55 protein-coding genes and 1 tRNA gene (2 of these 56 cut by a window edge) are annotated in these 54,787 nt (G+C 68.6%); 23 read left to right on the top strand and 33 right to left on the bottom strand.

The window, feature by feature from the left end; genetic code table 11:
* On the bottom strand, window positions 1-2,057 hold the 5' portion of the coding sequence (locus tag ACWDLG_RS01435; RefSeq protein ID WP_449914727.1) for an ATP-binding protein. 31 nt of this gene lie to the left of the window's left edge; only the first 2,057 of its 2,088 coding nucleotides appear in the window; the start codon lies at window positions 2,055-2,057; its stop codon lies beyond the left edge, outside the window.
* A 63-nt stretch (window positions 2,058-2,120) separates the two neighbouring features.
* On the opposite strand from ACWDLG_RS01435, the gene ACWDLG_RS01440 reads away from it, so the two are divergent.
* A complete protein-coding gene (locus ACWDLG_RS01440) occupies window positions 2,121-2,387 on the top strand; it encodes a hypothetical protein (RefSeq protein WP_449914728.1) in 267 nt (88 codons plus the stop codon).
* Between the two features lie 806 nt (window positions 2,388-3,193).
* Window positions 3,194-3,394, top strand: a complete 201-nt coding sequence (locus ACWDLG_RS01445; RefSeq protein WP_449914730.1) for a hypothetical protein — start codon at window positions 3,194-3,196, stop codon at window positions 3,392-3,394.
* Here the strand turns inward: ACWDLG_RS01445 and ACWDLG_RS01450 are convergent.
* Entirely contained in the window at window positions 3,378-3,869 is a 492-nt protein-coding gene (locus ACWDLG_RS01450; protein WP_449914733.1) for a YajQ family cyclic di-GMP-binding protein, read from the bottom strand. The two genes, ACWDLG_RS01445 and ACWDLG_RS01450, sit on opposite strands and share 17 nt — an antisense overlap.
* A 142-nt stretch (window positions 3,870-4,011) precedes the next feature.
* Here ACWDLG_RS01450 and ACWDLG_RS01455 point away from each other — a divergent pair.
* Both ACWDLG_RS01455 and ACWDLG_RS01460 read left to right on the top strand, forming a co-directional pair.
* Window positions 4,012-4,093, top strand: a tRNA-Tyr gene (locus ACWDLG_RS01455).
* Between the two features lie 610 nt (window positions 4,094-4,703).
* Window positions 4,704-5,231: a DNA cytosine methyltransferase gene (locus tag ACWDLG_RS01460; RefSeq protein WP_449914736.1), complete on the top strand. Its 528-nt coding sequence runs from the start codon at window positions 4,704-4,706 to the stop codon at window positions 5,229-5,231.
* A gap of 186 nt (window positions 5,232-5,417) precedes the next feature.
* Here the strand turns inward: ACWDLG_RS01460 and ACWDLG_RS01465 are convergent, their stop codons facing one another.
* Complete coding sequence (locus ACWDLG_RS01465; protein WP_449914738.1) at window positions 5,418-5,894, bottom strand: hypothetical protein; 477 nt, start codon at window positions 5,892-5,894, stop codon at window positions 5,418-5,420.
* Between the two features lie 62 nt (window positions 5,895-5,956).
* The gene (locus tag ACWDLG_RS01470; protein WP_449914739.1) at window positions 5,957-6,502 is read right to left on the bottom strand and encodes a hypothetical protein; all 546 of its coding nucleotides are present in this window, start codon (window positions 6,500-6,502) and stop codon (window positions 5,957-5,959) included.
* Window positions 6,503-6,809: 307 nt separating this feature from the next.
* Between ACWDLG_RS01470 and ACWDLG_RS01475 the strand changes: the two genes are divergently transcribed.
* Window positions 6,810-6,944 carry a hypothetical protein gene (locus ACWDLG_RS01475; protein ID WP_449914741.1) on the top strand — a complete coding sequence of 45 codons (135 nt, stop codon included), beginning with the start codon at window positions 6,810-6,812 and terminating at the stop codon, window positions 6,942-6,944.
* Window positions 6,945-6,996: 52 nt separating this feature from the next.
* A complete protein-coding gene (locus tag ACWDLG_RS01480; RefSeq protein ID WP_449914743.1) occupies window positions 6,997-7,374 on the top strand; it encodes a hypothetical protein in 378 nt (125 codons plus the stop codon).
* 245 nt (window positions 7,375-7,619) lie between these two features.
* On the opposite strand, the gene ACWDLG_RS01485 is transcribed toward ACWDLG_RS01480, so the two are convergent.
* Window positions 7,620-7,940, bottom strand: coding sequence for a hypothetical protein (locus ACWDLG_RS01485; RefSeq protein WP_449914745.1), 321 nt, complete (start codon window positions 7,938-7,940; stop codon window positions 7,620-7,622).
* 766 nt (window positions 7,941-8,706) lie between these two features.
* Between ACWDLG_RS01485 and ACWDLG_RS01490 the strand changes: the two genes are divergently transcribed.
* Window positions 8,707-9,126 (top strand): hypothetical protein, encoded by a 420-nt coding sequence (locus tag ACWDLG_RS01490; protein ID WP_449914747.1) that lies wholly within the window; start codon window positions 8,707-8,709, stop codon window positions 9,124-9,126.
* Window positions 9,126-9,731, top strand: coding sequence for a TetR family transcriptional regulator (locus tag ACWDLG_RS01495; protein WP_449914750.1), 606 nt, complete (start codon window positions 9,126-9,128; stop codon window positions 9,729-9,731). The genes ACWDLG_RS01490 and ACWDLG_RS01495 overlap by 1 nt, the downstream gene beginning before the upstream one ends.
* 110 nt (window positions 9,732-9,841) lie before the next feature.
* Here the strand turns inward: ACWDLG_RS01495 and ACWDLG_RS01500 are convergent, their stop codons facing one another.
* Genes ACWDLG_RS01500 through ACWDLG_RS01510 form a run of 3 tightly spaced genes read right to left on the bottom strand, consistent with a single transcriptional unit; the run spans window position 9,842 to window position 12,386 of the window.
* Window positions 9,842-10,807, bottom strand: coding sequence for a PucR family transcriptional regulator (locus tag ACWDLG_RS01500; RefSeq protein ID WP_449914751.1), 966 nt, complete (start codon window positions 10,805-10,807; stop codon window positions 9,842-9,844).
* Complete coding sequence (locus ACWDLG_RS01505; RefSeq protein WP_449914754.1) at window positions 10,807-11,598, bottom strand: ABC transporter permease; 792 nt, start codon at window positions 11,596-11,598, stop codon at window positions 10,807-10,809. Before ACWDLG_RS01505 ends, ACWDLG_RS01500 begins: the two co-directional genes overlap by 1 nt.
* Window positions 11,595-12,386 (bottom strand): ABC transporter ATP-binding protein, encoded by a 792-nt coding sequence (locus tag ACWDLG_RS01510; RefSeq protein ID WP_449916164.1) that lies wholly within the window; start codon window positions 12,384-12,386, stop codon window positions 11,595-11,597. Before ACWDLG_RS01510 ends, ACWDLG_RS01505 begins: the two co-directional genes overlap by 4 nt.
* Before the next feature lie 41 nt (window positions 12,387-12,427).
* Between ACWDLG_RS01510 and ACWDLG_RS01515 the strand changes: the two genes are divergently transcribed.
* Window positions 12,428-13,921 carry a recombinase family protein gene (locus ACWDLG_RS01515; RefSeq protein WP_449914756.1) on the top strand — a complete coding sequence of 498 codons (1,494 nt, stop codon included), beginning with the start codon at window positions 12,428-12,430 and terminating at the stop codon, window positions 13,919-13,921.
* Window positions 13,922-14,318: 397 nt separating this feature from the next.
* Here the strand turns inward: ACWDLG_RS01515 and ACWDLG_RS01520 are convergent, their stop codons facing one another.
* The 9 genes from ACWDLG_RS01520 to ACWDLG_RS01560 form a co-directional block, all read right to left on the bottom strand.
* Window positions 14,319-16,175 (bottom strand): replication initiator, encoded by a 1,857-nt coding sequence (locus ACWDLG_RS01520; RefSeq protein ID WP_449914759.1) that lies wholly within the window; start codon window positions 16,173-16,175, stop codon window positions 14,319-14,321.
* The gene (locus ACWDLG_RS01525) at window positions 16,165-16,536 is read right to left on the bottom strand and encodes a hypothetical protein (protein WP_449914762.1); all 372 of its coding nucleotides are present in this window, start codon (window positions 16,534-16,536) and stop codon (window positions 16,165-16,167) included. Before ACWDLG_RS01525 ends, ACWDLG_RS01520 begins: the two co-directional genes overlap by 11 nt.
* Window positions 16,533-18,284, bottom strand: coding sequence for an FtsK/SpoIIIE domain-containing protein (locus ACWDLG_RS01530; RefSeq protein WP_449914765.1), 1,752 nt, complete (start codon window positions 18,282-18,284; stop codon window positions 16,533-16,535). Before ACWDLG_RS01530 ends, ACWDLG_RS01525 begins: the two co-directional genes overlap by 4 nt.
* 261 nt (window positions 18,285-18,545) lie before the next feature.
* Window positions 18,546-18,914: a plasmid replication, integration and excision activator gene (locus tag ACWDLG_RS01535; RefSeq protein WP_449914768.1), complete on the bottom strand. Its 369-nt coding sequence runs from the start codon at window positions 18,912-18,914 to the stop codon at window positions 18,546-18,548.
* A gap of 802 nt (window positions 18,915-19,716) precedes the next feature.
* Window positions 19,717-20,841, bottom strand: a complete 1,125-nt coding sequence (tgmC, locus tag ACWDLG_RS01540) for an ATP-grasp peptide maturase system methyltransferase (RefSeq protein WP_449914771.1) — start codon at window positions 20,839-20,841, stop codon at window positions 19,717-19,719.
* Window positions 20,838-21,821 (bottom strand): ATP-grasp ribosomal peptide maturase, encoded by a 984-nt coding sequence (tgmB, locus tag ACWDLG_RS01545; RefSeq protein WP_449914773.1) that lies wholly within the window; start codon window positions 21,819-21,821, stop codon window positions 20,838-20,840. Before tgmB ends, tgmC begins: the two co-directional genes overlap by 4 nt.
* A gap of 3 nt (window positions 21,822-21,824) precedes the next feature.
* Window positions 21,825-22,097: a putative ATP-grasp-modified RiPP gene (gene tgmA / locus ACWDLG_RS01550; RefSeq protein WP_354923351.1), complete on the bottom strand. Its 273-nt coding sequence runs from the start codon at window positions 22,095-22,097 to the stop codon at window positions 21,825-21,827.
* 541 nt (window positions 22,098-22,638) lie between these two features.
* Window positions 22,639-22,812, bottom strand: a complete 174-nt coding sequence (locus tag ACWDLG_RS01555; protein ID WP_354923354.1) for a hypothetical protein — start codon at window positions 22,810-22,812, stop codon at window positions 22,639-22,641.
* A complete protein-coding gene (locus ACWDLG_RS01560; RefSeq protein ID WP_354923357.1) occupies window positions 22,809-23,204 on the bottom strand; it encodes a hypothetical protein in 396 nt (131 codons plus the stop codon). The genes ACWDLG_RS01555 and ACWDLG_RS01560 overlap by 4 nt, the downstream gene beginning before the upstream one ends.
* Window positions 23,205-23,381: 177 nt before the next feature.
* Here ACWDLG_RS01560 and ACWDLG_RS01565 point away from each other — a divergent pair, with 177 nt between their 5' ends.
* Entirely contained in the window at window positions 23,382-24,620 is a 1,239-nt protein-coding gene (locus tag ACWDLG_RS01565; RefSeq protein ID WP_449914777.1) for a helix-turn-helix transcriptional regulator, read from the top strand.
* Window positions 24,621-24,880: 260 nt separating this feature from the next.
* On the opposite strand, the gene ACWDLG_RS01570 is transcribed toward ACWDLG_RS01565, so the two are convergent.
* On the bottom strand, window positions 24,881-25,180 hold the full coding sequence (locus ACWDLG_RS01570; RefSeq protein ID WP_449914780.1) for a hypothetical protein: 300 nt from the start codon (window positions 25,178-25,180) through the stop codon (window positions 24,881-24,883).
* Window positions 25,181-25,392: 212 nt separating this feature from the next.
* Here ACWDLG_RS01570 and ACWDLG_RS01575 point away from each other — a divergent pair, with 212 nt between their 5' ends.
* On the top strand, window positions 25,393-27,297 hold the full coding sequence (locus ACWDLG_RS01575; RefSeq protein WP_449914781.1) for an amino acid transporter: 1,905 nt from the start codon (window positions 25,393-25,395) through the stop codon (window positions 27,295-27,297).
* Window positions 27,298-27,420: 123 nt separating this feature from the next.
* Here ACWDLG_RS01575 and ACWDLG_RS01580 read toward each other — a convergent pair whose 3' ends face one another.
* Window positions 27,421-28,938, bottom strand: a complete 1,518-nt coding sequence (locus tag ACWDLG_RS01580; RefSeq protein ID WP_449914783.1) for an alpha/beta hydrolase — start codon at window positions 28,936-28,938, stop codon at window positions 27,421-27,423.
* Between the two features lie 135 nt (window positions 28,939-29,073).
* On the opposite strand from ACWDLG_RS01580, the gene ACWDLG_RS01585 reads away from it, so the two are divergent.
* Entirely contained in the window at window positions 29,074-30,204 is a 1,131-nt protein-coding gene (locus ACWDLG_RS01585) for a histidine kinase (protein WP_449914786.1), read from the top strand.
* Window positions 30,205-30,244: 40 nt separating this feature from the next.
* Here the strand turns inward: ACWDLG_RS01585 and ACWDLG_RS01590 are convergent, their stop codons facing one another.
* On the bottom strand, window positions 30,245-31,804 hold the full coding sequence (locus ACWDLG_RS01590) for an MDR family MFS transporter (protein ID WP_449914789.1): 1,560 nt from the start codon (window positions 31,802-31,804) through the stop codon (window positions 30,245-30,247).
* A 34-nt stretch (window positions 31,805-31,838) separates the two neighbouring features.
* Entirely contained in the window at window positions 31,839-32,246 is a 408-nt protein-coding gene (locus ACWDLG_RS01595; protein WP_449914791.1) for a MerR family transcriptional regulator, read from the bottom strand.
* Window positions 32,247-32,292: 46 nt separating this feature from the next.
* Between ACWDLG_RS01595 and ACWDLG_RS01600 the strand changes: the two genes are divergently transcribed.
* Window positions 32,293-32,715 (top strand): VOC family protein, encoded by a 423-nt coding sequence (locus ACWDLG_RS01600; RefSeq protein WP_449914793.1) that lies wholly within the window; start codon window positions 32,293-32,295, stop codon window positions 32,713-32,715.
* A 133-nt stretch (window positions 32,716-32,848) separates the two neighbouring features.
* Here ACWDLG_RS01600 and ACWDLG_RS01605 read toward each other — a convergent pair whose 3' ends face one another.
* From ACWDLG_RS01605 to ACWDLG_RS01615, 3 genes are all read right to left on the bottom strand, one after another.
* On the bottom strand, window positions 32,849-33,178 hold the full coding sequence (locus ACWDLG_RS01605) for an aldo/keto reductase (RefSeq protein WP_449914795.1): 330 nt from the start codon (window positions 33,176-33,178) through the stop codon (window positions 32,849-32,851).
* A gap of 368 nt (window positions 33,179-33,546) precedes the next feature.
* The gene (locus ACWDLG_RS01610) at window positions 33,547-33,948 is read right to left on the bottom strand and encodes a hypothetical protein (RefSeq protein WP_449914798.1); all 402 of its coding nucleotides are present in this window, start codon (window positions 33,946-33,948) and stop codon (window positions 33,547-33,549) included.
* A 65-nt stretch (window positions 33,949-34,013) separates the two neighbouring features.
* Entirely contained in the window at window positions 34,014-34,955 is a 942-nt protein-coding gene (locus ACWDLG_RS01615) for an RNA polymerase sigma-70 factor (RefSeq protein ID WP_449914801.1), read from the bottom strand.
* 256 nt (window positions 34,956-35,211) lie between these two features.
* Here ACWDLG_RS01615 and ACWDLG_RS01620 point away from each other — a divergent pair, with 256 nt between their 5' ends.
* Complete coding sequence (locus ACWDLG_RS01620; RefSeq protein ID WP_449914802.1) at window positions 35,212-36,063, top strand: SDR family NAD(P)-dependent oxidoreductase; 852 nt, start codon at window positions 35,212-35,214, stop codon at window positions 36,061-36,063.
* On the opposite strand, the gene ACWDLG_RS01625 is transcribed toward ACWDLG_RS01620, so the two are convergent.
* Both ACWDLG_RS01625 and ACWDLG_RS01630 read right to left on the bottom strand, forming a co-directional pair.
* Window positions 35,993-36,505 carry a hypothetical protein gene (locus ACWDLG_RS01625; RefSeq protein ID WP_449914804.1) on the bottom strand — a complete coding sequence of 171 codons (513 nt, stop codon included), beginning with the start codon at window positions 36,503-36,505 and terminating at the stop codon, window positions 35,993-35,995. The genes ACWDLG_RS01620 and ACWDLG_RS01625 overlap by 71 nt on opposite strands.
* 32 nt (window positions 36,506-36,537) lie before the next feature.
* On the bottom strand, window positions 36,538-37,254 hold the full coding sequence (locus ACWDLG_RS01630) for a serine hydrolase domain-containing protein (protein ID WP_449914806.1): 717 nt from the start codon (window positions 37,252-37,254) through the stop codon (window positions 36,538-36,540).
* Between the two features lie 461 nt (window positions 37,255-37,715).
* Between ACWDLG_RS01630 and ACWDLG_RS01635 the strand changes: the two genes are divergently transcribed.
* Window positions 37,716-38,105, top strand: coding sequence for a DUF6223 family protein (locus ACWDLG_RS01635; RefSeq protein WP_449914808.1), 390 nt, complete (start codon window positions 37,716-37,718; stop codon window positions 38,103-38,105).
* Between the two features lie 359 nt (window positions 38,106-38,464).
* On the opposite strand, the gene ACWDLG_RS01640 is transcribed toward ACWDLG_RS01635, so the two are convergent.
* From ACWDLG_RS01640 to ACWDLG_RS01655, 4 genes are all read right to left on the bottom strand, one after another.
* Window positions 38,465-38,797 (bottom strand): YnfA family protein, encoded by a 333-nt coding sequence (locus ACWDLG_RS01640; protein ID WP_449914810.1) that lies wholly within the window; start codon window positions 38,795-38,797, stop codon window positions 38,465-38,467.
* A gap of 147 nt (window positions 38,798-38,944) precedes the next feature.
* Window positions 38,945-39,121, bottom strand: coding sequence for a hypothetical protein (locus ACWDLG_RS01645; RefSeq protein WP_449914811.1), 177 nt, complete (start codon window positions 39,119-39,121; stop codon window positions 38,945-38,947).
* A gap of 566 nt (window positions 39,122-39,687) precedes the next feature.
* On the bottom strand, window positions 39,688-42,450 hold the full coding sequence (locus ACWDLG_RS01650) for a DNRLRE domain-containing protein (RefSeq protein WP_449914813.1): 2,763 nt from the start codon (window positions 42,448-42,450) through the stop codon (window positions 39,688-39,690).
* A gap of 596 nt (window positions 42,451-43,046) precedes the next feature.
* Window positions 43,047-44,189: a serine hydrolase domain-containing protein gene (locus ACWDLG_RS01655; protein WP_449914816.1), complete on the bottom strand. Its 1,143-nt coding sequence runs from the start codon at window positions 44,187-44,189 to the stop codon at window positions 43,047-43,049.
* A 261-nt stretch (window positions 44,190-44,450) separates the two neighbouring features.
* Here ACWDLG_RS01655 and ACWDLG_RS01660 point away from each other — a divergent pair, with 261 nt between their 5' ends.
* From ACWDLG_RS01660 to ACWDLG_RS01670, 3 genes are all read left to right on the top strand, one after another.
* Entirely contained in the window at window positions 44,451-44,879 is a 429-nt protein-coding gene (locus ACWDLG_RS01660) for a hypothetical protein (protein ID WP_449914817.1), read from the top strand.
* Window positions 44,880-44,975: 96 nt separating this feature from the next.
* A complete protein-coding gene (locus ACWDLG_RS01665) occupies window positions 44,976-46,400 on the top strand; it encodes a serine hydrolase domain-containing protein (RefSeq protein ID WP_449914820.1) in 1,425 nt (474 codons plus the stop codon).
* A 32-nt stretch (window positions 46,401-46,432) separates the two neighbouring features.
* A complete protein-coding gene (locus tag ACWDLG_RS01670; RefSeq protein ID WP_449914823.1) occupies window positions 46,433-47,263 on the top strand; it encodes a MerR family transcriptional regulator in 831 nt (276 codons plus the stop codon).
* Between the two features lie 11 nt (window positions 47,264-47,274).
* Here the strand turns inward: ACWDLG_RS01670 and ACWDLG_RS01675 are convergent, their stop codons facing one another.
* A complete protein-coding gene (locus ACWDLG_RS01675) occupies window positions 47,275-48,564 on the bottom strand; it encodes an aminotransferase class V-fold PLP-dependent enzyme (protein WP_449914825.1) in 1,290 nt (429 codons plus the stop codon).
* 717 nt (window positions 48,565-49,281) lie between these two features.
* On the opposite strand from ACWDLG_RS01675, the gene ACWDLG_RS01680 reads away from it, so the two are divergent.
* The 4 genes from ACWDLG_RS01680 to ACWDLG_RS01695 all read left to right on the top strand — a co-directional run bounded on the left by ACWDLG_RS01680 (window position 49,282) and on the right by ACWDLG_RS01695 (window position 53,145).
* Window positions 49,282-50,349: a PLP-dependent cysteine synthase family protein gene (locus ACWDLG_RS01680; protein WP_449914827.1), complete on the top strand. Its 1,068-nt coding sequence runs from the start codon at window positions 49,282-49,284 to the stop codon at window positions 50,347-50,349.
* Window positions 50,346-51,593, top strand: a complete 1,248-nt coding sequence (locus tag ACWDLG_RS01685) for an MFS transporter (RefSeq protein WP_449914829.1) — start codon at window positions 50,346-50,348, stop codon at window positions 51,591-51,593. The genes ACWDLG_RS01680 and ACWDLG_RS01685 overlap by 4 nt, the downstream gene beginning before the upstream one ends.
* A 267-nt stretch (window positions 51,594-51,860) precedes the next feature.
* Window positions 51,861-52,541, top strand: coding sequence for a DsbA family protein (locus ACWDLG_RS01690; protein ID WP_449914831.1), 681 nt, complete (start codon window positions 51,861-51,863; stop codon window positions 52,539-52,541).
* Entirely contained in the window at window positions 52,522-53,145 is a 624-nt protein-coding gene (locus ACWDLG_RS01695) for a vitamin K epoxide reductase family protein (protein ID WP_449914834.1), read from the top strand. The genes ACWDLG_RS01690 and ACWDLG_RS01695 overlap by 20 nt, the downstream gene beginning before the upstream one ends.
* Before the next feature lie 48 nt (window positions 53,146-53,193).
* On the opposite strand, the gene ACWDLG_RS01700 is transcribed toward ACWDLG_RS01695, so the two are convergent.
* Together ACWDLG_RS01700 and ACWDLG_RS01705 are read right to left on the bottom strand one after the other, a co-directional pair.
* The gene (locus tag ACWDLG_RS01700) at window positions 53,194-54,135 is read right to left on the bottom strand and encodes a M56 family metallopeptidase (RefSeq protein WP_449914835.1); all 942 of its coding nucleotides are present in this window, start codon (window positions 54,133-54,135) and stop codon (window positions 53,194-53,196) included.
* Window positions 54,132-54,488, bottom strand: coding sequence for a BlaI/MecI/CopY family transcriptional regulator (locus ACWDLG_RS01705; protein WP_449914837.1), 357 nt, complete (start codon window positions 54,486-54,488; stop codon window positions 54,132-54,134). Before ACWDLG_RS01705 ends, ACWDLG_RS01700 begins: the two co-directional genes overlap by 4 nt.
* 193 nt (window positions 54,489-54,681) lie before the next feature.
* Here ACWDLG_RS01705 and ACWDLG_RS01710 point away from each other — a divergent pair, with 193 nt between their 5' ends.
* Window positions 54,682-54,787 carry the 5' end (the start) of an FAD-dependent oxidoreductase gene (locus tag ACWDLG_RS01710; protein WP_449914839.1) on the top strand. The gene runs 1,169 nt beyond the window's last position, so 106 of the gene's 1,275 nt are visible here — the first part of the coding sequence; its start codon is at window positions 54,682-54,684; the stop codon falls past the right edge of the window.

Here is a 54,787-nt window from a genome sequence, read left to right on the forward strand (position 1 = left end):
GCCTGCGTCAGTCCCAGGCGCTCGCCGTCGGCGTACTCGTGCTGGAAGACCTTCTCGCCCAGCATCCGCCGGATCTGGCCGATGCTGCGGTCGCGGCCGTGCACCAGGTGCGAGAAGCCCCACAGCTGAGGGGCTCCGGCCGGCTGCCAGACGCTGTGCGCCGCGCCGAGCAGCAGCGCCGCCAGCCGGGCCTCTCCGCGCTGCGCCAGGACCCGGGCGAGCGTCTCGCTCACCGTGGCCACTCCGAGCCGGTCACCGAGCCGCCGCTTGAGCTCCAGGCTGCGCCACAGCAGGACGACGGCCTCCTCGGTCTGGTCGATCTCGGCGTACTCCATGGCCAGCGTCCAGAACAGATAGGACCGATGCCAGATCTCGCCGCAGGACTCCGACAGCTCCAGCGCCTGCTGGAAGAAGCCGGCGGCCTCCTCGCGGAAACCGCGCATCGACGCGGCCAGCCCGAGCTGCGCCAGCGCCTGCTGGCCCGTGAGCATGCCGGCGCGGTGCCCGTCGATGCGCAGCGCCGCCCACGACTGCTCCACCGCCCTGTCGGTGTCCGCGAGGAACAGGGCGGAGAGCCCGCGTAGCTGGTGCACGGCGGCGCGGATGCCGTGCCAACACTCGCCTTCGCGCCGGATGACCGGCTCAACGCGCTTGAGCATGCCTTCGGCGCCGTCACGGTCACCGTGCAGGAGCAGAACGAACGCGGCGCTCCACAGTGCCCGGCACCAGGCGTGGGCCAGGCCGTCATCGGGTGGCCCGGGGTGCAGGCTGGCTATCCGGCGCATCCAGTGGACACCCTCCCCGACCTTCCCGCGGGCGACCCAGTACAGCCACAGCGCGTACGCGCCGTCGAGGAGGGTGCCGGACGCCTGGTCCTCGGCCAGCGCGTGCGTGAACGCCTGCCGGAGATTGGCGTGCTCCTCCCCGAGCCGCACGAGCCACGCCTGCTGCCGCGGCGTGGCATACGCCTCCTCCGCATGCCGGGCGAGGCCGAGATAGTGGTCGAGATGGCGACGTCGCGCCTCGGGCTCCCGCCCTGAGGAGGCCAGCCGCTCCTGCCCGTACAGCCGGACCGTCTCCAGCATGTGCAGCCGGGTCCGTCCACCGGATTCGGCGCGCCGCAGAAGCGACTTGTCGACGAGCCCCGAGACCGCCTCGAACGCCGCGTGCGGGCCGAGCCGCTCGTCGGCGCACGCCGCCTCCGCGTCGGCAAGGGACACGCTCCCCGCCGACACCGACAGCCGCTCCCACACGAGCTGTTCGTCCGCCGAGCACAACTCGTAACTCCAGTCGAACACCCCGCGCAGCGTCCGGTGCCGCGGATGCGCCGTACGCTCCGCGCCCGCCGGCCCGAGCAGGAGGAAGCGCCGGTCGAGCCGGTCGAGCAGGTCTTCCAGGGAGAGCGTGCGCAGGCGGCGGGCGGCCAGTTCCAGCGCCAACGGCAGCCCGTCCAGCAGGCGGCAGACCCGGACCACCGCGGCCCGGTTCTCGGCCGTCACCCGGAAGCCCGGCAGCACCGCCCGCGCGCGGTCGGCGAAGAGGGCCACGGCCACCGAATCCGTGCCGGTGTCGCCCGGGGCCGGGAACGGGCCGACCTCCAGCACATGCTCACCAGCCACATCCAGCGGCTGCCGGCTCGTCGCCAGGACCCGCAAGCTGGGTACGGCCCGCAACAGCGCCCGGGCCAGGGCGGCGGTCACGTCGAGCAGGTGCTCACAGTTGTCCAGCACCAGCAGCACCCGCTGACCGCCGAGCGCCTTGGCGACGGCCTCCAGGGGTCGCTGATCCGCGTTGAGCTGGACGCCGATGACGGTGGCGACGGCGTGGTCGACCATGTCCCGTTCGGTGAGCCCGGCCAGCTCGACCAGCCACACCCCGCCGGGGAACCGGCCCGCGGTCTCCTCCGCCATCCGGAGCGCCAGACTGGTCTTGCCGACGCCGCCTACCCCGGTCAGGGTCACCAGGCGGGCCGTCAGGACCAACCGGGTACCCTCTGCCAGCTCCCGCTCCCGCCCCATGAACCCGGCCAGCACCGACGGCAGGTTACCCGGGGGCATGGGTGGCCCCGCGGCGACCCGGTCGTTCTGGGGGTCCCGGAGGTCCCGGCCCGCCCGGTCAGCTTGGTCGGCCCGGATGTCCCGTTCGGCCTGCTCGGCCTGGCGACCCTGGTCACCCCGGAAGCCCCGGTCGGCCTGATCCCGGTCCGCCCGGTCGGCCCGGTCAGCCTGGAGGTCCCGTTCGACCTGCTCGGCCTGGCGACCCTGGTCACCCCGGAAGCCCCGGTCCGCCTGATCCCGGTCAGCCCGGTCGGCCCGGAGATCCCGTTCGACCCGGTCGGCTCGGAGGTCCGGGCCGGGCACCTGGCTCGGTTCCGCCCGATCGCCTGACAGAGCGATCTCGCGCCAGCGAACCGCCCAGGTGTCGAGGAGTTCCGGCAGGTGCCAGCCATGCGCGGTCTCGGCCGCTCTCCGGGGCTGCGCTTCCGCGAAGGCGGCGCAGGCGCGGACGAACGCCTCGACGACGTCCCAGGACGGCCGGACACGTCCGGAGGCGGCGTTGCGGAGCGAGGTCTCGGAGTAGGGCGTGCCCAACCGGCCGGACTCGCGGGCCAGCGCCTCGTAGCTGGGATCACCGGCCTGGTCGCGCAGGTCTCTCAACGCCTGGGCGAAGCGTCCGAGGAGACTGCCGGGGTCGGAGATGGGAGAGGGCCGACGTCCAGGACGCGCCAACCGACCCACGCCGCCTCCGCCATGACGGTCTTTCTGGACAGGCGGTCAAGCATATCCGAATTCGTCTCGACAGATCTTGCTGTAAGACCGGCCGCCCCCTGGCATTTGCGTGGCCCAGCAGACCGCAGGACAGGCCGCAGACCCACCTGATCGGCACACCTTGCTGAGCGGCATGCCGCCCCACGGCGGTTCCCTGACCCAGCAGACCGTGAGCAGGTCGAAGATCCCCACGTGACCGCCCGAAGCGCTTCGCCGTCCCGGAGCACGAGATCAACGACGAGTCCGATCCGCACAATCCGCAACGCCGTACAGCCCGGCTCTTGCTACCACGACCATGCTGCTGGCCGTGCACCGTGCAACCTGCTCGCACTTCCGGTCACCAAGGCCGTCCCAGCCCGGCCCCCGCCGCGCATCGGCCTGCACTGCTGACGGCACTCCTGCGCGCGATCCACAGGGGCGCCTCGGTGAAAACCGTCCAACTCGCCCTCGGTCACTCCTCGCCGATGGTCGCGCTCAACACGTACGTCAGGGAGTGGCCCGAGGCACACGAGAAGACGCGCGCCCTCGTGGACAGCGCGCTCGATCGTGTGCCCCGGATGCGCCTCCCTGCGCTGGCCGCCCAGGTCAGCGCCGTGATCAACTCGCCTTTCAGCGGTAGTTCGTGAACTGCAGGGCGATGTCGAGGTCCTTGCCCTTGAGCAGCGCGATGACGTCCTGCAGCTCGTCCTTCTTCTTGGAACTGACCCTGAGCTCCTCGCCCTGGATCTGCGCCTTGACCCCCTTGGGACCCTCATCCCTGATGATCTTGGAGATCTTCTTGGCGTGCTCCTGGTCGATGCCCTCCTTGAGGGCGACCAGCATCCGATACTCCTTGCCGGACAGCTTCGGCTCGTCGGCGTCGAGGATCTTCAGGGAGAGGCCACGCTTGATCACCTTCTCCTTGAAGACGTCGAGCGCGGCGTTGACCCGCTCCTCGCTGTTGGCCTTGAGCTCGATGTTGTTCTGCCCGGACCAGCTGATGGCTGCCCCAGTGCCCTTGAAGTCGAAGCGGTGTCCGATCTCCTTGACCGTCTGGTTCAGCGCGTTGTCGACCTCCTGGCGGTCGATCTTGCTGACGATGTCAAAGCTGCTGTCGGCCATCGGTGTGAGTGTCCTCTCTTCGTCCCTTCTGACCTTAGCGACCGCGAGGCGCCGGGGTGGGGACCGGGCGCGGGACAAACCGATGTCACGTGCGCCTCCAAAGTCCGCTATTCTTCTGTCTGTCGCCGCGAGCGGATGACACGGCAGGTTGCCCGAGTGGCCAATGGGAGCGGACTGTAAATCCGTCGGCTTAGCCTACCCAGGTTCGAACCCTGGACCTGCCACAGCAGTACAAAGAGGCCCGTCACCAGCGGAAACGCGGTGACGGGCCTCTTCTGTTCACTCCGGTTGGTTACGGCTTCCTACGGCCGTTCACGGTTGATCGTTCCCACTCCGTTCCCACGGGATTAATCACGAGTGGCGTCCCAGATGCGCTTCATAGCCGCGTCCTGCTGTAGTCGTCGGAACCTAAGAAACAGCCGCCAACACAGCTTGGATCGCTGAGATCAGCTGTTGATCAAGCTTGCGGTATGCGCCGCGGTGAGGTCGTCGTCATGGCGTCGGGCAGGGTGGGCGAGGAAGGCCGCGACGGTAAGAAGGCGCGGCCGGCCAGCCTGCCGAAGCGGACCAGCACGACCCGGCTGGAAGACGGCATCGCTCCGACGCCCCGCCCGGGGCGTTCCCGGCGTTCCTGTCGCTGATGCGGTCGGACCGGGCGCGGAACACGAACCCGACCATGAACCCGTTGGCGACCCTTGTCTCGGACGGCTCCAACCACGCGCTGGCCAGCGGCCCGGACTTCCAGGACGGGATGCTGCCGCTGGTGTTCCGTTCCGTGGCGGTGGTGACGAGTTCAGGTCGAGGCCCGCGTTCGAGGATCCCGCGCACGCGGTTATGGCCGGCGGCTACCATCACGGGCTCGGCGTCCATCCCGGCTGGACGCCGCCGCCCTCGCTCCTTATGCGCAACAACGGCAGCAAGGGAGACGGGCGCGAGCACGTCACTCCGACCACCGAGCACATGCGCACGGTCACCACGACCGGGCACCAGTCGCTGGTCACCGCCCCGTCCGGCCTGCCCATGCCCGAGACGCTGCTGATGGCCTACTACGGCAACGGACGCGTGCAGGGCATGAAAGAGCCGGTTGTGACAGTGCCCACCCGCGATCGGTGGGCGCTGCTTACCGCAGACGGCCAGATCGATGTGTCGTCCATCCTGCTCCGGATGCTCAGGATTCCCGAGCTCCGGCGAGCGCAGTCGTTCCCCGACCACTACAAGTTCGTCGCCGACACCGCGCGCGACAAGGTCAAGCTCATCGGCAACGCGGTCCCGCCACCCATGGCCGAGGTCCTGACCTGCGCCATCATCGAGGCGATTCTCGGCATCGAGCTGCCCAGGTTCGAGTACAGCCTCGCCGCCTGATAGCGGTAACGCAATCTGCCCAGCCGTGGCGGCGGCGGGGCAGATTGCGTTACCGCCGAAATGCTCACCCTTGAGGCGGTCCCGCTGTCAGGAGCCGCCCGCAGCGAGAAAGGTAGGGCTGGCGACACTACGAATCGCGCCGCCAACTCCAGACGTGCGCTTGGCTGGAGATTCGGCGCCCGCACCCTACGTCAGGCACTGTTGCATGGTCTTCCGTCGCGAGCCCGTGATCGGGCAGACCCGGAGCTCGCGGCCTGTCCCGTCGACGACCTTCCTGCGTCCCAAGGGCCGCTCGAGCAGGACGGGCACTTCGACGCCACGGAGGATGTCGAGCACGGCAGGCGGCCATAACTCGTCCCGCCACATCTCCAGCAGCGTGCGCCCGGGGGGCGGGCAGGCGTCGCGAAGCACTATCCGAAGCCGAACACTCGCCTCGGACTCGACGGCTTCGACTTTGTCGGTCTGGAGACATGCCGAGTCGCTCGCCCCGCCGAAGACCTGCAGGATGAGGACCCGTCCTTCCACCATGACCGTGTCGATCCGCCCGGGAAAGGGCGGTTCGACCGGCCGGGACTCCCGCATGCCAGCCACCATGGAGACGGCGACGGCCAGCACCAGGAGGCAGCACATGCGCCACAGGAAGGACGGGTCCAGGGGGCTCATTTCTTGTAGATATCCTTGCCGACGGCCTTCATCACGTCATGGATGTCGGTGAAGTAATTGATTCAGGTGGACCGGACAGGGCTGTTGTCGGCGTTTTCGCTGCCGTGGTGAATGCCCTTGGCCACCACGTATCCATCGCTCTTGCGGAAGGTGTAGACCGGGGCGCCTGAGTCACCGTCGATCGTGCACCTTCCGGATTTCTTACCTCCCTGAACCCAGCGTGTCGTGCTCTTCGCGGTCTCGAGCTTCCAGCCGATGTCGGTGGCCTTGAAGCGGCAGATCTGCCCGTTGGACCGGGTATCCGGATCCGGGCTGGCGCCGCCAACGCAGTACTGATCGCTTTCTCGAGCGGGGACCGAAAATCGCCCGCCCACCCATTGCTTTTCGGACGAGTCCCTGTCACCGATGAAGATGGTGGGGCTCGTGGCCCGGCCAAGTACCGTCTGCATCAGGGACACGTCGCCATAATAGGTCGGCTGGTTCGGCAGTTTGATCGTGCCTTGACCGGCCACCCAGTTCGTCCATTTGACGACATCGGCGCTCGTGATTCCGCCAGACGCAACGCAGTGCCCGGCGCTCACCATGAGGTTGTCGGCCGCCGTCCCCATGGCGAAGCCGGTCGTGCACGCCCCGAGTGGGGTGCCGTCGGGCTTGGAGGAAGTGAACTGTAGTCGGAGGGTCGTTTCGGCAAGGTCTCATAGACTTCCGACGACGTTTGTCAAGGGACAGTGGGAGTTCCCTGCCGGCGGAAAGTTGATCTCCCCTGGCCGGTGCCGCCGGAGCCGGTGAAGTCGCCGCCGCTGACGGGCGGGACCGGGGGCGGTGCCGGTGCGGCGGGTGCTGCATCGTCTCCGGTTCGACGATGTCGGCCCCGAGAGCGCGGCCGTAGCCGCGGTTTAGGAGCACCGGTTCGCGATGCCGCTTGGCTGCAGCCCGTCACGTGAAGCGGCGCCGCCCGGCCAGTTGATCGCCGCCATCCCGGTGATCATCCTGTTCGCGCTGGTCGAGCGCAAGGTGGTGGGCGGACTGACAGCCGGATCGATCAGATAGGAACAGCCTTGGTAAAGTCCTCCGCGATCACTTAACGATCTCGGAGGACTCCTTGAAGCTGCGCACCATCGCCGCCGCCGCCGTTCTGGGCGCCGGCGTTCTGGTTGGTACGGCGAGCCCCGCGTCGGCCGCCACCTGCTCGGGCACCCACCTGGACAACTGGCCCATCAAGGGCGGCTACATCGCCGTCTACTACAACTCCTCGACCGGCTACAACTGCGCGATGACCTACACCAACACGCCCGGCGTCTCGCAGTACATCCGAGTGACCCTCGGGGTCGAGGGCGGCGCGTCGAAGACCGACGCCCAGTACTACAAGTACTACGCGGGCCCCGTCAGCGTGTACGCCAGGGGCAAGTGCATCGAGTTCTACGGCCAGGTCGGCTCCAGCAACCCGCTGGAGGGCGTCGGAAACGCCTACTGCGGCTGAATTGATCCGTTGCACGCCGTGTGTCTCCAGCCCTGACGTCTGAGCATGCGCCTTGACCTGTAGCGTGCGGGGCTGACCAGATCGGCCACCGCCGCTCGATCCGGCAATTGCGTCGTTCGTTCTTGTGAGGCGTCGTCCCAGGTCAGCACTGTGGAGGACTGCGCCCTCGTGATGATGTGCCCTTCGGATGTGGCCGTTCTCCGGATTCTTCCGAGAAGGCCCGGCTCCCGCAGTGGACAACACCGTTACGGGGGATGCTTCTCGCGCCGGTCGCCGAGGAGGGCATCAGCCTCGGTCAGGACGATCCACAGCGCCGGTTCGCTGGTCCGGACGAGCGCTGGAAGGCACACATCACGGCCCTCCCGATTGTCCCGGGGGGCCGTTGTCTTGATCGAACTTCCGGACAACGCGAAGCGCCGCCAGTCGGGTGCGGCGACCTGGTGGCCGCGGGCGTTGCCGCCGACCCCGCCCGCCACCATGCTCAGGTGGCGGGCCGGCTCGTGAGCGCGGGCCATGCTGATCTTCTGCAGACAGCGATGAATGCCCGCTGGCGACGGCAGAACCATCCGCAACGCGGTCCGCGGTGTCAAGCAGGGGCAGTGCCCGCGCCCCGGGGACTCCGGCGGGCCGGTGTACACCGCGACCTCGGCCGGCAAGGTCGTCCACCGCGGGACCCGGGGTGGCGGCAGCGACGGTCGGGGCGGGGCGCTAGTACTTCACCGGCATCTGGGATGCGTAATACGCCTTCCCTGGTCAGCGTTCAGCTCGTGCCCCCCGCCTCACCGGCTCATCGGCCAGTGGGGCGGCGGTGCTGGACATCCATGCGCCTCGTGGAACACCTTGAGGTAGGCGCGATCAGTCATGAGCCCACCGCGTGGGCCGATGAAGACGCGCCCGTACGGGACCGGTCCCGAGCTGCTTGATGTGCTCCCGCAGCAGGGCGCACAGCCAAGGGTGGATCGGGACGGGGCGAGTCTCCCCCACCGCCCTGTTCTTGAGCCCGCGCCGCTCTCGGACCTGGCCGCTGTTCGTCCAACGACTCTCGATTCGAGCGTGCCCACACGATCGGTCCGGGCGGCACATCTTGCCGGTTCCACTTCCGCCGCACTGGCACGGACCGGGTGACGTGATCTCCCAGGTGCCCGGCTCCCGGACAAGGAGGCCGGGCGCCTGGTCGTGCCGCCACCCGGGCCGTGCGGCGCGCTCGCTCAGTCGCGGGTGACGTCAAGCTTCGTCGCCGAACCCCTCGCCGCCCTGACTCCCATCCAATGAGACTTGCGCCGGTTTGTTTAGAGCGTAAGCTTATGTTCTAAACAAACTGGAGGCACAGCCATGCACACCCTTGCCCTTGTCACCCCGCTCGTCCTGGTCGCCTACCTGGTCGTGACCGAATGGGTCCCGATGTTCCCGTTCAATGACCTGCGGTCCCAGACGGTGAAGGAGCGGCTCGCCATGGCCGCGATCAACTACCCGATCTTCATCGCGATCGCCGTCGCGGTGGCGCTGAACGCGGGCACCGTCGCGCTGGTCCTCAGCGTGCTGACGATGATCGGCCACGTCACGAGCTGGTGGCTTCCGTACTTCGGGTTCAGCTTCGCCGCCCAGCGCGAGGCCTACCAGCGGGAATACGCCCGCACCTGGAAGATCCTGCCCACCGAGGGCCGCGACGTGGTCATCGACGTGCAGCACATGGTGGTGGGCGTGCTGTGCCTGATCATGCTGGTGAGCGTGACCTTCACTACGCTGGCCTGATGAGCGCTCCTGGGCAATCGCGAGGCGGGCGGCCTGCCGTACTGAGCAGAGAGAAGATCATCGCAGCCACACTGGCCGTGATCGACGCGGACGGTCTCGAAGCCCTGTCCATGCGCAAGGTCGGCGAACGGCTCGGCGTCGAGGCGATGTCCCTGTACCGGCACGTGCCCAACAAGGCGGCGATGCTCGCCGCCGTCGTCGACCACCTGGCCGCCCAGGCCGCCGTGCGACTGCCCGCGGCCACCGCCTGGACCGATGCCCTGCTGGACTTCGGACACCACTACCGGCAGGTCCTGCTCGCGCACCCCGCCGCGGTTCCGCTGCTCGCCACCCACCCGGTCAGTCCCGAGGTCGGCGAGCAGTTGCTCGGCCAGATCCTCGCGACCGTCGACCTGGGTGAGACCTCCCTCGAGGACGTCCAGCTCGCCTTCCAGTCGGTGGCCGTCTTCACCCTGGGGCACGCCCTGGCCCAGGTCGGCACACCGCCCGGTCGGCGCGAAGCCCCCCAGCAGGCCGACGCCGGCTACTACGACACCTGGTTCGAGACGGGCCTGTCAGCCCTGCACAGGGGCTTCACGGTGGCACACCCCACCCGTCACGGCTAGCGCTACGGCCTGCACGGACTTCGAAGCTTCAGGCCGGTTGGAGACGTCGGATCCACAAGATCGCTCCGCGTGGAGTCTCGTCGAAGCGGAAGGCCGGCCCGCGCCACTCCCTAGGGCCATTCCAGGAGGCGGGCGCCGAGCACGGCGGTTTCCAGGGTGAAGCGCTGGGTGGGCTCGTCAGGTGAGAAGCCGGTCAGGCGGCGGATGCGTTCCAGCCGGTAGGTGACGGTCCTGGTGCTGATGCCCAGCCGGCGCGCGGCCGCCGCCTGGTTGCCGTGCGCGGCGAAGATCGCCTCCAACGTCTCCAGCAGCGGCTCATGGCCCCCGCGCGCCTGCAGCAGAGGGCTGAGCACGCTGGTCACCAGATCCTCGATCGCCGCCCGGTCGCGTAGCAGCACCGGGAAGACTAGCAGGTCGGCGGCCCTCACCACCTGCGCGCGGATGCCCAGCTTGTCGGCCAGTTCCAGTGCTCCCGCCGCCTCGCGAAAGGACGCGACCACCCCGCCGGGCCCACGCTTCGGACGGCCCACCCCGAGCCGCCAGCCGTCGGCGAACCGGGCCCGCACGTGGTGGGAGAACTCTCCCACCGCCGCGGGAAGCGTCGCGGGGACCACGCACACCAACAGCCCGTCACGCACGGCCACCAGCACGTTGTGCGAACCGAACCTGGCGATCAGGTCGCGCTCGATGCGATCCGGGTCGCCGTCCGACATGCCGCGGGCGACCGCCACCATGTACGACTCGGCCAGCCGGAGCCCGAAGCGCTCCGCCCGCTCGGCCAGCCGTTCCGCCCTGCCCTGGAGCAGGTCGTCGACGAACTCCCGCCGGGCCAGCTCCTCGCTGCGCCAGGCGGCCAGCTGCGCGCCCTCGTACCCCTCCATCAGGGCCGCGACCGCCCTGCGCAGCGCGGCCGTGCCTTCAACAGCACGCAACGCCTCGTCGATCAGCACCCGCAGCGGGACGCCCTGTTCGGCGGCGCGCTCGCCGGCCGCGCGACACTCCTCGAGTGTCGCGCGGCCGGGCAGCCGTCCCGTCGCGGCGTGCTCGGCGAGCAGCCGTGGGAGCGGGTCCTCCATCAGACTCCTACGTCGCGCCTGTCGAAGGCGAGAACTGCGGTGAGCGCCAGTACGGCCGCCGCTCCCGCCAGCACAAGATAATCACCCAGCGGGAAGCCCTGGTAGAGCGGCCTGCCCTCGGCGTAGTAGTGGAACGGCGAGACCCACTTGAGCCAGGAGATGGCATCGACGTTCCTGCCGACGGTGATGACCATGTAGCCGGCGACTCCCCACACGCCGACCACCGTCATGGCCAGCGCCTTGCGTCCGGTCATCGCGCCCACGGTCAACGTGAGCGCGCCGAAGAACAGGGCGAGGAGGAACACGCCGGTGTGCGCGGCGAGGATCCGGTCGACCCCTACGCCGAGGTCGATGGACCGGGCGACGCCGACGACGACCAGGAAGGTGATCGCGGTGATCGTGAGCAGGGCGATCAGTAGTCCGACGAAGCGGTCGAGCACCAGCCGCTTGCGGTCGATGGGCAGTGTGACGGTCAGCTCCAGCGTGCCGGACTCCTCCGGCTGCGCGATCGCCCGGTTGCCCAGGATCATCGCGCAGACGATGAACATGAGCGGGACGAGCAGCTGGTAGACGACCGTCTGCAGGTAGCCGGTCGCGGTGGCGATGTCCTCCATTCCGCCCAGGATGTCCCTGAGCGCTCCAGGGGCCTTGGCCAGCGCCTGTTTGCTGAGGGTCTCGGGATCTTCGCGCATGCTGTCGTAGATGCTGATGTACATCGTCAGGAAGAGGCTGATGCCGACGGTCCAGCCGATCAGTGCCCGGCGGTACTCCCCGAGCGTCTTGGTGATCACGACACCTCGCTGTAGTAGGTCAGGAAGATCTCTTCGAGGTCCGGCTCCGCGCTGACCATGTGCACCACGGTGAACCGGGCGGCCGCCTTGATCAGCGCGTCGGGGCGGCCGTCGATCGTGCACGACAGCGCCGCGCCCTCGACCTTCAGGTCTCGTACGCCCGGCAGGGCGGCGAACGCCTCGGGCGGCACCGGCGCGTCGAAGTGGAACTCCACGCGCCGCACCGCCTTCTCCCGCAGCGCGGCCACGTCCTCCACGGCCACCAGGCGGCCCTCGCGCACGATGCCGACCCGGTCGGAGACCTGCTCGACCTCGGCCAGCACGTGGGAGGACATCAGCACGGTCCGGCCGGACCTGCGCACCTCGCGCACCATGGCCAGGAACTCCCGCTGCAGTAACGGGTCCAGCCCGCTGGTCGGCTCGTCCAGGATGAGGAACTCCGGTTCGTGCATGAACGCCTGGACCAGCCCGACCTTCTGCTTGTTGCCCTTGGAGAGCTTGCGCATCTGCACCGACAGGTCGGCGTCCAGCCGTTCGGCCAGCTCCTCGATGCGCGCGCTCGGCACGCCGCCCCGGATCCTGCCCAGGAAGCGCAGGTAGTCACGGGCCTTCTCCCGCCCCTCCAACACCAGCTCGCCGGGCAGGTAGCCGATCCGGCTCCGGACCCCGTGCTCGCGGGAGTCCGCGCCCAGCACCCGCACCGACCCTCTGGTCGGCCTGATCACGTCGAGCAGCAGCCTGATCGTCGTGGTCTTGCCCGACCAAGAGTTTTGACAGTTCTTCGCGATAGAATGAGATCAGCGATCACGCAACAGAGGGAGGAGCGGACATGACCAAGCGAGCGGGCATCCTCGCCAGGATCAGCGACGCCGACGACACCAAAGGCGTGGACGACCAGGTCAAGGACATGCGGGCGTTCGTCGCCCGGCGCGGGTGGAGGCTGACCGAGGAACACGTGTTGGTGGAGAACGACACCAGCGCGTTCAAGCGCCGCAAGATCAAGCTTCCGAATGGGCGAACCGAGCTCCGCACGGTGCGGCCCAAGTTCCGTCGCGCGCTGGAGGTGCTGGCCGCGCGTCAGATTGACGTACTTGTGGTGTTGGACCTGGACCGTCTGGCTCGCCAGCCGCGCGATCTCGAAGACCTGATTGACGTGGTCGAGGAGTCCAAGTTCGCGGTGACGTGCGAGAGCCTGACCGGCTCCTGCCAGTTGACCAGCGACGCGGGTATCACCATGGCGCGTGTCATGTGCGCGATGTCCAACAAGGCGAGCAAGGACACCGCGCGACGGGTGAGCCGTGCGCGTCTGCGTCAGGCCGAGGCGGGGCAGTTCGGCGGCGGTCCCCGCCCCTATGGGTTCGAGGCGGACGGGGTCACCGTCCGGCCGGAGGAAGCCGCAGAGATCGTGAAGATGTCCAATCTGGTGCTGTTGCCGAACTTCGGCAAGCCGAAGGGACCGAGCTGTAAGAGCATCGCGTGTGATCTTCGCGAGCGAGGCATTCCCAGCGCCAACGGGTTGCCCTGGCGCGCCACCACCGTTCGTGATGTGCTGCTGCGGCCCCGCAATGCCGCCCTCATGGTGCACAAGCCCGGCGAGGGACGTAAGCGGTATGCGCCCGAAGACGTGGTTGCTCGCGCCCCGTGGGATGCGATCATCAGCGAGGACGCGTTTTGGACGATCACTGCCAAGCTGAATGATCCAGCCCGCACGACCACGCCCGGACCGGCCGCCCGCTGGTTGGGTAGCGGCACCTACCGATGCCCCTGCGGTGAGACCACCCGCGTACACAGCGCGGGCGACAGGGCCGACCGGCCGGTGTATCGATGCCAGAGCGGCGGCAAGGGACACGCCACCTGCCCGCAAGCCGAGCTGGATGAGTGGGTGGAAACGGTGGCTATCACGATCTTGGCCAGGGACGCCGCCGACCTGGTCATCCCGCCGACGAGCGGGGTGGACGTGACGGCTCTGCGCACGGAGTTGATCGCCCTGCGTCAGCGCAAGATCCAGTTGACCGAGGACTACTCGGCGATGCTGATCGAGCGGCCCGAGTATCTGGCCGGGCTCAAGCGCGCCAAGCTCAGGATCGAGGAGATCGAGCGCGCCCTTGACGATGTCGCCGACGCCTCCCCGCTGGCACCCTTCGTCGGGGTCGATACCGAGCACGCGGCCCGTAAGGTGTGGAAGGGGTTGGGGGTCAGCGCCCGCCGCGAGGTGATCAAGGCGATCATGACCGTGACCTTGAAGCCGACCGGCCGGGGCAAGCGCCCGCACATCACCGACCGCGTGATCATCGACCCGATCACCCCGGCCCCGCAGGAATAGCCGTCTCTGCTCACGGGTGTGCCCCCGCCGAGTCCTAGACGGCAGGGGCACCCCAGTGATCACCCTAATCCCCGCTTCTCAGCACCAGCGCCAACCGGTCCCGCTGATCTTGCGTCAGCCGGGGCCAACGCGCGACCAGCGCCCGAGCGCACGCAACAAGATCAGTCTTGTCCTCCGGCTCCCGCTCCTGCACGAGCCCCGAACCCTCATCCGCCCTTGCCTGCCCCTGCCCGCTGACCGCCTCAGCCGCCGTGGCGTGCCACCTCCTCTGGCCATCCCGCCCACCCGCCCTCGGGCAGCGGTGGCTGACCTCCGGATCGCGGCCGGCCGATGATCACAGGGGAGAAGAACCGAACCCCGAAGCGGCGCCTACGGCACGCCTTCCCGATGGCGGCCCTCACGCCGACCCCTGACCGAGCTGTGTCGCAGCCTCACCCCGGTGCGGGCTTGGCCCACGCGCCCCGCCGTTGCCGAAAGAATGACCCCCTTCCTCTGCCGTGCCCGCTTGCGCGATCAGCTCCCGGCCGCGTTGCCGCTCGGCGACCATCCGCAGCAACCGCACCGCCAGCGACCCCAGACGCGGGTCATCCGGCTTGAGCTGCTGCCACACATACCGGCCCGGATCGCTCCCCTCCTGATCGGCGATGCCGAGCGCCTCCAGCACCCAGGCCCGCCGCGCCCGCTGATAGCCGCCCAGCGTCTTGCCCGTCCACTTGCGCGAGACCAGCACCCGCCGCCCGGCATAGCCGAGATAGGCCGCCCGATGCGCCTTGCCCCGGCACAACCCCGGCACCATCCCCGCACGCGCGTTCTTCGGCTGCACCCCGAAACGCAGCCAGTTCGCGCACCCAGGCGAACACGGCTCCCACCGCAGCACCTCCAGCAGCCGCCGCGCATGAGCCCGCCGAGCCCGTACCGCCCGCTTGCCGTCCGCCCCTTCTCCCGGGTCCTCGTTGAGCGGATTCCCCAGGCTCTTGGTCAGGTACTTGGTGAGATAGCGGACCCGCATGTCCGCATCCGGTGTCCCGGCCAGCACGCCTTGAATGTCAGCCTGCTCGCCGAAGCGGATCAGGTGCAGCGGTGTGGCGTCCGGGTCGGCCCCCAGGGCGTCTAATGCCTCCTCCCACGTGGGCAGCACCTCACCCGTGGCCGGATCGAGGTAGCCCACCTCTTCCCGCCACACCGGCAGGTGATCACCCTCGAAGACGACCACCCCGGTCGGCGGCCACCACACCTGGTGGTAGGTGGCCGCGATGACCCGCCGCAGCTCAGCACGCGGGATCGTGCCCCTGATCGCCATGTGCAGATGCGGAGCCAGCCGCCGCTGCGGCTCCACACTCGCGAAGTACTGCACCTCGAACCCGGCCACCCGCCGCAGGTTCTGCACCAGCCGATCCACCAGCTTGGCGAAGTGCAGCGCATCACGCGCCGCCCGCTGATAGTCGTAGCCGTCCGGATCGACCGGCGCGCCGTCCTTGACCCGGCCGTAGGACGGCAGCGTCAACGTCACGAACAGCGACGGCCGAAACACCTTGCCGTCCCGCCCGGTGAACGTCCGGCCCAGCGTGGTCGCCCGCATCACCCGCTTGGGTAAGGCCGGAGCGTCCTGCCGCCGCCGCGTGGAGCGCACCCGCCGAGACGAGACAGCCCCCGCTGTCCCGTCGCCGCTTGCGGCCTGCGCCTCCCCCGACGCGTCACCGCCGTCCGGCCAGACGCCCAAGGCGCGCATCTCCGCCTCATGCCCGGCCAGCGCCGCCGCCCAGTCGCCCGCCTCCTCCGCCCGGCCTGCCGCCATCGCGGCATCGCGCAGCCCGTGAAGCTCGTCCCGGAACTGACGCAGCCAAGCCCGTTCATCCTCGTCCACCTCACGAGCGGGCACGATCGCCGCATCGCCCGCCGTCTCGCCGCTTGCTCCCTCTGACGTGCCGTTCCGGTCCGAGCCCGCCGCAGGCTCGATCTCCGGTTCGGCCTCCAGGTGCCAGCCCTCCCGGCACTGCGCCGCCCGCAACTGCCGCATCCGCTTGGCGCACGGCGGACACTTGCTCTCCAGCCTGGCCCCGCACGCCACGTTCACCACCCGATCAGCCTCGCTATGCCGATCGGTCACCCGGAAGGCCAGCGGCCGGATACACACCCCGGCATCGATCGCGACCTGCCGGGCCGTCTCCAGCTCCAGCAGTCCCGCCTCAGCCAGCGCCCCCAGTGCCCCCGCTCGCGCGCCAGCCCGCGCCCCGTCGTACCCGCTATCGCTCAAGCGGCCCCCAAGCATCGGCGCCGCTGTCCCGCCCGGTGTCGTGCTCGTCTGCCTCCCAGGCGCCCCAGACGCCGTACCGCTCGTCGGTCAGGTCCTCGTCCAGGTCCTCACCGAACTCCTCCCGGAACGCCGCCCGCAGGCAGACGCGGTCCAGGTCCTCGCCGTACGGCCAGTCGCCGTCACCGCCCAGCCGCGCGGCCACCTCCTCGACCGCGTCCCCGAAGTCGTACTCCCGCCCGACCATCGCCCGGTGCCCGCACTCCCGGCACTCCACGATCAGCCGGACCTCGTCCTGCCACAGGCTCCCCTCAGTGCCGCACAGCGCGCACCGAAGCCCATCCAGGGCCACCCAGATCGTCATAGGGCACCACCCCCTTCCTCGTCGCCCGCCTTGCGCCGACCGTTCCGCTTGCCGCCGTCCATCTCGCCGCCTTCTTCGCCCGTGCCGCCGTCTGTCCCGTCTGGTTGGCCGCCACCGCAGCCGCCGTCTTCCTCGCCATCACCGTCGTCATCACGGCCTCCTCGCTTGTCCATGGGCACGCAGTAGCGCGCCACCATCTGCCTGATATCGCCGTCGCTGACGTAGGCCGCCCGCACCCGCACCGGGTCGGGGCTGTTCTCCAGTCGCACGTAACCGATCCCGGCCCCCACCGCCGGGTCATCCGGGTCACGCGGGATCTGATCGGCCAGCGCGCCCCGATCCCGCGCGCCGTCACCGAGGACCATGTCCACCTGCTCCGGCTCGTCCAGCCTGAGCGCCACCCGGTCCGGGAACAGGTTGCGGATCGCCAGCACGTCCTTTCGCGGATCTTGCAGCAGCGCCATGACCGCGAACCCGGCCGCCCGGCCCTGCGTGGTCAGCGTGGACAGCGCCGCCAGGATGCGCGCCTTCAACTGCCGGTCGGCCTGGTAGGCGGTCAGGAACGCCACCTCATCCACGATCACCAGCACGAACGGGTCATCTGTGGTGGGGGTGTGGCTTCGCTGCACACCCGCATACCGCCCGGCCCGCTCCTGCATCCAGGTCACGGCCAGCTCCAGCAGTTCGGCGCACTGCTCGGGGGTCGCGGCATAGCGGGTGAAGAGCTGTTGGCCGAACGACAGCTCCATCAGCTTGGGGTCCAGCCCCCACAGCTGCACCAGCCCCGCCTCCTGCGCGGGCAGCAGCGCCCGCACAACCGACCACAGCCACGACCCCTTCCCAGCCCCGGTCGCCCCCGCGACCAGCACATGCGTGCCGTGAATCTTCAGCCGGAACGGCCGCCCCTCCTCATCCAGACCGATCTCCACCGCCCCGACCACCGGCCGACGCGGGATCGGCCGCGCCGTGATCGTGACCGCCAGCAGATCAGCCCGAGGGAAGGACAGCAGCAGCCACCCCGGCCGGATCACCGACACCCGGCAGGAGACCGCGCCGAACCCGTGCGCGAGATTGGGCGAACGATCCGCCCACAACTCATCCGACTGACCCGCCAGCATCTTGACCGTGACCCGGTCGGCCAGCCTCGTGGACCGCACCCGCCGCACGTCGGGCACGTAGGCGCGGCCCCAGAACGAGCCGCCCAGCCCGGCCCCGACCAGCACCGCCCGCCAGCGACGCCGGTACACCCACATCCAGCGTGCCCAGCTCACCAGCGGCCAGCCGACCCACCGGCCGTAGCTCGCCGCATCGGCCAGCGCCCAGCAGGCACTACCGAGCCCGAAGGTCACGTAGGCGGCGACCAGAGCGCGCCAGCCCGCCAGATACCACAGCGCTCCGGCCGACCCGGTCACCGCGCAGGCGACCGGGTGACGGACTAGAGTCTTGATCGTTCCGGAGATCAGCCGCCACAGCCAGACGACGATGACCACGATCGCCGGGGTCTTGACCACGGTCGGCCGCCACACCACCGACGTCTCCGGCCGGGTCGCGACGATGTTGTCTACCTCTGCACCGGGAAGTTTGCGCAACACTTGGGGCACCACCTCCTTTGACCAGGCCGCCCACGCCGACCCCGGCCCGCCGCACGGCAGGAAGGGACGACGAAGACGACGAACCGCGACGACCGCTCTTGCGGTCGCCGACCTCGTCAAAAGTGATCTGTGTGTATGCGGATAGCGCGCGCCCACAGCCGCAGCACCGCCGACACCCGCCCCGCATAGAGCGGATGCCGACGACGCCGCATCACGGCTGAATCTGTGTGTGTCCGGGTCCTCTTGCGCGCCCCGATGCCCGGCCCCCAAGGGGCCTCACCGCGACCAGCGCGGCCTACCCTGCCGGGCTTCCTCGACGCGGCTCTACCGCGCCATCAAATACGCGTCTCCCTCAACACGGGATCGCGACCACTTTCACCCGCCCGCGCCCCACCGGCAAGGCGAGCAATCCGCCCGCTACGACGTAGCGGCCTTAGCGCCCGAAGCCTTCGACGGGCTGACCGCCGCTCGCAGGCCCCGCGCCTTGAACGAATACGCCAACCGGTTGGAGGCGTTCACGTACGGGGTCACCATCAACCCCTCGAACTCCACCGGCACCAGCGCCAGCCCCAACGCGGCCAACGCCGCCGGAGCTTCCGGAATCACCGGAGCAACCGGCGAAAGAATCTTCACAGCGACCGACTTAGCGGACGCTTTCACCGAAGGGTCCCCGTCCATGACCGGGACCTGCCACATCAGCTCATTAGTGAGCTTGTCCCGAGCCGGGACCGGCTTACTCGGCGTGCTCGCCTCGAAATCGAGTACTGGACTCACGTCCCCGACCACGTAACATCCGTGGGGGAACACTAGCTCGTGTGGAACCGGTATCGGCCCCTGCAGCAAGTGACACTACCTCCTCCGGTCGATTGGTCTGGCCTATAGAGAACGAACGAGCCACCGCCAAAGTTCCCGGACCCTGCGATTATTTCCACGAAATTCGCGGCTTTCTCAAGGCTTATTCCAGCCGATCCGAAAAAGACCTATCCGGATGACCGTGGCGGGGAGCCTGTCTGCGCTAGAAGGATGACACCCCGCCACGAGATGATCATTCCGGAGTGGGTGATCACGCACTCTTTTCTATCAGCGCACCCGCCGCAATCATCGGGTTGCAGGACAAAGCGCACAGCCGGAGACTCTCAAGATCGCATGTCGCCCAGTCCGCATTGCCGAATTGTTCTCATAGAAATCAAGGCGGACCGCCCAAGGGCGGCCCGCGCGGGCGGCCCAACCGGCCGCCCTCCCCGGCCGGGCATGCGGCCTGGGGGCCGGTCCCGGCCGGGAGCGGCCAGGCCGCCCGCAACCGCCAGGCACCGCATGACCTCCGAGACCCGGCAAGATCAACTAGGAGGAGCCGCGGGACCGTTCATGATCATCTCTCCGCCGCGTGCGCGCCGGCCACACTCACTTCGTTCGCCCTCCGGGTGACCTGCGGTCATGTCGCCGGCCCCCACGCTCCACACCGCTACGGGTCCGAAGCGCCGTGGGGCCGTGCCCGGAAGAGACGATCCCGAGCCCAAGTCCGTGGGTCTTGGACGTGTAAGGCCCCCTCCTCGAATTGTCGAAGAGGGGGCCGGGTTGCCTGCATTGGCTATGCGGGCAACCTCCAGCTTGGCCCATCAGGGGCACCGAGCCAGACCCGTTGTTCGTTCTGGGTCACGGTGAGGCCGAAGCCGGACTGATGTGGCCGACCTGCCTCCTGCCAGATCGTGATGGCTTTGGCTACCTCGTCCCACAGGCGTGCCGGTCCATGTTGGTGGACCACCCATCCACCGGTCGGGGACGGCCGGACGTCGGCCTGAGATCCGGTGCTGACGTCGTGCAGCGTCAGGATGTCTTCCGCCCACCCGTGTTGTGTATGGGGCACGGCGAGCTGAGCCACGAACAACGCGGTGTCGTTCTTGAGTACGGCCGGGTCGAGCGTGCTGCCACTGGCGCTTCCCAAGCCCAGTTCCAGAGTCGGGCGTGACGGCGGCAGGTGCGGACGGGCCGTCATGAAGTAGACGTCGTCGTTCAGGAAGTGACCGCTCGCGCAGCCATCGTCCTCCACGTGTAGATGTGCGAAGGCCGCCCCGCCCGTCCACCCCATCATGGGCGCGGTGATCGTTCCGCCCGAGCGGACCTGTTTCACCCATACCGGTGGGATCGTGCGAACTGAGCACGTCGCGATCAGCCGATCGTAGGGGGCGTTGGCGTAGTAGCCGAGAAGCCCGTCGCCTTGGATGAGTGTTGGCGCATATCCGGCCGCCGTGATGGCGTCCTTGGCTCTGGCCGCGATCACCGGATCGTATTCGATGGAGGTCACCGCCTCTTGGCCCAGCCGGTGACACATCAGCGCGGTTGAGTATCCGGTGCCCGTCCCGATCTCTAGAACCCTGTCGCCCTCCCGGATCCCGGCGGCTTCCAGCATCCGCACAACCAGCCCAGGGAAGGTGGACGATGAAGTGGGCCGCAGGATGACGACCGGCCCGGTGGCGTCCTCCGCCATCACCCCGTCGATCTGGGTGACCCACGTCTCGTCGGTGTAGGCCAGCGTGAGCCACTGTTCGGGGGTCATCTCCTCTTTGCGTACCGGGACCCACCCGCGCTCCGGTTCAAGCCAGTAGACCGCTTGGCCGAGGAAGAGTTCGCGAGGAACCGCCTCCACGGCCGGGTGCCAGGCCACCGAGCCGACCTTGTCGGCCAGTTGGTGACGCAGTTCGGCTGCCAGGTTCATACGGTGTATCCCTCCAGGAGGGTGTGAGCGAAGGCGTCGGCTATCGCCTCGGCATCGGGAAGCCAGCCCCATTGGCCGTTCGGGTTGCACTCGATGAAGACCCACCGATACGGCTCAACGCCTCCTGCGGTTTCTTCTAGGGCGAAGTCGAAGCAGCCGAAGGCCAGGCCGAAGCTGTCGAGGTAAGCGCGCAGGCGCGCTACGACCGACGAGGGTACCCGGATGGGAGTGTGCGCGAGCGTGTCCCAGTCGCCGCTCCGCCAGTCAAGCATGCCCTCTGGGCTGGTGATCTGGCTGGCGAAGACGTGAGAGCCGACGACGGTCACCCTGGCATCGCTGTGTTTGGGGACCTCTGCCTGAAACATGTGGGCCGTCACAGCGATGGACTCGTCGAGGTCGGCGGAGTCCACCCTTTGTGTCCAGATGGTCGCGACCTTGCCGTCTATTTTGTGCGGGATGCCGCGAAACGACTTGTACACGATCGGGTCGTGTTCTTTCGCGAACTCTTTGGCCGCCTCCAGGTCATTGGTTATCAGCGTCTCGGGAATGGCGAACCCGAGCTGTGCCGCGAGCTGCAATTGCGCTGGTTTGTAATCGCTTCTGCTGATATTGGCGGGGTGGTTGACGTAGCGGCAGTTCGGCAGGTTGGAGATCAGGCCGTGCAAGCCGTGTCGGGCTTCGGTGATGGCGAATTCGCGTGCTTGCGCCTCCAGTGCCTCGAATCGCCAAGGCGACGGGCGACGGTAGTAGACCGCCCGCACCTCTTCCAGCGCGATGTCCCGGCTTGTTGTGCGCAGGCGTCCGGACCAGCTTGCACGCTCGCCTCCCAGGCGGGCGTCGAACGTCAGGCCAGACCCGACGTCGGCCGGGTCTACGCGAGCGACGCAGGCCCCGCGTTCGTTGAGGGAGGCGATCACCAGATTGGCGGTGACGTCCTCGGGTGAAGTGATCACCACTATGGCGTCCTTGGTGGACCGCACGAATCAGTCCCTTTCGACGTCGTTATTGGAGTCGTCGGCCACGTTCGGGGCGTTCTGGGAGCCGTCCCCGGTCCGGGACTTGGTAATCGTCGCGTACGCCCTGTTGGTCGAACCCTTCCCCATATCGACGATTCCGCCCCGGCCGTCGTAGAAGACCGTGAGCTGACTCGCCGGGTCGAGGCTGGTTGTTGTGTAGGGAAGTGCCGCTTCGGGCAGGCGTTCGGTGGCACGCCCCAAGCCCCAGGGCTGACGGAGAAGAGTGGTCGCCTTGTTCATTGATGAGCCCTTCTGTTGTGAACGGAGAATCATGTGGCCATGGAAAGGAAGAGAGAACGGCGTACTTGTAAGTAGAGAAGAGGTGAGCACGGCAGCGTGGGATCGGCAATTTCCGGCCCACCCTGGAGGATCGGAAGATCAACCACGCTGCCGCACCCGTTTGAGGGCGAGGTGACGCGGCGTCCGCTCCCGCGCCAGGAGCCAGCCACCCGCACCACCCCACCCAGCTCCTATGAGGAGTCGTCCGGCCCCGCCACCGGTACCTCCGCTGATGTCACCCACGCCGACCGGAACAAGCACTCGCCGCACGCGAGCCCGTTCGGCCGCCAGCTCTGCCACCCGATCTCGGGAGCCCGGAGGACCAGCACCGACCGGCCGCATAGAGCAGCCCCCCGCCAGACCCGCCGTACCGGGGTCGAGCCGACCACCCGCGCCGCATGCTGAACCAACTCGTTCATGACGAACCCCACCACCAGCGGAGGCGGCCCATCGAACGCCAGCCTCCACCGATCGAGCAGCGCGCGTAATCTCGCCCGCGTGATCACGACTGGGCACCCAGCCGATCGGCGCGCAGCCGCTCCAGCACCAGCCGCAACCTCTGCCGCGCATCAGCCGCGACGCGGCGTGCCATCATCCGGTCCTCCTCGGTGACCTCCCGCGACGGAGCAGCAGGAGCCGCCTGACAGCCGGGCACGAACGGGATCTCCCCGGTCACCGCGCCACCCCGCTTCCGGGCGTCTCGGCGGTCGCGGCGAGATCGGCGATGGTTTCCGAGAGCCGGTGACCTGTCAGGAGTTGCTGGTACCGATGGGCGATGCGTCGTGCCGCCGTGTGGTGTGCGTCGGCCGGGCAGAAGGCCCAGACGTACCGGTTACGAGACGAGACACGGCCGCTCCACCAGCGAAAGCGCCACCCCTCCGAGCCGCACTCGACCCAGACCACCAGGTCCACCCACACAGACAGCAGCGCGACCCCGGTGCCGACGTGCACGTCCGAGAGGATGCCGAAGTCCCCCAGGTCCCGTTGCAGAAGGTAGGCCGACCGGGCGGCGGGAGGTTTGCCGGGACTGGTATTGGCTCGTGCCGGAATGGCCGTACGCTGTGCCATAGATCGCACCTCCAGTGTGCGGTTCAGGGACCCGTACGGCGTGTCAGCGCCTGCGGGTCCCGCCATGTTTTGGCGTCGCCCTCCATCTCATCCCCGTCAGTCCCCCCACCAACAGTGCGAGTGAGGGAGACTAGGGGAGACAAGCCATCCCCCCACACGTCCCCCGAGGTGCACGCGATGAGCGATGTTCCAAGCTGGGCCAGTCGGCTACGCGCTGAACGACGCAAGAGGGAGTGGACTCAACGGGACATGGCCAAACACCTAGCGGATGCCGCCAACCAGAGCACACGTCTTCCGTCTCGGGAATCGATCACCCGGCTGATCAAAGACTGGGAAGCGGGCAAGCACCATCCAAAGGACCCCTACCCGCTTCTCTGCTGCCGGGTGTTCGGCTTGGACGAAGAAGAACTGTTCGGCGACGAGGACGCCCAAACGCAGCCCGACGGTAGCCACCTTGACGACGAGATCGACTCGTTGGAACTGGCCCGTCGCGTAGCCGCCAGCGACGTAGGGGACGCGACGCTCGAACGCCTTGAACTCGTCGTGGATGAACTCGCGATGGCATACCCGCGTACGCCGCCTGAAGTGCTACTCACCCGGACTAGGCGACACCTGGCATATGTCTCACAGCTCTTCGATGCCAAGAAGACACTGGCTGAGCATCGCCGCCTCCTTGTCGTCGGGGGCTGGCTCTCGCTGCTCGCCTCCACCTGCCATGTCGATCTCCGGCAGTTCCAAGCGGCAACAGCCCGCCTCAAGACAGCCATGCTGATGGCGGAACACGCTGAGCATCCGGAGATCTCGGCTTGGTGCCTGGAAACCCAGGCATGGCAAGCGGTAACCACAGGGGACTACCGTCGCGCCTTGACGCTGTCGCAAGGCGCGCAGGCCATCGCTCCACGTACTGGCTCGGCCTACATCCAGGCAACCGCTCAAGAAGGCCGCGTGTGGGCGCGCCTTGGTGCTGGCCCCGAGACACGAGACGCCCTCGACCGTGTTGCACGGCTGGTCTCCCCGCTATCGATGCCCGATAACCCCGAACACCACTACCGCTACGACCCCGCCAAAAGCGAAGCGTACATCGCCACCACGCTGTCTTGGCTCGGAGATCCTGCTGCCGAAAGCTATGCCCGGCAAGTTCTCGCGCGGCTGGAGACTCCCGTTGATGGGCCAGCACGCCCCCGAAGAGCGGTATCCGCGCGCCTTGACCTGGCTTTGGCCCTCCTCGCCGCCGATCAACCGGACGAAGCAGGCGAGGTAACGCTCACTGCTGTGACGAGCGGCCTACTAGTGCCTTCCAACTATTGGCGAGCACGAGAGGTGATCAGAGAGATCGAGGCTCGCCAACTCCCCGAGGCTGAAGACCTTCGTGAGGCATACCGGGAAGTGTGCGGGCCGAAGCAACTCCTCGCCTAACAGCCAAGGATGCACGTTGACGGGTGTTGCCGAATCGTTTCGGAGCCAACCTCATGGGGACCCCTCCAAGATCGCAAAAGGGGGGCGGGGAGGGGAAACCGGGGGCAGGGGCGCTGCCCCTCCCCATCAAGGAACCATTGTGATGCCCCCCTTTTGAGATCTTGCCCCATGAGGTCAGCGCCACCGCAACGATTCGTCAACGCCCTCACGTAGGCGTATCACCGGGCAAGACGGACCCTATGCGCAGGCTCATCAAAGTGTCACAATCCGATATCCGGCTTGCCCGCGCCGTTGGGCCCCAGGTAGCCGAAGACCTCGCCGGGCCGGATGTCGAGCGTCAGGTCCTCGAGACCGCGGCGTTCGCCGTAGTACTTGGTCAGCCCTTCGGCCTCCACCACTGCAGTCATGACGGAATGGTCCCGTGCGCGGCGCCCGGCGTCATGTGAGTACTCCGGCAGGCTCGCGAAGCCTTCGTTTCCGTTTCCCGGCAATACTGCCGCCTCCTGGAGGCGGCCGACGCGGCGTCGGCCGGCAACCCGCGTCCCGATCGAGACCTTCACGGCCTGACGTCTTCTTGATGTGCGACTGCCGGCGCCGTCGGCTGCTCGACCAAGCTCCTGACCTAAGACCCTCGAATTGTCACTCTGCGTGACGATGCGAATTCGGCCATTGACGCGTTCTTGACACCTCAGCACGACAAACAGGCACGAAGCGACAAGTAGTGTGCATTCGTCAGCTGAGAGCGATGTATCGGGTGCCGAAAATGGTCAGGATGAGGCAACCCGCCTCCCCACCGGGAACTCCGCTACGGACGTGGCTGCTCGAGGGTCTGCAGACCGATCGCAAGCAGATCGAGCACGGCCCGCACGCCAAGCATCCCTGGTGGCGGGTGATGTGCCTGACCGGCGTGGACTATTTCTCCACGCTGGGCTACCAGCCCGGCATCGCCGCCCTGGCGGCCGGACTGCTGGCGCCGCTGGCCACGCTGTTCCTGGTCGGCCTGACTCTGCTGGGGGCGCTGCCGGTCTACCGGCGGGTGGCCGAGGAGAGCCCCTACGGGCAGGGCTCGATCGCGATGCTGGAAAAGCTCGCCCCCCAGTGGTGGGGCAAGCTGTTCGTACTCGCCCTGCTCGGCTTCGCGGCCACCGACTTCGTCATCACGATGACGCTGTCAGCCGCCGACGCGACCGCGCACATCCTGGAGAACCCTTTCGCGCCACACTGGCTTGCGGGCCAGCGTGTGCCGGTCACGCTCTTCCTCCTGGCCCTGCTCGGCGGGGTGTTCCTCATGGGGTTCACCGAGGCGATCGACATCGCCGTCCTGCTGGTCTTCGTCTATCTAGGGCTCAACGCGGTCGTCGTGACCGTGGCGATCCTGCATGTGCTGGACAACCCGGACGTCGTGGTGAGCTGGCAGAACCTGCTGAACGCCGGCTACAGCAGCCCCCTGGCCATGATCGGCCTGTCGCTGCTGGTGATGCCGAAGCTCGCGCTGGGCATGTCCGGCTTCGAGACCGGCGTCGCGGTGATGCCCGTGGTCAAGGGCGACATCCAGCAGCGGATCAAGGGCACCAAACGGTTGCTCACCACGGCCGCGTTGATCATGAGCGTCTTCCTGATCCTGAGCAGCTTCGTCACCACCGTGCTGATCCCCGCCGCGGAGTTCCAGCCGGGCGGCAAGGCCAACGGACGCGCGCTCGCCTATCTCGCCCACGGTTTCCTCGGCGACTGGTTCGGCACCGCCTACGACGTCAGCACCATCGCCATCCTGTGGTTCGCCGGCGCCTCGGCGATGGCCGGGCTGATCAACCTGGTGCCGCGCTATCTGCCCAGGTACGGCATGGCGCCGGAGTGGACCGGCGCGGTACGCCCCCTCGTCCTCATCTTCTCCGCGATCGCGTTCGCCATCACGATCATCTTCGACGCCAGCGTGGAGGCTCAGGGCGGCGCGTACGCCACCGGCGTGCTGGTGCTCATGCTGTCGGCCGCGGCGGCGGTGACGCTGTCGGCGCACAAGCTCGGCCAGCGGTCGGCCCGTGCGGGTTTCGGGCTGATCACAGGCGTGCTCGCCTACACACTGGTTGACAATGTGTTCGAACGGCCCGACGGTGTCAAGATCGCCTCGTTCTTCATCGCCGCGATCATCATCACCTCGCTGATCTCCCGTGCCACCCGCTCAACCGAGCTGCGCGTCACCGATGTACACCTGGATCCGCTGGCCGAGCAGTTCGTCAACGAGGCCTGCGGTGACATCCACGTGATCGCCAACGAACCCCACAAACGCGACCAGAGAGAGTACAACGACAAGCTGCGCGAGACCTGGCTGAACCACCGGCTGCGCAGTTCGGAGCCGGTCCTGTTCGTGGAGGTCACCGTGCCCGACGCCTCGGAGTTCGAGACCGAACTGCACGTCAAGGGCGAGGAACGCTACGGCCACCAGATCCTGCGGATCGAGAGCTCGGCCGTGCCCAACACGCTGGCCGCGCTGCTGCTGTACCTGCGTGATCGCACCCGCGGTGTACCGCACATCTACTTCCACTGGGCCGAGGGCAACCCGGTCGTGGGCATGCTGCGCTACCTGGTCTTCGGCGGCGGGGACGTGCCTCCGCTGACTCGCGAGGTGCTGCGCAAGGCCGAGCCGGACATCGAACGGCGCCCTCACGTCCACGTCGGCTAGCGAGGATTCCCGTCGAAGTCCTCGCTACCGGGTGGAGGTCGCTGGGGCATGCCGCGTTGGCGTTCCGGTGAAGACGTCCTCAATGCGTGAGGCCGCGTGGGGGTGTCGCGGCCTGGGGGCGGGTCAGGGATGGCAGATCGGGTCGGCGGCGGGGAGGGTGCCGGTGGCCAGGTAGGCGTTGACCTTGGCGTCCACGCAGGCGTTGCCGTATTCACCGTAGATCCCGTGGGCGGTCGTGCCGCGCAGGGTGAGCAGGCGGGAGCCGGTCAGCGCCCGGTGCATGGCCTTGCTGCCCTCGTAGGTGGTGGCGGTGTCGCCGGTGGCGGACACGATCAGCGCGGGCGTGGGGTTGGCGACGTGGGTGAGACGCTCGCGCGGGTGGTTCGGCCAGAAGGCGCAGGGCCAGATGTTGTTCTTGAGGGGGCCGAAGAGGGGATGGCGCGCACGGCTGCGCTGGACGTCGTTCCAGTAGACGTCGGGGTCGCGCGGCGCGGCGCGGTCTCCGCAGATGATCGCGGCGGCCGGGCCGGCGAGCGGGGAGCCGGCGCTGGTCAGGACGAACGTGAGGAATCCGGCGAGTTCGGGGCCAGGGTCGGCCGGGCGGCCGTGCGCGGCCTCGTTCAGGGTCCGAACGGTGGAGGTGAACTCCGCGCGGGCCGCGGGGCGGTCGTCGCCGGAGCCGATGGAGAGGATGTACGGGACCGCCTGGTCGTCCACCTCGTGCGGTCCGACGCGCAGCGGGCGGTCCTGCGCGGCGTCGACGACAGCGTTCACGGTGGCGAGCACGCGGGCGGGGGTGGCGCCGAGGCCATAGGTGCCGTGACGTTCGGCAGCCCAGGCCGCCCAGCCGCGCAGCGCGCGTTCCGCCTCGCCTTCGGTGCCCTGCGTCGCCCTGGGGCCCCACGTGTTCGGGTCGCCCGCGCTGTCCAGGACCACGCGGTCGGTGCGGCCGGGGAACATCTGGGTGTAGACCGCGCCCAGGTAGCTGCCGTAGGAGTAGCCGAGGAAGGAGATCCGGCGCTCCCCGAGGACGCGGCGTACGAGGTCGATGTCGCGGGCCGTGTCGCGCGTGTTGGCGTACGGGAGCACGTCGGCGTGGCGCCGGGCGCAGCGCTCGGCCAGGTCGTGCTGCACCGCCACCTGCTGATCGAACCGGGCGCGGGTCGGACCGGCCGAGCGGAGCCACAGGCCGATGGGCCAGCCGCAGTCGAGCGGCGTGCTGCGCCCGACGAAGCGCGGGTCCAGGCCGACGAGGTCGTAACGGGCGGCGACGTCCTTCATGGCCGCGCGCGTCCGCAGCGGCATGCCCAGCGTGCTCTCGCCGGGGCCGCCGCTGTTGAGGACCATGGTGCCGATGCGATGGGCGCGGTCGGTGGCGGGGAGGCGGGACAGCGCGAGTTTGATGGTGCGGCCGCCGGGCCTGGAGTGGTCGAGCGGGACGGTGAGCTCCGCGCACCGTGCGCCTGCCCGGTCGAGTTCCCTGCCGACGGCGTCGTCGGAGCCCTGGGCGCAGTGCTTCCAGTCGAGCGGTGGGAGCGGGCCGCCGTCGGCTCTGGCCGGGGGCGCGATGGCGGCGGACAGGGCGATCAGGGCGAGGACCGGGACCAGGCGTCTGCGGATCCGCGCACATGTCGGTTTCATGGTCAGGGACGCTATTTCGGCTGGACGTCCGGGACGATACCGCTGGCCGCACGCGCGCTGGTACAGCCCGCTGTAGTGCCCGGCGGAGGCCGGTGACGGATAATGATCGCCGTACGGCGTCGTGAGGAGGTGCGCATGCGTGACCGTGCGTTCTCCGGCTCGCTCTACCTGCTGGGCACGTTGGCCACGGCCGTGGTCACGGCGCTCGCGTTGCCGGTGCTGCTCGCGCCGCCGGCGGCGCGGGGCTGGGCGGACTGGCACCATCAGCGGGCCGGCAGGCTGCTCGGCGTTCCGGCCGACGGACGGCCGGGCGGGCGGCGGGATCTCGCCTGGGCGCTCGCGCACGTCGCCGTCGGGTTCCCGCTCGGGCTGGCCGCCCTGATATGCCTGGGCAACATCCTGGTCGCCGCGGTGGCGTCGACATTGTGGTGGGCGTTTCCCGCCGACGCGCGTCCCACCCTGTTGTCGTTCTTCGATGTCCATGTGGGCGATTGGCAGACCGCGCTGGTCGGGGGCTCGGTTCAGATCGCCGTCCTCGGTGCGGCGGCCTGGTGGGTGCTCCCGACACTGGCGCGCCTCCACGCGCGGCTGTGCCTGGCGGTGCTCGCGCCGTCGGCCCGCGAGCGGCTCACCGAGCGGGTCGACGTGCTGACCAGGAGCCGGGTCGGCGTGGTCGACGCCCACGGCGCGGAGCTCCAGCGGATCGAACGCGATCTGCACGACGGGACGCAGGCGCGCCTGGTGGCCATCGCCATGCAGCTGGGCATGGCCAGGGAGTCACTCGCCGACGACCCGGACACGGTCGCGGCGCTGCTCCAGCGGGCGCACGAGACGGCGGAGGAGGCGATGGTCGAGCTCCGGACGGTGCTCCAGACGATCTACCCGCCGATCCTCGCCGACCGCGGGCTCGAGGGGGCGCTGACGGCGCTGGCTACCCGGTCGAGCGTGCCGGTCCACGTCGAGCTCGCCGATCTGGGCGCGCTCCCGGCGGCCGTCGAGGCGGTGGCCTACTACGTGATCGCCGAGGCGCTGACGAACGTGACCAAGCACGCCGCCGCCACGCGGGCGGCTCTCAGGATCGAGCGCGCCGACGACGTGCTGTCCATCGAGGTCACCGACGACGGAAGGGGCGGCGCCGATGAGGCGCGCGGCACCGGGATCCCCGGGATACGCCGGCGGGTCGCCGCCCTGGACGGCGCGGTCCGCCTCGACAGCCCGCCGGGCGGCCCCACCACGCTCGCCGTCCAGGTGCCGTGCGGGCCGTGATCGCGGAGGACGACGTCCCCTCTTCCGTGATGCTGAATGCTCAGTCGGTCGTGGCCCGGGGCGCGGTGGTGGCGAGCTGTGCTTCGTGGTCCTGCCTGACCTTGCGCAGGAAGTCCACCGTCCACAGTGGCACCGAGGGCAGCGCGAGCGCGAGGATCAAGAACAGCCCGGCGAAGGGCAGGGCCCACAGGTAGACGACGTGGATCGAGTCGGCGACGGCCTGGGAGACGGTCGTGTGAACGGCGGGCGGCAGCGCGGCCCCCTCGGACATTGCCTGGCGCGCGATCTCCTCGGCTGATCCAGGAAGCGCAGGCGCCTGTTGCTGCAGCTCGTAGGTCAGCCGGCGCACCAGGATGGTGCCGAACAGGGCGGTGCCGAGCGCGCCGCCCATGGAGCGAAAGAACATCGCGGCCGCGGAGGCGACGCCGAGGGACCGCGGCTCGGCGGAGTTCTGCATGATGAGGACCAGGAGCTGGATCGCGCAGCCGATGCCGGCACCGAGCACCAGCATCTCCAGCGCCATCAGCCACGCGGGGGTGCGGGCGTCGAGCTGGGTGAGCGCGGCGAACCCGGCCAGCGCGAGCACGGCGCCTGCGACGGGGAAGGCGCGGTAGCGGCCAGTGGCCGACACCCGGCGGCCGACGGCGGTCATCGTGACGACGACCCCGAGCATGAGCGGGGTCAGCGCCAGCCCGGACAGCGAGGCGTTCATGCCGCGCACGGCCTGGAAGTACTGCGGCAGGAAGACCACCGCGCCAAGCAGCAGCATGCCCAGTACCAGCGAGGCGGGAACGGCGACGGCGAAGGCGCGGGCGCGGAACAGGCCGAGGGGGAGCACGGGGTTGGCCGCGCGGCGCTGCACGGCGGTGAAGGCGACCAGCAGGACGACGGCAGCCGCCAGCAGGCCGAGGATCTGCGCGGAGTACCACGCATGGTCGCGTCCGCCCCAGACGGTGACGAGCATGACGCAGGTGACCGCGCCGACCAGCAGGGCCGCGCCGAGCAGGTCGACCCGCCCGCGGACCGGGCTGTGGGCGACGGTGAAGAACCGCGCGACGAGCAGCAGCGCGATCAGGCCGATCGGCACGTTGATATAGAACACCCAGCGCCAGTCGAGGTAGTCGGTGAACAGTCCGCCCAGCAGCGGGCCGCCGATGCTGCCGGCGGCGAACACGGCCCCGCTGTAGCTGAGCGCCTTGCCGCGTTCGTGCAGCGGGACGAGGTCGGCGATGCCGGCGCTGCCCAGTCCGACCAGGCCGCCGCCGCCCAGTCCCTGGACGGCGCGCAGCGCGATGAGCGTCCCCATGTCGGGGGCCAGTCCGGCCAGGATGGAGGAGACGATGAACACGCTCATGGCGATCAGCGCCATACGCCGCCGGCCGTACATGTCGCCGAGCTTGCCGTACAGCGGAGCGGTGGCGGTGGTGGTCAGCAGGTAGGCGCTGACCACCCATGCGCTGGCCGACAGGCTGCCCAGATCATGGGCGATGGCGGGCAGAGCGGTGGCGACGATGGTCTGGTCGAGGGTGCTCAGCAGCATGCCCAGGGCCAGACCCGCCATGGCGAACCCGTTGCGGGGTACGAGGTTGGTCTTCGTCATGCCGACCACCCTGCGACTTGAAGTGTGCTTGAAGTCAAGCGGGCGGCTGCGGTCGGGCGGAGCGGACGAAGCGCTGGAAGTCCGGGCAGTCGACCAGCGGGTCGTGCAGGCAGACGGAGGCATGCAGAAGGCTGTCGCGCATGAGGGCGAGCTGGGCGATGCGCTCCTCCAGGTCGGCCGCCTTGGCCTGGAGGCGTGCGCGCAGCGCGCTGTCGGTCGGTTTGGCGGCGAAGAGCTCGGCGATCTCCGTGAGGGTGAACCCGGCGTTGCGCGCGGAGGTGACCAGCGCCAGGCGGTCCACCGTCGCCGGGTCATACGTACGGCGCAGCCCGTTGCGGCCGGTCGCGCCGATGAGGCCCTTCTGCTCGTAGAAGCGCAGCGCTGAAGGCGCCAGTCCCGAGCGCTTGGCGACCTCGGCGATGTCCAGCAGGCCCTCGTCCATGATCCTCCTTGACTTGAAGCGCACTTGAAGTTGCAGCATATGTCGCATGACGAACAAAACGCGCGACCGCGTCCGCACCCTGGGCCTCAACCACGTCAACCTGGTCGTCGCCGACGTCGACCGCTCGGTCCGCTTCTACACCGGCAGCCTCGGCATGGAGATCGGCGGCGTCACCCCGGAGATCACCTTCCTCACCACTCCCGGTACCGGTGACCAGCTCGCGCTGCAACAGGCCGGCGGTGACCTCGACCGCGCCACCGGCAAGACCCGGACCGCGGGCGACTCTGGGGGCGTGGACCACATCGGCTTCGACGTCGCCGACGCCGCGACGCTCCAGACGCTGATCGACCAGATCCACGGCGGCGGCGGCACGCTGCTCATGCAGTTCCCCGACGAGAACGGCCTGCCCACCGCCTTCGTCACCGACCCCGACGGCTACGTGCTCCAGCTCACCGCCCGCCGCGCCTGACGTCCTGTTCACCGTCCTCGGGCTGAAGCTGCTCGGGGGACGGCATCGGCATCCTCGCCCCCTGATCAGAAACCCCACCGGGACCGGCTGCCAAGCGCGATCGAGTGTGGCCCGCGGAAGCGTGCGCAAGACACTAGCTGGTACGCCGGGTGTTCATCCCGTTGACGGCCGCGGGGCCGCCGGATCGCGAGATGTCGTCGAGGTGGCCGAGAACTTCCGAGGGGAGGTCGAGGGCCAGGCCGGTGAGGTAGCCGCGGAACTGGTCGAGGGTGCGGGGTCCGATGATGACGGAGGTGAGGCCCGGCCGCTGCCGTACCCATGCCAGAGCCACAGCGGCCGGTGACATGCCCAGATCGGCGGCGGCCCGCACGACGTGGTCGGCGATCACGAGGTTGCTCGCGTTGAGCAGGCCGTCGGCCCAATCCCTGGCCATGGGCGAAGGGGAGGCCGGCAGCCGGCCCATCCGAGTATCCGCCTGCGCGCACGAACGCTGGACGTTCTCTTCGGCGGCTTCAGGAGCGGGCGCTGAGCCGGAGAGAGAACATCCTCCAAGACCGCGCCTGGCAGATCGGCCGCCGCGGCTACGTCCGCGGCGGCCACCACTCCGTCCTCAACGCGCGGATGCGTGAGCCGGGCGCCAAGTGGGGCCCGGCCGGCGCGCTCCGCGGGTCGGCCCCGCCAAGAAGACTCAGGCCGTAGGGCCGGTGCTCGCCCACTGGCCCGCCTGGCCGAGATCGACCACGTCAAGACCGAGGGCCGCGGGGTCGCCACGCGGTTGGCCGGTGGTGGGGTCGAGGGGCGTGGGGGCACGGCCCGGGGGGTCGGCGGCGGCTACGACCGGACGCTGGAGCGGTCTCGCCAGGCGGCGGACAGCATCTGGCCAAGGGTCAAGGTGCTGAGGCCGAACATCAGGACGCCCAGGGGGACATGGAGCGAGGTCATGCCCGCGATGCCCAGCGCGACCTGCGCCGACGCGAGGACGAGGAAGCCGGTGGCGTACAGGATGGGACGGGGTGTGCCGCCACCCGGGCGCCAGGCCAGGACCGCGGCGAGCAGGTACAGCATCGTCGTGCCGTACATCACGGGTGATCCGATGTGGTGCAGCTCGGTGTCGTGGGACGCGAACAGCATTCCGGCGGTGGCCGCCTGGAAGAAGATGCTCACGGTCTGCACGGCGACCGCGATCTTCAGGAAGGTGCGGCCGCCGTGCGCTGCCGTCGTCTGTCCGGTCATGGTGCGTGGTGTCCCTTTGCTGGCGGGCGGCAGTGGATGAGTGGTGTTTCGGTGGTCCGGTTTGTTCATCGCAGGGTGAGCGGGGTCTCGGAGGCGACGCGGGTCAGCTTCTGCGGGTTGCGGACGTAGTAGAGGCCGGTGATGCGGGCGTCCTCGACGCGCATCGCCAGGACGCCGTCGAGCTCGCCGTCCACGCGGATGATGAGTGCCGGGTTGCCGTTGACCACGGTGGGGTCACCGGTGAGCGTGAACCGGGCCTTGCCGAGGCCGCCGACGATGAAGCGGGCCACCTTGCCGGCGCCGGTGATCGGCCGCGGCGCGGCCCGCTTGATGCCGCCGCCGTCGCTCACCAGGACGACCTCGGGGGCGAGCACATCAAGGAGGGCCTGCAGGTCCCTGGTCTCGAGCGCGGCCTGAAATGACTCCAGGGCCGCCCGAGCCTGGCTCGGGGAGACCGCCTCGCGGGGGCGGCGGGCATCGACGTGCCGGCGGGCGCGGTGCGCGATCTGCCGGACGGCCACGGGGCTCTTGTCGACGGCGGCCGCGATCTCCTCGTAGCTGACGTCGAAGACCTCGCGCAGCACGAAGACGGCACGCTCGGTCGGCGAGAGGCTCTCCAGGACGAGCATCAGCGCCATCGACACGCTCTCGGCGAGCTCGGCGTCCTCGGCCACGTCCGGTGTGGTGAGCAGCGGCTCGGGCAGCCAAGGGCCGACGTACGTCTCCTTGCGGCGTTTCATGGTGCGTAGCCGGTTGAGCGACTGCCGGGTGGTGATCCGGACGAGGTAGGCGCGCTGGTCGGACACCTGTCCCAGGTCGACCTTGATCCAGCGCAGCCAGGTTTCCTGCAGGATGTCCTCGGCGTCGGCCGCCGAGCCGAGCATTTCGTAGGCGACGGTGAACAGCAGGTTGCGGTGGGCAACGAAGGCTTCGGTGGCGGAGTCCATCGGGCCGTCACCGGGGGGCGGCCCGACCTGGCCCGCCGTTGGCCCGCTGCGCTCGTTCATTGCCGGCTCCTGCCTGTTCGCTTTCCGCCTTGCTCCGCGCACAAGACACCGGCCCTCACCGCCGTGTGACACCCGTGATCGGTGGCATACGTCACATGACCGCGCTGTCACAAAGGTCGGGTCGCCGGTGCCTCATGGTCGTCGGGACGCCACGCGGACGATCCACGCGGCACCACGACGTCACGAGTGATCGCCTTGGCCCCGTCGCGTGGTGACCGCCGCGCGACCGCCACCGCAGAGAGAACGGTAGGACATCATGAGCAAGGTCTGGTTCGTCACCGGTTCGTCCCGCGGCCTCGGCCGCGACTTCGTCGAGGCCGCCCTGTCGCGTGGCGACCAGGTGGCCGCGACCGCCCGCACCACCGCAGGCTTCGATGACCTGGTCGCCGCCTACGGCGAGGCGGTGCTCCCGCTCGAGCTGGACGTGACCGACAAGGCCGCCGTCTTCGACAGCGTCAAGCGGGCCAAGGAGCACTTCGGCCGGCTCGACGTCATCGTGAACAACGCCGGCTACGCCCAGATGGGCGCGATCGAGGAGCTGACCGAGCAGCACCTGCGCGACCAGCTGGAGACCAACCTGTTCGGCGCGGTGTGGGTCATCCAGGCCGCACTGCCCTACCTGCGCGAGCAGGGCGCGGGGCACATCATCCAGCTGTCCTCGGCCGCCGGTCTCCTGGCGATGCCGCTCGGCGGCGCCTACCACGTCTCCAAGTGGGCCGTGGAAGCCCTGAACGAATCCCTCGCCCAGGAGGTCGCCGACTTCGGCATCAAGGTGACCGTCATCGAGCCCGGCGGTTTCGCCACCCGGTCCGGCAAGAACCCCGATCCCCTCGACAACGGCCACATGGCCGAGCCCAACCCGATCTACGACGGCCTCCGCCGGCGCCTGGCCGGGTTCGCGGGCAAGCAGCCCGCCGGCGACCCGGCCGCCGCAGCCCAGGCACTGCTCAAGATCGTCGACGCCGACAACCCGCCCCTGCGGGTGCTGTTCGGCCTGGGCTTCTACCCGATGCTCCAGCAGGTCTACGCCGACCGGCTCAAGACCTGGGCCGACTGGCAGGACCTTTCGGCGGAAGCGCACGGCAACCTCGACCAGGAAGCTCGGTGAATGCATCTGCCGTCCGCTCAGGCGGCGCATCCGGACGCCCGCGATCACCGTCGGTGCGGGTCTGGTTCAGCCTCATGGCACGGACAGCAAGCGCAAGGCGAAGGGCAATGGTCACGGCGCCGGCGGTTGCCGCGACGCACAAGGCGATGAAGGAATCGGGCACCCAGCTCATCAGCTGGCGCAACTCGACAAGCTGAACCATGGCGATCGGGGGCAGCGCGCCCATCAGGCACCATGCAGCGGTCACGGTGGCGCGGCGCAGCCGTGCAGTGGGCACGCCTGGGCGACGCAAGAGGAGAGCTGATCGACCGGCCGCCAAGATCAGAGCCGTGGCCAGGGCAGTTGTGCCCCAGACGGTCGTGTAGTAGATGGACGCGGCGGCGTGATCGACGGGCGGCCGGCCGCCCGCCAACAGCCTGGCCGCATCGAAGCCGATCTCCATGACTGCTTCGTCATGGAGGATGCCGTGGAGGTTTACTGGAGGACCAGAGCGATGTTGCGCTCTGGCAGCAGGAACAGCATCGCCGAGTAGCCGGGGGTGGCGCCCGTGTGCCAGATGGCGGTATCGAGCGGCGCGTTCAGGCCGCCGACCCGCCAGCCCAGCCCGTAGCCGGTTCCGGTGCCGGTGGGCTGGAGCCGACCCTCTTGACGCATGAGCCGGATGGGATCGGGAGTGAGAACGCTCCCACCGTTGGCGCTCTTCCCTGCACGGAGTTGGACGGTCGCGAAGGCGGCCAGGTCGCCGAGGTCGCCGCCCAGGTAACCGTAGCCCGCGCCGTGGTTGTCGACCCCGTCGGCGGTCGCGGACGGCATGCCCCACAGGAGTTGGTGGCCCGGTGGCAGGTTCCGCCTCTTGGCGGACGCCGCGTCGGCGATCGCGCCGTCCATGCCCGCCGGGTGGAAGACGGCTTGCCTGAGATGGTCGGCGAGGGGGCGTTGGGTGACGGGCTCCACCACGGCTGCGAGGATCAGGTAGTTGGCGCTGGCGTAGGCGTATCTGGTGCCGGGAGGACCGAGAGGCTCCACATCGTCCAGAGCGCCGAGACGCTCGGCCGGGCGCGGGCAACTGGGGTCGAGGCAGTCGGTCACCTTGAAGGTGGCTGATGCCGGGATGCCGGCGGTGTGGTTGAGCAGGTGGCCAACAGTGACCTGGCGGCGTGAACGGAGTTCCAGCGGCCGATCTCGTAGCATCGATCATCGATACCGAACTCACCGCCATCTTCACCGGTGAATGCCGCCAATACACCAGAGAGACCGCCTGAACCGCCGAGCCTACGCGGCGAACGCCGCGTCGAACCGGTGGCAGCCCCAGTTCACCACGCGCTCGCCCTGACGGCTGGTAGGCGGTTCGCCTTCTCGCTGTGTCACCAATGCATGGCGGGCTAAGCCCGTTTTCCGCACGGCAGGTTGTTCGCAGATCCCTGGTTGCTGTGGTGATCGTCGTCGCGGTGTGACCCGGCCGGTGAAACAGCGCGCGCAGTGGGGCGCCAGGCCATCACCAACTGGCACGGGCCCGCGCCTACCGCGGACGCAGTAGATTCGCAGTTCGTGCGACATCTGCGGCAGGGAGAAGTGCCTCCGTCAGCAGGATGACCGGCGGCGGGTTCAGCGGACATAGTTCTGGCGTCCAGTCGTAGGAAGAGGAGCACCCCATGTCCGTGTTGTTCGTGCTTGCCGCGCCGATCTGTACGACGCCGACAGAATGCGCGGGCCAGGGTGTCGATACCTTCCTCGGGACCCCTGAGCGAATCTGGGCCAGTGTGGCCGCACTGGTCGCGCTGGGCGCCGTTGTCATCGGCTGGCTGGCGCTGCGCTCCGGCCGTGGCATCGGCGACGGTTGGCGGAAGGGAGCCATCGTGGCGCTGGTCGGGGGCCTGACCGGCGCGGTCAACGGCGCGGTGAATCTGGCTGTCGCCGACGGTGGTCTCGGCACCGGCAATGGAGTATTCGGAGGCGCCTTGGCCCTGGTGCTTGGGCTGGTCGGTGCGGTCCTCGGCGGGCTGGCTCTGGCTCGCTCCCGCCGCACCGAGCTGAGCGGTTGACCGCAGCGAACAACCACGCGATGACCTGCACCGCAGCGTCATACGCCGTCACATCAGCACACGAACAAGCGCCCTGCTCGGAGGATCGATCCCGCACCAGGCGCTGAAGTCCCCTGTCTCATGGGGTAACGACGTGTCCGAGTGGGTCAGGCGGATCCCGTTGATCAGCACGTTGATACGGCGGTCATTCTTCAGATACAGGGTGGTGACTGCCAGCGGGCCCTTGAACAAGCAGGCGGCCACCCGGCGGGTGCGGCCGATGGCGGCCCCGCTACCTGCACCGCGATGGCGGCGCCACCTTCACCCGCCCGCTGCCGCGGTCCTCGGGCCGAGGAACCGCCTCCGGGTGCCTCCGCGCATCAGCTGCGCGGCGCGTACATGATGACCAGGACACCGGCCAGGCAGATCAGCGAGCCGATGACGTCCCAGCGGTCGGGGCGGAAGCCGTCGGCGATCATGCCCCACAGCAGGGAGCCGACGACGAACACGCCGCCGTAGGCGGCCAGGATGCGGCCGAAGTTCGGGTCGGGCTGGAAGGTGGCGACGAACCCGTACAGCCCGAGGGCGATCACGCCGGCGCCGATCCAGATCAGGCCGCGCTGTTCGCGCAGGCCCTGCCAGATCAGCCAGGCGCCGCCGATCTCGAACAGCGCAGCCAGGGCGAACAACAGGAGAGAACGGGCGATCGTCATGGCCGTCATTGCACCAGGCTGGGCCATGGCGCGCGGCGGCGGGGCCACCGGCGGAGACGGGCACTGCCCGCGGGGACCGCTGCCTGGGAGGCTCCGGTGTCGGGGGCGGGATGGGCGTGTACAGCCGAATATTGACGGCCATGAATATCAGCAGGGGGTGAACGTCAGGTGGACGCGCCCTCCGCACCAGTCGCCGCGCTCCGGCGTTCCATACACCGGCGGGGCGGCGACCCGGCCGAGGACGTCGCCGTGGTCGGGGGTGAGCCTGATGGTGCTGCCCGCGAACCCCGCCCGCTGGACCCGACTGGCCGATGGCCTCAGCACCGGTACCGGTTTCAGCCTCGAACCGCCATGGCCTCAGCCTTCGAAACTCTCTGACCGTTCTCGAGCCTGTCATACGCAATCCGAATACGGCGCTCAGCCGTTCCGGTATGGTACGGCCGCGGATGCGCGAACGCACCCGCGGCCGTACCATTACTGTTATCGCCTGGCGATCTCCCGCTGGTCTGCTCGGTCTATCACGGGTCGCTCCGAAAGAGGCCGCTTCAGGTGCAGGTCATACTTGTAGTAGTACGCCATGAGGTTGGAGCTCATTCGTTCCTGCCATGGAAACAATGGCTCACAGGTGTCACTGACCTTGATTCCTATGGTCACCTTCGTTGCCGACTCGGATACGACCGTGTCCGTGATCTTCTCGCAGAATGTGCCATCTTCCGCGGGGGCCCCGAACGTGAGCGTGGCAGTCAGTGTGCGTCCGTCGGGGGCAACCGCGACGGAGTCGATGCTGTGCCAATCCGCCTGGCCTCCGCATGCGCTCAACAGAAGGGCTGCTGGAACGAGCGCGATGCCTCGCAAGCCGTAGCGGGATTTCGTCACGGGGCTACCTCGGTCTAGTCGAGTTTCCGCTTCTTGATATCGCCACCGAATGCGGCATATGCATACCATATATCCGTGGAGTAGTTCTTGCAGCTCAAGAGGATATTACTGTTCGCCTGATCGCGTCCGCCGCTGATGATGCCCTTGGCCACCACATCCCCTACGCTCGGATAGCCGGGCTGGATGATGGTGTAGACGGGTCCGCCGGAGTCGCCTTGCTGGCTGCATACCCCGTCCTTGGATCCCTCGAAGACGTTCTCGACCCGCTCGACCGTCGGATCAGTGGGGGAACTCCGGTACTCGGCCGACGTCCTGGCGTTCTGGACGACCCAGCCGCACAGTTCGCCCTTCTTGTAGCCGCCGGTGCAGTAGCGGTCGCCCTTGCGAGGGCTGCGGGTCCATTTACCGACGACCTCTCGTTTGGTCGTGGACGTGGGACCACCGGAGAAAATGGAGGCGGTGTGCACACGTGTTGTCAGCTTCATGCGCGCCAGGTCCCCATACTTGCCGGCGTTCGCCGGGTAGGGGATGGTGCCTACGTTGTTGCGATAGTTGGTCCCTGCCAGGTCGCCGAGCGTACCGGAATTGTCGGTCAGCCTTGCCGCCCCGGCGGGGGCCGTACCGTCCGGGAGGCAATGCCCGGCAGTGATGTAGTAGTTCTGGGACGCCGTGCCCCAGGCGAACCCTGTCGAGCAGCCACCGGCTGACGTCAGGTATCGGCTCCCACCGTTGATGTACAGGTCGAGATCACCGATCGTCTCGCCGACGACCCCGTCTTTCAGGCGGCACTCACGCTCCTTACCTTGCGCGTCCAGGGGGCACTTGTCCTCGGCCGCAGCATGCTGGACCAGGGGGATCGGACGCTCCAGGCCGGACCGCAGCCAGATGGAGACCGCGGTGACTCCGTAGCGTTGCGCCAACGCCAGCCGCAGCTGCGGGCTCACTTCCGTGGCCTGCAGCATGACCTGGTTCCGTTCCGGCCAGAGGCTGGCGGCCAGGATCTTGTCTCCGCCGGGGAGTTCGGCATCGAGATTGAGCACTTCAGCCATGATGGACCCCAGCTTGGCGGCACTATGGGGCACCATTTGGACGTTCGGGCTGAAGGTGAAACCTTCGGTTACGCCTGGGACACCGTCGCCATCCGCATCGGATTCGGCGCTGCCCTCGAACTCGCCGGAGACAGTCCAGTCAGAATCACCGTTGCTGAGGTAGGCCGTTCCCGAAACCGCCTCCGCGGCGATGCTCTGACCTTCCGCAGTCACAGCCGGTATGTGCACCGCTCCTGTCACCATGTCGACGAGAGGCGTCGCCAGCGCTGACGAATGAGCGGCCACGCGGGTGTCAGCCACGTCCAGGGCATGAGCTTGCGCCTCAGCCATCGGCAGGGAATCTCGTTGCCACCGGTCGGGGGCGGTGAAGACCTCGACCCCGTCGCTTCCGGCGGGGTTCACGATCGTCGGACCGCCGAAGCTCTGGTACGTGACCGTGAGCTTGGGCGTCGCCTCCGCTGTGCCGTACTCGGAGGATGCGAACCCACGGTAGTTGTCGTCAGGACTGCTCTCGTCCGGCGTGCGCAGTTCTAGCCCGTAGTTGGGCGAGTGGTTGGCCCAGCTGCGGACGATGTCGGTGATCGGCCACTCCAGCCGACCCTCACCGCATTCAGTCGAGTAGGCCTTCCTCACCGTCACGGCGCCTTCGAGGGTGGACGAGGGAGTGTTGTCCCAGGTGAGATTGTCCTTGTCCCACGCGCTGGTCACCCGACGAACCTGGATGCCATCCCCCACGATGTCGCCGCAGCCCGGAGCCTCGGTGTTCAACATCGACAGCTTGGCGTCCACCACGTCTTGGCTGGTGATGGCTGTGGCTTTGAATCGGAGGTAGGTCCGGTTGAGGATGCCGAAGATGGATCCGGCGGTGAGGAAGGGACGGGCGGGGTCGGCAAGCTGACCATCGTCGGCCACGTCCACGTCGGCGTCCAAGGACAGCGTGAACGCCGAACTGATGATGACAGGGTACGCGGTCGCGGGATCGTCGAGGAAATCCTGGTCGGGCGTGATGACGAGTTCTTGCTGACCTTGGCCGTCGTTCACTGTGGTCTTGACCCGGCCGGGCTTCCTGGCGGCGATTCCAGCCTTTTTGCCGTCGGAAGGTCTGGTGGTGATGCCGGCCTTGAAGGCGCCCGCGACCTTGTGCCGTGACGAATCGACGAGTTGAATGCGCCCGTCCTTTTCCGATTCGAGTCTCAGGCCACTGGCCTGCACCGGCAAGGCCAGTTTCACGGGGTGCGACATTCTCTCCCGGAGCACGACTTCCTGGCGATAGCCGGTGGCGAGGGCTGTGAGGACGAGGTCCGCGCCGGGGCCGGCAGCATCCCGGTACGTGGCCCTGTTGCCGGTGATTTCAGGAGCGGGGAGAGCGTTCGGCCAGTTCAGGCTGATCGACTGGTTCTTGTTCGGGCTGAACTTGGCCAGGGGCTTCTCGGTGCCCCCTGGAGAAATTTCGAGACCAGCTTTCGCGACCTTCGGTTGGAGAACGCCGTTCCTCTTCACAAGGGTGGGGTCGACCCACGCCCATGAGCCGGTCGCCTGCTTGATCCGAACGGGTTGGGACCATGTCTCGATGGTCATACGTCCATCGGGGTGCTTCGTGGCGCGCATTGTTTCGGTTGCGGCGCCGAGCATCTCCACAGGATGATCGGGGTTTTCATCGACGAGATTGGTGGTTTTCGGAGGCTCTGCGGACGCCACTGGGGGCTGAACCGCAATGAACCCGCTCACGATGAGTGCGGATCCTGTAGCAATTCGTAACCGCCGACTTTGACGTCCCGATAAGAAGCTTTGCACGTAACCGTCCTCTCGACATGATCAAGTAGGCGCGGTCACGTTACTTTGTCTGCCGACAAGTCATCAAGAGTTGTGTCAGCGTGAGGTTGATGATAGGGACGCCGGGTTGTTCTCCGCGGACGCGCTACTTTCGTGTCGTGAGCCACATGGCGGCCCGACTTGCCCGTTACCAGCGGAAACGTGATGACGGGCCTTCCTTGTTCGATCCGGTTGGTTACAGCGTCTACGGCTCTCTACCGCTGATCGTTCCCCATATGTTCCCTCAGGGAATCGGCATCGAGTCGCATCCCGGATGCGTTCCCGTCGCCGCCGTTTCCTGGCCATGGACGCATTTGGTGTAGACCCACAGGGTCTGCACCGGCCCGGCCACTGGCGGCCAGGGAGCGGAACGCCGGCGTCAAGCCACATGGGGACAGCCGCATGCCGGAGGTCGTGTCGAATGACCGAAGTGTTGTCGCCCAGCGGCCGGCTCGTTCGCGGGAGGAGTCATGCGAACGAGCCGGTAGCCCGTGGAGAAACCGGTGTGGGCCTTACTTCTGGGCGCAGAGCAGGGCGTCGAGGGTGTCGTCGACGCGCTGGGCGGCGGCGTCCGAGGTAGGGAGTGCTGTCACGGTGAGCGTGGCTGTCCGGCCGTCCTCGGTGATGCCGTTGCGGGTCTCGTAACCGGGGATGTCGCCGCCGTGGCCCCACGCGTGACCGCCGCAACTCAGCTTGATCTTCATCACGCCGAGCCCGTACTCCCAACCCGGCGGGAGCGCCTTGGCCTCGATCGTTCGCTTCATCTCCTTCAGCTGGGCCGGCTTGAGGAGCTTGCCGCCCATCAGCGCGTTCAGGAAACGGGTGATGTCGCGTGGGGTGCTGATGAGGTTGCCGGCCGTCCACCCCCAGGAGGGGTCCATCCGGGTGTATTCCACGAGCTCTCCGCTCTTGTCGGCGTGGTAGCCGTTCGGGTGGTCGCCGCGGATGGTCTGCTCGCCGACGCCGGGCCAGTAGGTGTCCCGCAGGCCGAGCGGCTTGATGATCCGGTTGGTGACCTCTTCTCCCATGGGCCGGCCCGTGACCTTCTGCACGATCAGGCCGAGCAGGACGTATCCCGTGTTGTTGTACTGCCAGGTCTTGCCGGGGGCGAACTGCGGCTTCTGCCCAAGGGCTTTGTCGATCAGGTCCCGTGGCTCGAAATAGGTGTGCCGGGCGCCCGTCACCGTCGGGAACCCCGTGTACTCCGGCAGGCCGGAGGTGTGCTGCAGCAGCTGGCGGGGTGTGATCTCGCGGCCGTCGTTGCCGTTGTCACGGACCACGCCGGGCAGGTACTTCTCGACGGGCGCATCCAGGTCGATCTTGCCCTCACCGGCCAGTTGCAGGACGACTGTGGCGGTGAATGTCTTGGTGTGGCTGCCGATGCGTACCATCCCGTTGACGGGCACCTTGACCTTCGTCTCCAGGTCCCCCACCCCGGCGGTGTAGTCACGCACCCGCCCGTCGCGTCCCCGCACCGCGGCGACGACACCGGGGAAGTCGCCGGTGCTGACCAACTTGTTCAGGCTCGTCTGTACGACGTCGTCGGGACTGGTCCGCGTGGTGGCGCCGGCGGCAGCCGTACCCAGACCGAGGGTGCCGGCGGCTACGGCTCCTACGGTGACCAGGGCCAGCAGACGGGTGGACGCTGGTGACATAGCGGGAAAAAGACTCATCAAGGGACTCCCTGCTGGATGACGACATGTGACGCTGCCCAGCATGTCGGCGGACATACGTCACGATCGATCCCGCATACCCGAATTGTCGGGTATGGCTAGCCCTACCGTCGTCAAGCTTCGACGCCCCCTCATTCGCGACGGCGTGTAGAGGAAGGCGTTCAGCCAGTAGAACGGCGTCCAGCTGTCGGCGGTGAACAGCCACACGACGCCCAGCACACCCCGCACCAGTGGCTCCGCGTGATGGCGGCGGCGACACCCGGCTGTGTGCTGCTGGAGCGGGTGATCCCCGCGCCGTTCGAGGTGGTGTGGGCGGTGGCCGCCGACCTGGAGGACGAGCTGCCCCGCTACCAGCCCGTCGTCAGGAGGTTCAGGGTCGCTCCAGGCGACGGCGACCGGCTCCCGGCCATGGCGTACGGCTGGCTGCCGATCCGCGAGCGCTTCGACGCCGTGCTGCGGCCTGGCTGGTGCTGGATGCAGAGCAGGTCCGTCACCTTCGGCCTGGCCGCGGTCCCGGTCAGCGGCGGAACCCTGCTGGCCCGCGCGGGCTCCACCCGCAGGCCGGGCCTGAAGCGGGTGCTCATGCCGATCCTGCGCCCGGCTCTGGAGAAGGAGCTCGACAGGTTCGAGGCGCGCGTGGACAGCCGACGCGCGCGCGGGCCGGCCTGCTGACGGGCCGGCCGCCCGCGAGGTGTCTCATCAGGCGCTTTCGGATTTTCGTGTTCCGGCTTGACCTTGCCCCAGGGTCAAGGTTCGACGATACTCCGCATGAACAACAACGCGCTGCACACCGTTGAAGCCCAGATCCACGACCAGGCCGCCGCCTACTGCGAGTCCAACGGCGTCCCCGGGTTCGTCGCCGGCGTCTACCACGCCGGTGAGCAGATCGTCGTCGCCCACGGCACCGCGAACGTCGCCACCGGCGCACCGATGCTCGACGACACCGGATTCCTCTTCGGCTCCGTCACCAAGGTCCTGACCACCACGCTGGTCCTCCAGCAGGTCGATCGTGGACTGCTGGACCTCGACACGCCGGTGGTGAAGTACCTGCCCGACTTCGCCCTGGCCGCGCCGGGCGCGGCGGACAGGATCCTGGTCCGTCACCTGATCGGCCACACCAACGGCATCGACGCGGACCTGTACTTCCCCGACGACAAGGGCCGCGACGCCCTGAAGGCCTACGTCGAGGGCCTCGCGAGCAGGTGCGGCACCCTGTTCGAGCCCGGTGAGCAGCTCAGCTACTCCAACGGCGGCATGATCGTCGCGGGCCGCCTGCTGGAAGTGGTGACCGGCCTGCCCTTCCACGACCTGCTCGCCCGCGAGGTCTACGCCCCGGTCGGCATGAAGGACTCCAGCACCTCCGCCGAGCAGGCCATCCTGCGCGGCACGGCGGTCGGCCACTTCCTGGACCCCGAGACCATGACGGCCAAGCCCACGACCATGTTCACGCTGCCCGACACCTGGGGACCGGCCGGCGGCACGCCGATCGGCACCATCGCCGACCTGCTGGCCTTCGGACGCACCCACCTCGCGGGTGGCGTCTCCCCCTCCGGCACCCGCGTCCTGTCGGCCGGGTCGACCGCCCTGATGCAGCAGGTCTCGTACGACATGGAGAGCCCGAACACCCCGCCGATGGGCCTGGGCTGGGTGCTGTACCCGTTCGGCGACACGACCGTCCTGGCCATGTCGGGCGCCTCGCCCGGCGGTGTCTCCCTCCTGTGCGTCCTGCCCGAGCACGACCTGGTCTTCGCCGCCTACGGCAACAGCCCGGGCGCGATCATGCTGCAGGACCAGCTCCTGCAATGGCTGCTGAGCGAGCACCTCGGCGTCCGGATCCCCAAGCTGGTCACCGAACTGCGGGAGGACGTCGACCTGACCCCCTACGTGGGCACCTACCGCTCCGACCAGCTCCGCATCGACGTCAGCATCGTCGACGGCCAGCTCGAGGAGCGCACGACCTACGAGCCGGCGGACGAGTCGCAGGAGCGGATCTTCACCGAGTTCGCCGGCGGCATGACCTCCGGCCCGCCGCAGCGCTACGTGCCGATCCGGCCGGGCCTCTTCGCACCCGCCGGCTACCCGCTGGAGGCGTTCGACGGATACCTGCGGCTGCTGCTCGTCTCCTACCACGACGTCCGCGACGGCCAGGCGCGCTTCCGCAACGGCGGCGGCCGCCTGACCCGCCGGGCCTGACCGCGCCCCGACGGGGTGGAAGGATGTCCGGCATGCTCACGATTGGCCAGCTCGCGGACTACGCCGGAGTGACCATCAAAGCCATCCGCCATTATCACGAGCGCGGTCTGCTCACCGAGCCCGACCGCGACTCGTCCGGCTACCGGCGCTACACCGCCGAGCACGCCGTCAAGCTCGTCAAGATCAGGACGCTGGCGCACGCGGGCGTGCCGCTGGCCCGCGTCAAAGACCTTGTCGACGCCGACCCGGACACGCTGACGGCAGCCATCGCCGAGATCGACCACAATCTCCAAGACCGCATCGCGCAGCTGCGGCGAACCCGCGATCAGCTCGCCCAGTTGAGCGGCGGCGACCGGCTCTTCGTCTCCCCCGAAGTCGCCGACTACCTCGACGATCTGCGCGAACTCGGCGTCAGCGAGCGCCAGGTGCACCTGGAACGCGACGGCTGGATCCTCATGCAGACAGCCTCACCCGAGGACGCCTGCGTGTGGATCACCGAAAAGCGCGAGCTCATGAGCGATCCCGAGTTCCGCGCCATCTACCTCGAACATGACGCCGCCTACGACTGGTCGCCGAGCGATCCCCGCCTGCCCGGCCTCGCGGACCGTACGCGGAACTGGTTCACCGGGCACCACAGCCCCTCCGAGACCCGCCCCGTGCACAACGCGACCATCGCGCGGTTGGCCGCGCAGTCCCAGCCCGGAGCCTCATCCCCGGCGTGGGACCGCCTCGCCCGGCTCATGGAGGGCTCGCCCTCGCCCGGTTCGCCGGGACGAGGCCAGGACGACCCGGGCGAAGGTCGGATCGCCGCCTCGTCCCGGGTCCGTTCCTGGTCCTGCGAGGCCGGGTCGAGCGAGGTGTGAGCGCCCGCTGATCACACCCGCATGCGCCAGGCGATGTCCCGCAGGGCGGCCGCGAGGCGATCCACGTCGTCCGTCGAGGTGAACAGTGCGGGGGTGACCCGCACGCAGTCGCCGCGTGTCACTCCCCCGCGCTGGACCGTGAAGATGCGATGGGTCTTCATCAGCGTGTCGGTGATGGCCACGTTGTCGGCCTGCGAGGTGCGGCCGGAGATGCGGAAGGCAGTGATGGTGCCGTACATCTCCGGCTCCTCCGGGGTGAGGATCTCCAGGTTGGCGATGTCTTTCACCTGGTTGACCCACCGCTCGCGCAGGTGGCGGAGCCGGGCCTGCTTGACCGCGGCGCCGAGGGACTCATGAAAGTCCAGTGCGGCGTCGACGGTGAGGATGGGCGCGACGTTCATGGTGCCGGAGTGGACGCGGGAGCGGATGTCGGTCGCGGGGAAGGTCTCGTCGGCGTAGAGGCGGTCCATGTCGGGCAGGCGATGCTTCCTGATGTAGAGGAAGCCTGATCCGAGGGGTGCGCTCATCCACTTGTGCAGGGAGAACACGGCGAAGTCGGCGTCGAGGTCGGCGATGGTGAAGTCGAGCTGTCCCCAGGAGTGGGCGGCGTCGACGATGACGTCCACGCCCGCCTGGCGGGCCATGGTGACGATCTCCCGCACCGGTGTGACGAGCCCGGTGCGGTTGTTCATGTGGCTGAGCAGGAGCAGCTTCAGGCCGGGGTGGTCGCGCAGGGCCCGTTCGTAGGTGTCGAGCACCGCCTGCCGGGTGGCGGGCTCGGGGATGACGATCTTCGCCAGGGACACCCTGCGCCGCTCGCGCAGCCAGTTCATCGCGTACTGCCCGCTGTGGTAGTCCAGGTCGGCGTACATGACGGTGTCGCCGGGGCGCAGGCGGTTGTACCCCGAGACGAGGTTCTGGAGCGCTTCGGTGCCTCCCCTGGTGAGCGCGATCTCCTCCCGGGAGGCGCCGAGCAGGGCGGCGATGCGGTCGCGGACCAGGTCGGCGCGCGGCTTGTACTCGGTGCGCAGCAGGTGGGAGTTGTGCTCGTTGAGGTGGTCGACGTTGCTGTGGTAGGCCCGCCGTACCGGCTCCGGCATGATCCCGTAGTAGCCGTTCTCCAGGTTGACGTAATCCGGGTCCACCCTGAACTGCCGCGCGACGGCGCCCCAGAATCGATCATCACGGGCGAGCGCCTCGGGAGTCACCTCGTCCGGTACGGCAGGCAGCGCGGAAGCCGCTGTCCCGCAGACCGGCAGCGCACCCAATCCGGCGATCACATGTCGTCTGGACAGCGTCATGAAAGCATCTCCGTATATGTCTCAAGAATCAACCGCAGGGCGGCCGAAGCCTCCGAGGACAGCATTCCTTTCATTCGCGGACGGGGCGACACAAAGCGCTCACGTTTTGCGAAACTGTTTGTCTTCGCAGGGCGCGTCCTGCCCGACCCCGGGCATCATCGACAGTGATGACTGCGACACGATCAACCCGCTCAGGCCGACCCGCCGCCACAAGCGCCAGCCGGATAATGGCGCAGGCGTTGGTCGTCCTCGCCATGATCGTCGGAGTCGTCTTCGCCCATGGCGGAGCATGTGCCGCGCTGGTGTTGTCGGAGGCGGCCGCGCATGACGTGCACGGTCACTCGCACGCGAGTGCTCCGACCGCGACGGCGATATCGCAGGTCACGGCATGCGCCCACGACGAACTCCCCGCGCGGCACCATCACGGCATGGAGCAGGACCTCTCGGTTCCGGCCGCCCCCTTGACGTCCTTCTGCCCGGCGGGTGCGCCACCTTCGCCGACGCAGGCGGCCCGCGTTCTCCACGCGCCGAATTCAGGCACGACACAGTTCTCCAGGACGGCCCTGGCCGACCTCTGCGTGATGCGCGCATAGGACGACGATTTCTCATTTCGTCATTCCTGATCAGGGCAGGGCGGTCGCTTCGTCATGCCCGAACAAAAGCCGATCACCTGAGGGATAAATGCCGTCTCCACTTTCTTTCGCGCCACTCCTCACCATGCCGTCGAGTCCCTATTCCTCGCTTTCCGTCGCGGTCGGCAACACGCCGATCACCTTCGTTTCCGAACCCTTCGTACCGGGCGGTGGCGGCTTCTGGGCGAAGCTGGAGAGCTTCAATCCCGGCGGGATCAAGGACCGGCCCGCGCTGCACATGGTGCGCCAGGCCCGCGCCAGGGGAGATCTCGCTCCAGGGGCCACGATCATCGAGTCGACCAGCGGCACCCTGGGCCTCGGTCTGGCCCTGGCGGGAATCGTCTTCGGCCACCCCGTCGTGCTGGTGGGCGATCCCGGCATGGAGCCGCTCATGCGGCGGCTGTTGACCTCCTACGGCGTGCGCCTGGAACTCGTCACCGAGCCGCATCCCGTGGGCGGCTGGCAGGAGGCCCGCCGCGCGCGGGTGCGCTCCCTGCTGCGGGACACACCCGGCGCCTACTGTCCCGACCAGTACAACAACCCGGACAATGTCGAGTCCTACGCCGGGCTGGCGCATGAGCTGCTGGCCCGCCTCCCGCACATCGACGTGCTGGTGTGCTCGGTCGGCACCGGCGGGCACAGCGCCGGCATCTCCAAGGTGCTGCGCCACCACTTCCCCGACCTCAGGCTCGTGGGAGTCGACACCGTGGGCTCCACCATCTTCGGCCAGCCGGCCAGGCCGCGGTTGATGCGCGGGCTCGGCTCCAGCATCCATCCGCGCAACGTCGCCTACGACTCCTTCAGCGAGGTGCACTGGGTCAGCGCCCCCGAGGCGGTGTGGGCCTGCCGTACTCTCGCCGTCCAGCACTACATCTCCGGGGGCTGGAGCACCGGCGCGGTCGCGCTGGTGGCCCGCTGGCTGGCCGGCACCTCCGCAGGCCAGACCATCGTCGCGATCTTTCCCGACGGTCCGTGGCGCTACTGGGACACCATCTTCGACGACAGCTACTGCCACGCCAACGGGCTGCTCGACGTCGTCCCCGCGGACGAGCCCGATGTGATCGGGGCGCCGTCGGAGCGCGAAGTCCACCGCTGGACGCGATGCGCCGGCGTGACCGACCCGCTGCCGTCCTCCAGCGGAGGCGCACGGTGATCGAGACGCTGCGGCAGTTCCGCTCCTTCGAGACGCCGATCAAGCTGGTGCAGGTCAACCAGGCCGGCATCAACCTCGGCTTCTACATGCTCATGCCGTATCTGGCCCAGCATCTGGCGACCGGCGTGGGGCTGGCCGCCTGGACGATCGGGCTGGTCCTGGGCCTGCGGAACCTGAGCCAGCAGGGGCTGTTCCTGATCGGCGGCACGCTGGCCGACCGGCTCGGCTGCAAGCGCGTCATCATGGCCGGCTGCGCGCTGCGCACGCTCGGGTTCGCGCTGTTCGGCCTGTCGACGGCGCTGCCGGTGCTGCTTGTGGCCGCCGCCGTGACGGGCTTGGCGGGCGCGCTGTTCAACCCGGCGGCCCGGGCCTACCTGGCCCGGGAGGCGGGTGACCGCAAGGTGGCGGCGTTCGCCGTGTTCAATGTCTTCTACCAGGGCGGCATCCTGCTCGGCCCGCTCCTCGGCATCGTTCTGCTGAAGGGTGGCTTCACCGTGGTGTGCCTGTCCGCGGCGGCGATCTTCGCGGTGCTGACGGTCCTGCAGGGGATCTACCTCCCGGAACGGCGGGACACGGCCTCGCCGGCCAGGCCCCCGGTCTCTCGTGAGTGGCGACAGGCGTTCGGCGACCGGGCGTTCCTGGCGTTCGCCGCGGCGATGATCGCCTCCTACGGCCTGTCGTTCCAGATCTACCTGGGCCTGCCCCTGGAGGTGCAGCGCACCGGTGGTGGCGATGGCTCGGTGGCGGTGCTGTACGCGCTGTCGGCCCTGCTCGGGATCGCCGGCCAGGTACGGCTGACCGCCTGGTGTTCCCGCCGCTGGACCCGAGGACGGGCGATGAGCACAGGGCTCGTCCTCATGAGCGTGTCGTTCGTCCCGATGGCCATGACCGCGCACCTGTCGCTGCCGTGGCCCTGGGCCGTCCTGCCCGCCATCGCCTGCACGCTGGTGCTCACGGCGGGCACGTTGGTCGCCTACCCCTTCGAGATGGCCACGATCGCCGACATGGCGGGTGACCACCTGGTCGGCACCTACTACGGGCTGTACAACCTGCTGTCCGGTGCGGGCATCCTGGCCGGCTATCTGCTGTTCGGGGCCATGGTCGACGTGACGGCGTCCACCGTCTGGGCGAGCCTGCCGTGGACGGCGCTGACCGTCGTCGGCCTCGCCTCGGCGGCCGCCGTCAGGCGCCTGGCGAACCGCGACCGGCTGGCCGCCGGACGAACGGCGGCGACCGCGACCTGACGTCGGGAGCGTCGCCGCTCCAGCCTCACAGGGAACGGTGGACCCAACGAGTCCCGCCATCTTCTACATTAGGTAGAAGTAACACTGAGCGAGCTCGACTGCCCCTGCAGCACAAGGCTGGGTCACTTCGGCATGCCCTGGAGACGGCGTGCCTGGGACGCGTTCGGCGCCATCAGGTCCGAGCCGAGGTCGGGCACCGATGGCGGAGGGAGCGGCATGCCGGACTCTGAAGATCGAGTGGAAGCCCGCAGGGCGAAGGTCGAAGCGATGCGAGCCGAGGACCGGCGCAAGGAGGCGCGCACGAAGAACCTCGCCGTGTCGCTCTCCGTCGTCGGTGTCTTCCTGGTGGTGGTCGCCGCCATGTTCGCCGTCAACCGCCTCGGTTCGGACCGGACGAACGCCGTCGCGGCCGGCGAGTCCCAGCTCGTCCGCGCCGACAGCCACCGCCTGCAGACGGCCGCGGACGGCAAGGTCACCTTGGTGGAGTTCCTCGACTTCGAGTGCGAGGGCTGCGGCGCGTACTTCCCCGTCGTCGAAGAACTGCGCAAGCAGTACGCGGGGAAGGTGACCTTCGTCGCGAGGTACTTCCCGATCAGCAGCCACTTCAACGCCGAGCGGGCGGCCCGCGCGGTCGAGGCCGCCGCCAGGCAGGGCAAGTTCGAGGCGATGTACCAGCGGATGTACGAGACCCAGAAGCAGTGGGCGGAAAAGCGGGTCCCGGCGGATGTCGTCTTCCGTGGCTTCGCCAAGGACCTCGGACTGGATCTGGCCGCGTGGGACAAGGCGTACGACGATCCCGCCACTCTGGAACGGGTGAGGAAGGACGCGAAGGACGGCGAGGCGCTGGGCGTGCAGGGCACCCCGACGTTCTTCCTGAACGGCAAGAAGATCGAACCCCGCTCGTCCGACGAGTTCAAGGCGGCCATCGATGCGGCGCTCGCCGGCTGACACCGCGGCCGCCCCGGCCGCCCGCACCCCTGCGAAGCACGACGGTCCGTATCCCCTGCTGCTGCCGCGACTTCTGCTGGTAGGCGGCGCGCTCGGTCTCGTCGCGGCCTTCGTCCTGGCCGTCGAGAAGATCGCGCTGCTGAGGAATCCCGCCTACGTGCCCAGCTGCAGCATCAACCCGGTCCTGTCCTGCGGCTCCGTCATGAACACGCCGCAGGCCGAGGCGTTCGGCTTTCCCAATCCCCTCCTCGGCGTCGCCGCCTTCGCCTGTGTGACCACCGCCGGCGCGGCCCTCCTCGCCGGCGCGCGGTTCCGGCGCTGGTTCTGGCTCGGGCTGCAGGCCGGGGTCACCTTCGGGGCGGTGTTCGTCCACTGGCTCGTCTACCAGAGCCTCTATGTGATCGGCGCGCTCTGTCCCTACTGCATGGTCGTCTGGGCGGTGACGATCCCGCTCTTCTGGTACGTCACCCTCCACAACCTCCGCGGGCACAAGGCGGCCAGAGCGCTGGCCGGTTACCACACCACCGTGCTGACCGTCTGGTTCATCGCCGTCATCACCATGATCGGCATCAGGTTCTGGTCCTACTGGAGCACCCTCATCTGATGTCCCTGCCGCGGCTCTCTCGACTCACGGCCGCGTTCGTGCGGGTCGTCATACCTTCCAGACGGCGATGCACAGCAGCGGAGCGACGAGAACGGCGACCGGCCCGCTCAGCAGCAGGCTGGCCGCCGAATAGGCGGCCGCCGGCACCCAGCTCGACTCCGGCCGGTGATCGAGCAGGCGTTCCAGTCGTTCGGTGAGCCCGGCGTCGGCGAGAGCGAACGTGGCAGCCCCCTGGCCGCCCGCCGGCGTCGCCATCTGCACCAGCGCGCGGGCCAGGGGCAGCTCGCCGTGAACGTGACGTGCGTGGTCGTCGGCGATCATCTCGAGCAGGACGGCGACGGCCTGCTCCGCCCTCGCCACCAGCGGCAGCCGGGGAAAGGCGTGCCTCAGCGCGAGAAAGGGAAGCAGAACCAGGTCGTGGCGGCCCCGAGCATGGGCGCGCTCGTGCGCGAGAACCGCGTCCAGCTCCTGGGAACCCAGCAGTTCCAAGGTCCCGCGGCTGAGAACGACGCGCCCGTGCCGGCCGGGCACGCAGTAGGCCACTCGCCGCTCGCTGGGCAGAACGTACACGTCGTGCATCGGCAGATGGTCCGCGACGACGTCGACCAGGAACCGCTGACGCCGTTGGTCGAGCACCGTCCTGGCGGTGACCCTGATCGTGTGGGCCAGCAGCCAGATGGACAGCCCCGCCGACCAGGCCAGCGCCACCACCTGCACGGGTCCGAGCCCGTCGAGCCCGTCTCCGGCGGCGATCTGACCCGCGAGCGTGTGCATGCCGTGTGGGAAGACGGCCTCGAGGGGCCACACCGCCGCGACCAGGCCGACGCCCACCGCGCCCAGGCCTCCGGCCAGCCCGACGGCCTGCCAGAGCACCAGGGCGGCGCGCGGATGGCGGTAAGCCCAGGCAGCCGAGGCGAGCCGCCGGGCCGTACGGCCTCCCACGACCACGGGAAGCAACGCGGCACCGGCGGCGATCAGCCAGACCGTCATGACGACGTTCCCTCCCGGGCGCCGAGCGCCTCGCGCAGAGCCGCCGCCACCTCGGGACTCACCGTTCCGACGAAGCGCTGAACCGCCGCCTCGATGTCGGTCGCCTCGTCGAGCGCGGCGCGCATGGCCTCCGCGACGACGGCGTCCTTCTCCACGGCGGCCTTGTACAGGTGGGCCCGTCCCACGCGTTCTCTCGAAACCATGCCTTTGCGCGAAAGCCTGACGAGCACCGTCAACACGGTGGTGATGGCCGGCTGCGAGGGAAGCCCGGCCGCGAGGTCCTGAGCGAACATACCGTCGGGCCGCTGCCAGAGGGACTCCATGATCGCCCGCTCGAGACTGCCCAGGTGCATCCGCGATGCCTCCCGTTGCCGCGTTCGTTCTCCTGACAGTCGAAGGCTACAGCTCGCAGCCCGCCACGCGACCGCGGCGAACAGCAGGATGGGTCGGCCACCTAAGTCGGATGCCTGATGCCTCGGCAGCGGATGGATTCGTACCGTTCAGGCATCGATTCCTGATCGACCCTTACCTGTTTCGGAGGGCACCATGTCGTTCCATGTTCTGATCGTCGGTGGCGGCATCGGCGGGCTCACGCTCGCCCAGGGGCTGCGCAGGGCCGGCATCTCGGTGGCGGTCTACGAGCGTGACCGGG

This window comes from Nonomuraea sp. NPDC003727, from assembly GCF_053586935.1.

What these genes read in the sequence shown, in the direction of transcription:
- ACWDLG_RS01450 (WP_449914733.1), bottom strand. Translation starts at nt 3,869, where the DNA reads ATGGCCGACAGCAGCTTTGACATCGTCAGCAAGATCGACCGCCAGGAG.
- ACWDLG_RS01460 (WP_449914736.1), top strand. Translation starts at nt 4,704, where the DNA reads ATGGCCGGCGGCTACCATCACGGGCTCGGCGTCCATCCCGGCTGGACG.
- ACWDLG_RS01465 (WP_449914738.1), bottom strand. Translation starts at nt 5,894, where the DNA reads ATGAGCCCCCTGGACCCGTCCTTCCTGTGGCGCATGTGCTGCCTCCTG.
- ACWDLG_RS01470 (WP_449914739.1), bottom strand. Translation starts at nt 6,502, where the DNA reads ATGGGGACGGCGGCCGACAACCTCATGGTGAGCGCCGGGCACTGCGTT.
- ACWDLG_RS01475 (WP_449914741.1), top strand. Translation starts at nt 6,810, where the DNA reads ATGCCGCTTGGCTGCAGCCCGTCACGTGAAGCGGCGCCGCCCGGCCAG.
- ACWDLG_RS01485 (WP_449914745.1), bottom strand. Translation starts at nt 7,940, where the DNA reads ATGGTTCTGCCGTCGCCAGCGGGCATTCATCGCTGTCTGCAGAAGATC.
- ACWDLG_RS01490 (WP_449914747.1), top strand. Translation starts at nt 8,707, where the DNA reads ATGCACACCCTTGCCCTTGTCACCCCGCTCGTCCTGGTCGCCTACCTG.
- ACWDLG_RS01495 (WP_449914750.1), top strand. Translation starts at nt 9,126, where the DNA reads ATGAGCGCTCCTGGGCAATCGCGAGGCGGGCGGCCTGCCGTACTGAGC.
- ACWDLG_RS01500 (WP_449914751.1), bottom strand. Translation starts at nt 10,807, where the DNA reads ATGGAGGACCCGCTCCCACGGCTGCTCGCCGAGCACGCCGCGACGGGA.
- ACWDLG_RS01515 (WP_449914756.1), top strand. Translation starts at nt 12,428, where the DNA reads ATGACCAAGCGAGCGGGCATCCTCGCCAGGATCAGCGACGCCGACGAC.
- ACWDLG_RS01525 (WP_449914762.1), bottom strand. Translation starts at nt 16,536, where the DNA reads ATGACGATCTGGGTGGCCCTGGATGGGCTTCGGTGCGCGCTGTGCGGC.
- tgmC (WP_449914771.1), bottom strand. Translation starts at nt 20,841, where the DNA reads ATGAACCTGGCAGCCGAACTGCGTCACCAACTGGCCGACAAGGTCGGC.
- tgmA (WP_354923351.1), bottom strand. Translation starts at nt 22,097, where the DNA reads ATGAACAAGGCGACCACTCTTCTCCGTCAGCCCTGGGGCTTGGGGCGT.
- ACWDLG_RS01560 (WP_354923357.1), bottom strand. Translation starts at nt 23,204, where the DNA reads ATGGCACAGCGTACGGCCATTCCGGCACGAGCCAATACCAGTCCCGGC.
- ACWDLG_RS01565 (WP_449914777.1), top strand. Translation starts at nt 23,382, where the DNA reads ATGAGCGATGTTCCAAGCTGGGCCAGTCGGCTACGCGCTGAACGACGC.
- ACWDLG_RS01575 (WP_449914781.1), top strand. Translation starts at nt 25,393, where the DNA reads ATGAGGCAACCCGCCTCCCCACCGGGAACTCCGCTACGGACGTGGCTG.
- ACWDLG_RS01580 (WP_449914783.1), bottom strand. Translation starts at nt 28,938, where the DNA reads ATGAAACCGACATGTGCGCGGATCCGCAGACGCCTGGTCCCGGTCCTC.
- ACWDLG_RS01585 (WP_449914786.1), top strand. Translation starts at nt 29,074, where the DNA reads ATGCGTGACCGTGCGTTCTCCGGCTCGCTCTACCTGCTGGGCACGTTG.
- ACWDLG_RS01590 (WP_449914789.1), bottom strand. Translation starts at nt 31,804, where the DNA reads ATGACGAAGACCAACCTCGTACCCCGCAACGGGTTCGCCATGGCGGGT.
- ACWDLG_RS01595 (WP_449914791.1), bottom strand. Translation starts at nt 32,246, where the DNA reads ATGGACGAGGGCCTGCTGGACATCGCCGAGGTCGCCAAGCGCTCGGGA.
- ACWDLG_RS01600 (WP_449914793.1), top strand. Translation starts at nt 32,293, where the DNA reads ATGACGAACAAAACGCGCGACCGCGTCCGCACCCTGGGCCTCAACCAC.
- ACWDLG_RS01605 (WP_449914795.1), bottom strand. Translation starts at nt 33,178, where the DNA reads ATGGGCCGGCTGCCGGCCTCCCCTTCGCCCATGGCCAGGGATTGGGCC.
- ACWDLG_RS01610 (WP_449914798.1), bottom strand. Translation starts at nt 33,948, where the DNA reads ATGACCGGACAGACGACGGCAGCGCACGGCGGCCGCACCTTCCTGAAG.
- ACWDLG_RS01615 (WP_449914801.1), bottom strand. Translation starts at nt 34,955, where the DNA reads ATGAACGAGCGCAGCGGGCCAACGGCGGGCCAGGTCGGGCCGCCCCCC.
- ACWDLG_RS01620 (WP_449914802.1), top strand. Translation starts at nt 35,212, where the DNA reads ATGAGCAAGGTCTGGTTCGTCACCGGTTCGTCCCGCGGCCTCGGCCGC.
- ACWDLG_RS01625 (WP_449914804.1), bottom strand. Translation starts at nt 36,505, where the DNA reads ATGGAGATCGGCTTCGATGCGGCCAGGCTGTTGGCGGGCGGCCGGCCG.
- ACWDLG_RS01630 (WP_449914806.1), bottom strand. Translation starts at nt 37,254, where the DNA reads ATGCTACGAGATCGGCCGCTGGAACTCCGTTCACGCCGCCAGGTCACT.
- ACWDLG_RS01635 (WP_449914808.1), top strand. Translation starts at nt 37,716, where the DNA reads ATGTCCGTGTTGTTCGTGCTTGCCGCGCCGATCTGTACGACGCCGACA.
- ACWDLG_RS01640 (WP_449914810.1), bottom strand. Translation starts at nt 38,797, where the DNA reads ATGACGATCGCCCGTTCTCTCCTGTTGTTCGCCCTGGCTGCGCTGTTC.
- ACWDLG_RS01655 (WP_449914816.1), bottom strand. Translation starts at nt 44,189, where the DNA reads ATGTCACCAGCGTCCACCCGTCTGCTGGCCCTGGTCACCGTAGGAGCC.
- ACWDLG_RS01660 (WP_449914817.1), top strand. Translation starts at nt 44,451, where the DNA reads ATGGCGGCGGCGACACCCGGCTGTGTGCTGCTGGAGCGGGTGATCCCC.
- ACWDLG_RS01665 (WP_449914820.1), top strand. Translation starts at nt 44,976, where the DNA reads ATGAACAACAACGCGCTGCACACCGTTGAAGCCCAGATCCACGACCAG.
- ACWDLG_RS01670 (WP_449914823.1), top strand. Translation starts at nt 46,433, where the DNA reads ATGCTCACGATTGGCCAGCTCGCGGACTACGCCGGAGTGACCATCAAA.
- ACWDLG_RS01675 (WP_449914825.1), bottom strand. Translation starts at nt 48,564, where the DNA reads ATGACGCTGTCCAGACGACATGTGATCGCCGGATTGGGTGCGCTGCCG.
- ACWDLG_RS01680 (WP_449914827.1), top strand. Translation starts at nt 49,282, where the DNA reads ATGCCGTCGAGTCCCTATTCCTCGCTTTCCGTCGCGGTCGGCAACACG.
- ACWDLG_RS01690 (WP_449914831.1), top strand. Translation starts at nt 51,861, where the DNA reads ATGCGAGCCGAGGACCGGCGCAAGGAGGCGCGCACGAAGAACCTCGCC.
- ACWDLG_RS01695 (WP_449914834.1), top strand. Translation starts at nt 52,522, where the DNA reads ATGCGGCGCTCGCCGGCTGACACCGCGGCCGCCCCGGCCGCCCGCACC.
- ACWDLG_RS01700 (WP_449914835.1), bottom strand. Translation starts at nt 54,135, where the DNA reads ATGACGGTCTGGCTGATCGCCGCCGGTGCCGCGTTGCTTCCCGTGGTC.
- ACWDLG_RS01705 (WP_449914837.1), bottom strand. Translation starts at nt 54,488, where the DNA reads ATGCACCTGGGCAGTCTCGAGCGGGCGATCATGGAGTCCCTCTGGCAG.